This is a genomic window from Streptomyces termitum (assembly GCF_014650175.1).
Taxonomy (GTDB): domain Bacteria; phylum Actinomycetota; class Actinomycetes; order Streptomycetales; family Streptomycetaceae; genus Streptomyces; species Streptomyces termitum.
The window spans coordinates 1-45,052 of sequence record NZ_BMUL01000029.1; the positions used below are offsets into that span (position 1 = coordinate 1).

32 protein-coding genes and 2 pseudogenes are annotated in these 45,052 nt (G+C 73.7%); 19 read left to right on the forward strand and 15 right to left on the reverse strand.

The window, feature by feature from the left end; translation table 11 throughout:
• Positions 1 to 131: 131 nt before the first annotated feature.
• A complete protein-coding gene (locus IE219_RS30855) occupies positions 132 to 1,004 on the forward strand; it encodes a helix-turn-helix domain-containing protein (protein ID WP_189983549.1) in 873 nt (290 codons plus the stop codon).
• Positions 1,005 to 1,123: 119 nt separating this feature from the next.
• Positions 1,124 to 2,236: a winged helix DNA-binding domain-containing protein gene (locus IE219_RS30860; protein ID WP_189983552.1), complete on the forward strand. Its 1,113-nt coding sequence runs from the start codon at positions 1,124 to 1,126 to the stop codon at positions 2,234 to 2,236.
• 10 nt (positions 2,237 to 2,246) lie between these two features.
• On the opposite strand, the gene IE219_RS30865 is transcribed toward IE219_RS30860, so the two are convergent.
• Positions 2,247 to 3,068, reverse strand: coding sequence for a helix-turn-helix transcriptional regulator (locus tag IE219_RS30865; RefSeq protein ID WP_373298922.1), 822 nt, complete (start codon positions 3,066 to 3,068; stop codon positions 2,247 to 2,249).
• Positions 3,069 to 3,189: 121 nt separating this feature from the next.
• Here IE219_RS30865 and IE219_RS30870 point away from each other — a divergent pair, with 121 nt between their 5' ends.
• Together IE219_RS30870 and IE219_RS30875 are read left to right on the forward strand one after the other, a co-directional pair.
• Positions 3,190 to 4,872, forward strand: a complete 1,683-nt coding sequence (locus IE219_RS30870; protein ID WP_189983554.1) for an AMP-binding protein — start codon at positions 3,190 to 3,192, stop codon at positions 4,870 to 4,872.
• Positions 4,869 to 6,464, forward strand: a complete 1,596-nt coding sequence (locus IE219_RS30875; RefSeq protein WP_189983556.1) for an AMP-binding protein — start codon at positions 4,869 to 4,871, stop codon at positions 6,462 to 6,464. The genes IE219_RS30870 and IE219_RS30875 overlap by 4 nt, the downstream gene beginning before the upstream one ends.
• A gap of 45 nt (positions 6,465 to 6,509) precedes the next feature.
• On the opposite strand, the gene IE219_RS30880 is transcribed toward IE219_RS30875, so the two are convergent.
• The 4 genes and pseudogenes from IE219_RS30880 to IE219_RS32655 form a co-directional block, all read right to left on the reverse strand.
• A complete protein-coding gene (locus IE219_RS30880; protein ID WP_189983558.1) occupies positions 6,510 to 6,737 on the reverse strand; it encodes a hypothetical protein in 228 nt (75 codons plus the stop codon).
• 142 nt (positions 6,738 to 6,879) lie between these two features.
• On the reverse strand, positions 6,880 to 7,416 hold the full coding sequence (locus IE219_RS30885) for a GNAT family N-acetyltransferase (RefSeq protein ID WP_189983560.1): 537 nt from the start codon (positions 7,414 to 7,416) through the stop codon (positions 6,880 to 6,882).
• Positions 7,417 to 7,435: 19 nt separating this feature from the next.
• Positions 7,436 to 8,191: a TIGR04222 domain-containing membrane protein gene (locus tag IE219_RS30890; RefSeq protein WP_189983562.1), complete on the reverse strand. Its 756-nt coding sequence runs from the start codon at positions 8,189 to 8,191 to the stop codon at positions 7,436 to 7,438.
• Between the two features lie 153 nt (positions 8,192 to 8,344).
• A pseudogene (locus IE219_RS32655) lies at positions 8,345 to 8,779 on the reverse strand (hypothetical protein); the annotation flags it as partial.
• A gap of 1,027 nt (positions 8,780 to 9,806) precedes the next feature.
• Here IE219_RS32655 and gcl point away from each other — a divergent pair.
• Positions 9,807 to 11,594, forward strand: coding sequence for a glyoxylate carboligase (gene gcl / locus IE219_RS30900; protein WP_189983564.1), 1,788 nt, complete (start codon positions 9,807 to 9,809; stop codon positions 11,592 to 11,594).
• Between the two features lie 614 nt (positions 11,595 to 12,208).
• On the opposite strand, the gene IE219_RS30910 is transcribed toward gcl, so the two are convergent.
• Positions 12,209 to 13,060, reverse strand: a complete 852-nt coding sequence (locus IE219_RS30910) for a MerR family transcriptional regulator (protein WP_189983565.1) — start codon at positions 13,058 to 13,060, stop codon at positions 12,209 to 12,211.
• Positions 13,061 to 13,115: 55 nt separating this feature from the next.
• The gene (locus IE219_RS30915) at positions 13,116 to 14,105 is read right to left on the reverse strand and encodes an ArsR/SmtB family transcription factor (RefSeq protein ID WP_189983567.1); all 990 of its coding nucleotides are present in this window, start codon (positions 14,103 to 14,105) and stop codon (positions 13,116 to 13,118) included.
• 147 nt (positions 14,106 to 14,252) lie between these two features.
• Between IE219_RS30915 and IE219_RS30920 the strand changes: the two genes are divergently transcribed.
• Complete coding sequence (locus IE219_RS30920; protein ID WP_189983569.1) at positions 14,253 to 15,479, forward strand: MFS transporter; 1,227 nt, start codon at positions 14,253 to 14,255, stop codon at positions 15,477 to 15,479.
• A gap of 394 nt (positions 15,480 to 15,873) precedes the next feature.
• Here IE219_RS30920 and IE219_RS30925 read toward each other — a convergent pair whose 3' ends face one another.
• From IE219_RS30925 to IE219_RS30935, 3 genes are all read right to left on the reverse strand, one after another.
• Positions 15,874 to 17,331: a catalase gene (locus IE219_RS30925; RefSeq protein WP_189983571.1), complete on the reverse strand. Its 1,458-nt coding sequence runs from the start codon at positions 17,329 to 17,331 to the stop codon at positions 15,874 to 15,876.
• Positions 17,332 to 17,527: 196 nt separating this feature from the next.
• Positions 17,528 to 18,418: a 2-hydroxy-3-oxopropionate reductase gene (locus IE219_RS30930; RefSeq protein ID WP_189983574.1), complete on the reverse strand. Its 891-nt coding sequence runs from the start codon at positions 18,416 to 18,418 to the stop codon at positions 17,528 to 17,530.
• A 44-nt stretch (positions 18,419 to 18,462) separates the two neighbouring features.
• Entirely contained in the window at positions 18,463 to 19,314 is an 852-nt protein-coding gene (locus IE219_RS30935; protein WP_189983576.1) for a TIM barrel protein, read from the reverse strand.
• A gap of 140 nt (positions 19,315 to 19,454) precedes the next feature.
• On the opposite strand from IE219_RS30935, the gene IE219_RS30940 reads away from it, so the two are divergent.
• From IE219_RS30940 to IE219_RS30975, 8 genes are all read left to right on the forward strand, one after another.
• Entirely contained in the window at positions 19,455 to 19,715 is a 261-nt protein-coding gene (locus tag IE219_RS30940; RefSeq protein WP_043231600.1) for a YkoF family thiamine-binding protein, read from the forward strand.
• Positions 19,716 to 19,759: 44 nt separating this feature from the next.
• Positions 19,760 to 20,080, forward strand: coding sequence for a helix-turn-helix domain-containing protein (locus IE219_RS30945; RefSeq protein ID WP_189983608.1), 321 nt, complete (start codon positions 19,760 to 19,762; stop codon positions 20,078 to 20,080).
• A 155-nt stretch (positions 20,081 to 20,235) separates the two neighbouring features.
• Complete coding sequence (gene uraD / locus IE219_RS30950; RefSeq protein ID WP_189983578.1) at positions 20,236 to 20,751, forward strand: 2-oxo-4-hydroxy-4-carboxy-5-ureidoimidazoline decarboxylase; 516 nt, start codon at positions 20,236 to 20,238, stop codon at positions 20,749 to 20,751.
• Complete coding sequence (gene uraH / locus IE219_RS30955; protein WP_189983580.1) at positions 20,748 to 21,155, forward strand: hydroxyisourate hydrolase; 408 nt, start codon at positions 20,748 to 20,750, stop codon at positions 21,153 to 21,155. The genes uraD and uraH overlap by 4 nt, the downstream gene beginning before the upstream one ends.
• A gap of 5 nt (positions 21,156 to 21,160) precedes the next feature.
• Positions 21,161 to 22,084, forward strand: a complete 924-nt coding sequence (gene pucL / locus IE219_RS30960; protein WP_189983582.1) for a factor-independent urate hydroxylase — start codon at positions 21,161 to 21,163, stop codon at positions 22,082 to 22,084.
• 92 nt (positions 22,085 to 22,176) lie between these two features.
• Positions 22,177 to 23,592 (forward strand): nucleobase:cation symporter-2 family protein, encoded by a 1,416-nt coding sequence (locus tag IE219_RS30965; RefSeq protein WP_189983584.1) that lies wholly within the window; start codon positions 22,177 to 22,179, stop codon positions 23,590 to 23,592.
• 48 nt (positions 23,593 to 23,640) lie between these two features.
• A complete protein-coding gene (locus IE219_RS30970) occupies positions 23,641 to 25,029 on the forward strand; it encodes an 8-oxoguanine deaminase (protein ID WP_189983586.1) in 1,389 nt (462 codons plus the stop codon).
• A 549-nt stretch (positions 25,030 to 25,578) separates the two neighbouring features.
• Positions 25,579 to 26,928: a nucleobase:cation symporter-2 family protein gene (locus IE219_RS30975; RefSeq protein WP_229850242.1), complete on the forward strand. Its 1,350-nt coding sequence runs from the start codon at positions 25,579 to 25,581 to the stop codon at positions 26,926 to 26,928.
• 194 nt (positions 26,929 to 27,122) lie between these two features.
• On the opposite strand, the gene IE219_RS30980 is transcribed toward IE219_RS30975, so the two are convergent.
• Complete coding sequence (locus IE219_RS30980) at positions 27,123 to 27,725, reverse strand: hypothetical protein (protein ID WP_189983590.1); 603 nt, start codon at positions 27,723 to 27,725, stop codon at positions 27,123 to 27,125.
• A 171-nt stretch (positions 27,726 to 27,896) separates the two neighbouring features.
• Here IE219_RS30980 and IE219_RS30985 point away from each other — a divergent pair, with 171 nt between their 5' ends.
• The 3 genes from IE219_RS30985 to IE219_RS30995 all read left to right on the forward strand — a co-directional run bounded on the left by IE219_RS30985 (position 27,897) and on the right by IE219_RS30995 (position 37,539).
• Positions 27,897 to 28,829 (forward strand): fibronectin type III domain-containing protein, encoded by a 933-nt coding sequence (locus IE219_RS30985; RefSeq protein ID WP_229850244.1) that lies wholly within the window; start codon positions 27,897 to 27,899, stop codon positions 28,827 to 28,829.
• A gap of 126 nt (positions 28,830 to 28,955) precedes the next feature.
• Entirely contained in the window at positions 28,956 to 35,642 is a 6,687-nt protein-coding gene (locus tag IE219_RS30990) for a DUF3320 domain-containing protein (RefSeq protein ID WP_189983593.1), read from the forward strand.
• 103 nt (positions 35,643 to 35,745) lie between these two features.
• Positions 35,746 to 37,539 carry a hypothetical protein gene (locus IE219_RS30995; protein WP_189983594.1) on the forward strand — a complete coding sequence of 598 codons (1,794 nt, stop codon included), beginning with the start codon at positions 35,746 to 35,748 and terminating at the stop codon, positions 37,537 to 37,539.
• A 124-nt stretch (positions 37,540 to 37,663) separates the two neighbouring features.
• On the opposite strand, the gene aceB is transcribed toward IE219_RS30995, so the two are convergent.
• Together aceB and IE219_RS31005 are read right to left on the reverse strand one after the other, a co-directional pair.
• Positions 37,664 to 39,286, reverse strand: a complete 1,623-nt coding sequence (gene aceB, locus IE219_RS31000) for a malate synthase A (RefSeq protein ID WP_189983595.1) — start codon at positions 39,284 to 39,286, stop codon at positions 37,664 to 37,666.
• A 255-nt stretch (positions 39,287 to 39,541) separates the two neighbouring features.
• Positions 39,542 to 40,177, reverse strand: a complete 636-nt coding sequence (locus tag IE219_RS31005) for a nucleotidyltransferase family protein (RefSeq protein WP_189983597.1) — start codon at positions 40,175 to 40,177, stop codon at positions 39,542 to 39,544.
• A gap of 155 nt (positions 40,178 to 40,332) precedes the next feature.
• Between IE219_RS31005 and IE219_RS31010 the strand changes: the two genes are divergently transcribed.
• Positions 40,333 to 40,656 carry a DUF5955 family protein gene (locus IE219_RS31010; protein ID WP_373298921.1) on the forward strand — a complete coding sequence of 108 codons (324 nt, stop codon included), beginning with the start codon at positions 40,333 to 40,335 and terminating at the stop codon, positions 40,654 to 40,656.
• Between the two features lie 95 nt (positions 40,657 to 40,751).
• On the opposite strand, the gene IE219_RS31015 is transcribed toward IE219_RS31010, so the two are convergent.
• Positions 40,752 to 41,393, reverse strand: coding sequence for a response regulator (locus IE219_RS31015; RefSeq protein ID WP_189983601.1), 642 nt, complete (start codon positions 41,391 to 41,393; stop codon positions 40,752 to 40,754).
• A complete protein-coding gene (locus tag IE219_RS31020; protein ID WP_189983603.1) occupies positions 41,390 to 42,553 on the reverse strand; it encodes a sensor histidine kinase in 1,164 nt (387 codons plus the stop codon). The genes IE219_RS31015 and IE219_RS31020 overlap by 4 nt, the downstream gene beginning before the upstream one ends.
• Positions 42,554 to 42,980: 427 nt before the next feature.
• On the opposite strand from IE219_RS31020, the pseudogene IE219_RS31025 reads away from it, so the two are divergent.
• Positions 42,981 to 45,052, forward strand: a pseudogene (locus IE219_RS31025) (hypothetical protein); the annotation flags it as partial.

The window sequence follows — 45,052 nt, forward strand, 5'->3', positions numbered from 1 at the left end:
CCCACTCGGCATCCGACAGTTCATGGCGACGTATCACAGCACCATGATCCACCAGCGGTAATCATTTGAAGACACTGCCTAGGAAGGATCTCTCCCAGGCAGAGCTTTTCCCTCGGTGCCATGCTGAAGGAATGGCTGATTCCGTGCATCTTCGTGAGCTCGGTGAGTTCTTCAAGCACCGCCGTGGTGAACTCACACCGGCACAGGTCGGGCTCCCCGAGCGCACCCACACCCAGCGCCGCGTGCGGGGGCTGCGCCGCGAGGAGGTGGCCGAGCTCGCCGCCATCAGTACCGACTACTACGTACGCATCGAGCAGGGCCGACTGGCACCGTCGCCGCCGGTACTTGAGTCCCTCGCGCGGGAGCTGCGGCTGGACGCCGACCAGAGGACGTACGCGGAAGGACTGGTCGACCAGGCCGCGCGCGCCGGACACCGCAAGACGCCGCGCCGGTCCCCGCGCCCCAAAGTGCACCCGCACCTGACCCGGCTGCTCGGCCAGCTCACCGGTACGCCCGCCCTCGTCTTCGGCCCGCGCCTCGACATCCTCGCCTGGAACCCACTGGCAGCACATCTGCTGTGCGACTCCGCGACCGTGCCCGAGCCCGAGCGCAACTACGTTCGCATGGTCTTCACCGACCCGGTGATGCGCGACATCTACCCGGACTGGGAAGACGTGGCCCGCACCTGCGTCGAAGTCCTGCGCATGGAAGCCGGAACGAATCCGACGGACCCAGCCCTCACCGCCCTCGTGGGCGAGCTGGCCGTCGCCGATCGGCAGTTCCGGGTCTGGTGGGCCGAGCACCGCGTCGCGCACCAGGACTTCGGCAGCAAACGCATCAGACACCCCGTCGTCGGCGATCTCACCCTCGACTGGGACACCTTCCGCTACGCCGGCGCCCCGGAACAGCAACTCGTGCTCTGGTCGGCCGAACCCGGCACCCCCGACGCGGAACGGCTGGCCGACCTGGCCCACGGCACGGCCCAGAGTCCGCAGTCTTCGTGAGCATCACTGCGACTGATCTTTTCGAGGAGCAGCGAACCGTCGCCGCTTTCGATACACCCCCTAGGGCGGCCGCTCATAGCGGACGGAATCTGTCCTGTACGGCTTGTACCGTCCCTCCCATGGACGCCCTCCCCCCGCTCTCCCGCCGCGCGCTCGGCCGTGCCACCCTCGCCCGCCAACTGCTCCTGAACCCCTCGCCGCTCGGGGCCGAGGAGGCCGTGCACCACCTGGTCGGACTCCAGGCGCAGAACACCAAGCCCCCGTACTACGCCCTCGCCGCCCGCCTCGGCGGCTTCCGGCCCGAGGACCTCTCCGCGCTGATGGAGTCCCGGGCCGTGGCCCGGATCGCGAGCCTGCGCTCCACCGTCCACACCCACACCGCCCGCGACACGGTCGCCCTGCGCGCCCTCGTCCAGTCGGGGGCCATCTCCCGGGAACTCGCGATGTTCCGCAAGGGGCTCGCCGGGGCCGACCCCGACCGGCTCGCCGCCCTCGCCCGCGCCTTCGTCGAGGCGGAGCCCCGTACCCCCGGCGAGATCCGCGCGCACCTGCTCCGGGAGTGGCCCGCCGCCGACCCGCAGGCCCTCACCCTCGCCGCCCGCTGCCTCCTGCCGCTCGTCCAGACCACCCCGCGCGGCCTGTGGGGCCGCAGCGGGCAGGTGCGGCTCACCACCGCCGACCGCTGGTTCCCCGGCCACGGGTACGACGCCGCCGACGCCGAGGAGCTCGTCCTGCGCTACCTCGGCGCCTTCGGGCCCGCCTCCGTCAAGGACGCCCAGACCTGGTGCGGGCTGACCCGGCTGCGGCCCGTCTTCGACCGGCTGCGGCCCCGGCTCCTCGCCCTGCGCGACGAGGACGGCACCGAACTCTTCGACCTGCCGGACGCGCCCCGCCCCGACCCGGACGTGCCGGCCCCGCCGCGCCTGCTGCCCGAGTTCGACAACCTGCTGCTCTCCCACGCCGACCGGCGCCGGATCGTCCCGGAGGAGTACCGGCACCGCACCTGGACCGGCAACCAGGCCCACCGCGTCCTCCTCCTCGACGGGGCCGTCGCCGGGCTCTGGTACCTGGACGAGGGCAAGGACCGCGTCACCCTGACCCTTGAGCCCTTCGCCCCGGTCGCCCGCGCCGACCGGGCCGCGCTCACCGAGGAGGCCGAGCGGGTCCTGCGGCTCACCGCGCGGAGCCCGTACGACATCGTCTTCCGCGCGGAGGGCGGCGCGGAAGGCTGACGGGGAGGGGTCAGGGCAGGAGGCCCGCGCGGCGGGCGGAGACGACGGCCTCCAGACGGGTGTGGGCGCCCAGCTTCCGCATCGCCGAACGCAGGTACCCCTTCACCGTCTCCGGGCTCAGCCCCAGCCGCCGGCCCGCCGTCGCGTTCGTCGCCCCCGAGGCGACCGCCGCCAGGACGTCCGTCTCGCGCGGCGTCAGCCGCACGTCCGCCACCGGCGCCGCCGGCCCCCCGGCGGCGGTCTCCAGCCGGCCGCAGACGGCCAGCAGCCGGGCCCGCAGCGCCGGGTCCACCACCCGCGGCGCGAGCGCCCGCAGCTCGCCGTACGCCTGCCGGACCTCCTCCCACGACGGGTCCGCCCCGGCCGGCGGCTCCGCCAGCCGGGCCGCCTCGTCCCGCACCGCCAGCGCCTGCTCCACGTCCCGGGCCGCCGCCACCGCCGCGTCCAGGACCCGCTCGCCCAGCGGCAGCGCGTCCCGCAGCGCCCCGTACAGCACCCCGCGCACCTGCCGCCGGACCACCACCGGCACCGCGACCACCGAGCGCAGCCCCTCCGCCGACACCGGCACGTCGTACTCGTGCGTGATGTGCCGGGCCGCCGGGTAGTCCGTCACCGCGCACGGCCGGCCCAGTGCCAGGCACTTCCCGCCCAGGCCGGAGCCGGTGGAGATGACCAGGCCGCGCAGGGCGGGGGTGACCGCCCCGTGCAGCTCGGCGATCCGCAGCCGGGGCCCGCCGTCCCGGAACAGCCCGCCGAAGACCACGGGCAGCCCGCTGCCCCGGCGCAGCCGCACCAGCGCCGCCCGCAGCTCCACCGCTTCCATCGCTTCCATCCGCTCCGACACGGAAGAACACTCCTTCCACGGTCCCCCCGAACACCCCCGAACGGGGGTAGTGAGACCTGGGTCACCGATTACACGATGAGCGGGACGGGTCCCGCAACGAGGAGGACACATGACGGCAACCAGCGCGACCGAGGAGTTCCGGGCCGCCCGGGACTTCCTGCTCCGGCACCGCGAGGACTACACAGCGGCGTACGAGGGCTTCGCCTGGCCCCGTCCCGAGCGGTTCAACTGGGCGCTGGAGTGGTTCGACGTCATCGCCGAGGGCAACGACGCCACCGCCCTCCACCTCGTCGAGGAGGACGGCTCCGAGGCCAAGGTGAGCTTCGCCGAGATGTCCGCCCGCTCGAACCGGGTCGCGAACTGGCTGCGTGCCCGGGGCGTCGCCGCCGGGGACCGGATCATCGTCATGCTGGGCAACCAGACCGAGCTGTGGGAGACCATGCTCGCCGCGATGAAGCTGCGCGCCGTCGTCATCCCCGCCACCCCGCTCCTCGGCCCCGCCGACCTGCGCGACCGGATCGAGCGCGGCCGGGCCCGGCACGTGATCGCGCGCGCCGAGGACACCGCCAAGTTCGACGAGGTGCCCGGCGACTACGGCCGGATCACGGTCGGCGGCGCCCGGGAGGGCTGGACGGGGTACGAGGACTCCGCCGCCGCCTCCGAGGTCTTCGCGCCCGACGGCCCCACCCCGGCCGACGACACGCTGATGCTCTACTTCACCTCCGGCACCACCGCCCGCCCCAAGCTCGTCGAGCACACCCACACCTCGTACCCGGTGGGGCACCTGGCCACGATGTACTGGATCGGGCTCAAGCCCGGCGACGTCCACCTCAACATCTCCTCGCCGGGCTGGGCCAAGCACGCCTGGTCGAACCTCTTCGCCCCCTGGAACGCCGGCGCGACCGTCTTCATCCACAACTACACGCGCTTCGACGCGGGCCGCCTGATGGCCGAGATGGACCGGCACGGCGTCACCTCCTTCTGCGCCCCGCCGACCGTGTGGCGCATGCTCATCCAGTCCGACCTCGGCCGGCTCGCCACCCCGCCGCGCGAGGTCGTCGCCGCCGGGGAACCGCTCAACCCGGAGGTCATCGAGGCGGTCCGGCGCGCCTGGGGCGTCACCATCCGCGACGGCTTCGGGCAGACCGAGACCGCCGTCCAGGTCTCCAACAGCCCCGGCCAGCCGCTGAAGGAGGGCTCCATGGGCCGTCCCAGCCCCGGCTACCGGGTCACCCTGGTCGACCCGGTGACCGGCACCCCGGACGTCGCCGAGGGCGAGATCTGCCTCGACCTGTCGGCCCGCCCGGTCGGCCTGATGACCGGCTACCACGGCGACCCGGAGAAGACCGCCGAGGCGATGGCCGGCGGCTACTACCGCACCGGCGACATCGGCAGCCGGGACGAGGACGGCTACATCCACTACGTGGGCCGGGCCGACGACGTCTTCAAGGCCAGCGACTACAAGATCAGCCCCTTCGAGCTGGAGAGCGCCCTCCTGGAGCACGAGGCCGTCGCCGAGGCCGCCGTCGTCCCCGCCCCCGACCCGCTGCGGCTCGCCGTCCCCAAGGCGTACGTCGTCCTCGCCGAGGGCTTCGAGCCCGACGCGGAGACCGCCCGCGCGCTCTTCGCCCACTCGCGGGCCGTGCTCGCCCCGTACAAGCGGGTCCGCCGCATCGAGTTCGCCGACCTGCCCAAGACCGTCTCCGGCAAGATCCGCCGGGTGGAGCTGCGCCGCCTCACCGCCGAAGGCGCCCCCACCGGGCCCGAGTTCACCGAGGGGGACCTGAAGTGACCGGTACGGAACTCTCCTACGCGCACGGGGTGTCGGAAACCCCGCTGCTCGGCGACACCATCGGCGCGAACCTCGACCGGGCCGTCGCCGCCTTTCCCGGCCGGGAGGCTCTTGTCGACCTGCCGACCGGACGGCGCTGGACCTACGCCGAGTTCGGCGCCGAGGTGGACCGGCTCGCCGGGGCGCTCCTCGGCAGCGGCGTCGGCAAGGGCGACCGGGTCGGCATCTGGGCCGTCAACTGCGCCGAATGGGTGCTGGTGCAGTACGCCACCGCCCGCGTCGGCGCCGTCATGGTCACCATCAACCCGGCCTACCGCGCCCACGAACTCGCCTATGTGCTCGACCAGTCGGGCGTCTCGATGCTGTTCGCCTCGCTCACCCACAAGGGCAGCGACTACCGGGCGATGGTCGAGGAGGTGCGGGGCGGGCGCCCCGGGCTGCGGGAGGCGGTCTACTTCGGCGACGCGAGCTGGGACGCCTTCGCGTCCCGCGACGCGGGCGGCCTCGTCCCCGAGCCGCTCTCCGCCGACGAGCCGGTCAACATCCAGTACACCTCGGGCACCACCGGCTTCCCGAAGGGCGCCACGCTCTCCCACCACAACATCCTCAACAACGGTTACTTCGTGGGCGAGATGATCGCCTACACGGAGGAGGACCGGATCTGCGTGCCGGTGCCCTTCTACCACTGCTTCGGCATGGTGATGGGCAATCTGGCCGCCACCTCGCACGGCGCCTGCGTCGTCGTCCCGGCCGCCTCCTTCGACCCGGCGGCCACCCTCCGCGCCGTCCAGGAGGAGCGCTGCACCTCGCTCTACGGGGTGCCCACCATGTTCATCGCCGAGCTGAACCTGCCCGACTTCGCCTCGTACGACCTCTCCACCCTCCGCACCGGCATCATGGCGGGCTCGCCGTGCCCGGAGGAGGTGATGAAGCGGGTGGTCGCCGAGATGAACATGGCGGAGGTGTCGATCTGTTACGGCATGACGGAGACCTCGCCCGTCTCCACCCAGACCCGCCGCGACGACGACCTGGAGCGCCGCACCGGCACCGTCGGCCGGGTCCTGCCGCACGTCGAGGTCAAGGTAGTCGACCCGGCCACCGGCCTTACCGTCCCGCGCGGCGCGGCGGGCGAACTGTGCACCCGGGGCTACGGCGTGATGCTCGGCTACTGGGACGAGCCGGAGAAGACCGCCGAGGTCGTCGACGCGGGCCGCTGGATGCACACCGGCGACCTGGCGGTGATGCGGGACGACGGCTACGTGCGGATCGTCGGCCGCATCAAGGACATGATCATCCGGGGTGGCGAGAACGTGTACCCGCGCGAGATCGAGGAGTTCCTCTACGGCCACCCCAAGATCGCGGACGTGCAGGTCGTCGGCGTGTCCGACGCGCGGTACGGCGAGGAGATCCTCGCCTGCGTGATCCCCCGCGACCCGGCCGACCCGCCGACCCTCGACGACCTCACCGCCTTCTGCCGCGACCGCCTCGCCCACTACAAGGTCCCGCGCCGCCTGGAGGTCCTCGCCGAGTTCCCCATGACGGTCAGCGGAAAGGTACGGAAGGTCGAACTCCGGGAGCGGTACGGGGACTAGGACCGGGCGGGGCGGGGCTCCGCGGGCCTGGAGGCGAAGGGGGCCCTACGGCTCCCGGGCGCGGCGGTCCCGCAGGACGCCCACGAGTCCGCCCGCCGCCGGGCCGAGCCACACGAGGACCGCGCCCACGGGGAGCGGGCCCGGGCCCAGCGCCCCGAGCACGGCGGCGATCAGCCCGAGCAGGGCGCACTGGGCCACCGCGTAGACCGCGACCGCACGCCGGGTGCTCCAGTCCCGCGTCCACTCCGCCACCCGGCTCCGCCGTCCGCTCATGTCCGCCCCCTCGCCGTCCCGCCGGTCCCGTCCGGGGACCGTGGGAAGGGTGGCACGCCCGGGACGCCCCGGGCACTGCCCGCGACCGGCAGGGGCGGCGGCCGTTCGCTGCCGGTACCGGCGGGGGATCGCCGGACATGCCCTAGACGGCGGCCTCCTCCGGGGTGGGCAGGTCGCGGCGCATGCAGACGCGGGGCCAGGCGGCCAGGCCGTGGGCGGCCTCGGCGCGGCCGATGGCGCGCAGGCCGTCGGTCAGGGCCGGGTCGCCGTCGGTGAGCGGGCGGAAGCCCAGGCGGGTGTAGTAGGGGGCGTTCCACGGCACCTCGACGAAGGTCGTCAGGGTGAGGGCCGACAGGCCCTCCTCCCGGGCGGCCCGCGCCAGGTGCTCGATCAGCGCCCGGCCGACGCCCCGGCGGGCGGCGTCGGGGTGCACCGACACCTGCTCGATGTGGGCCGCGCCGTCGACGGTCTCCGCCAGCAGGTACGCGACGGGCCGGTCGTCCCCGTCGACCGCCACCCAGGCCCGGCCCGCGGCCCGGTAGCCCTCCAGGACGTCCAGGGGCAGGGGGTCGTCCTCGGCGATCGCCGCCATGCCGAGACCGCGGAAGGGTTCGCCCGCCGCGCGTTCGATGGACTGGAGCAGCGGGAGTTCGGCCGGTTCGGCCGCTCTGATGCGCATACGCCAGTATGCCCCGGCGTCACGGGCGCTCCTCCGGCGGTTCCGGGCGGGACAGCAGGCCGCTGTCCCGGGAGAAGCGCGGCAGGAACAGGGCGAGGGCCGGGTCGCCGTACAGCGCCACGTAGAGCTGGACCAGCCGGCCGTCCGTCACCTCGCGCCGGTGCGCGGGCAGCGGGTGCCGCTCCCGCAGCTCGGCCAGCAGCCGCCGGGCGGCCCGGGTGGCGGGTGGCAGGCACAGCAGGGTCGGCGCCGCCACCAGGACGGGCAGCCCGGCCGCGACCACCGTGCCGAGCGCGGCCCCGCTCGCCGCGACCCCCGCCGCGAAGGTCGGCGGCACGGCGGCCAGCAGCAGCCAGGCCGCGCGCCGCCGCCCCGGCGGGCGCAGCAGCCCCGCCCGCCCCAGCTCGGCCCGCAGTCCGTCGACCGCCCGCCGGGCCTCGGGGCGCAGGGCGAGTTCCCGCAGTCCCAGGGCGTTGCGCAGCGAGCGGTGGACGCCCAGCTGCACCGGGTCCCGGGTCCGGCCCGGCCCGCCGTTGGCCCGAATCGTGCGTTTGCGCCCGGCTGCGACCGCTCCGTGCTGGTGCAGCGCCACCAGGGCGACCGTCACCGCCGCCAGCCGTCCGCCGCGCAGCAGGGCCAGGCCCTCCGGGCCGGGCGTCGCCCCGGCGGAGCCCGTACCGGACCCGTTCCGCGTGCGCAGCAGGACCGCCGCGGTCAGTACTTCGGCCCAGGCCGCGACGACCGCCGCCACGAACCATCCGCTCCCCGTCCCCATGCCGTCCACCCCCAGGTTCTTTGTGCCCGGGGGAGGGGGGTCCTCACGCGTGAATGGCCGGATCCGTTCCCCGCGCGCAAGGGCGCGGCTCGGCTCGGACGGGGCTCTTCGGGCGGTGGCCCGCGGAGCGCGGCGGCTTCGGGGCGGGGCGCCTCAGACGGCGCCGCCCGAGGTCAGTTCGTCGGCGGCGTCGTTCACGGGCTGCGGGGTGCCGGTGAGGTCGAGCACGAAGAGGGGCAGCCGGACCTCGGCGGCCCGCGCCCGCGCCTCCGGGGTGTATCCGGCCAGCGAGAAGAAGACGGCGACGGCGGAGGCGTTCATCCCGTGCAGCCAGAGGCACTCCACGGCCCGCAGCCCGGCCGGGGCGGTGCTCGGGTCGACCTGGGCGACGAGGCCGGGGCCGCGCAGGTCGGCTCCGGCGGCGTGCCGGTCCTCCGGCTGCCGCACCTCCTCGAAGCCGAGCCAGGCCAGGTACGCGGCCGCGGCGGCGACCGTGTCCCGCGCGGTGCGGATCGTGACCGGCCGGAAGGGGCCCCGCCGCGCCGCGGGACCCGTCCGCGGAGGCGGCGGGATGTGGGCGGGGTACCGCTCGGAGAACGGCGGGGTGCCGGTCCGGTCGGGGGCGGAGGAGTACGGATACGGGGACGGGTGCGGGTACGGGGACGCCGCGTCGTCGGCGAGGGCGTCGGGCTCGCCGGCTCCGTCGAGCCGGGCGTCCCACGCGCCCCAGCCGTCGTCGAGGGCGTGCGGGTCGAGCGGTTCGTACGGCACGGGCGGGACGTCGTACGCCTCGTCGGCCCCGTACGCCTCATCGGTCCCGTACATCCTGCCGGTCCCGTACGGCTCCGTGCTCCCGTACGTCCTGTCGGCCCCGTACGGCTCCGCGCTCCCGCGGGGCGCGTCGGCCTCGTGCGCCGCCGGGCTCCCGTGCGGCGCGTCCGTCCCGTACGCCGTCCCGCCCGCCCCGGCGGACGCGTCCGGCGCGGGTGCCGCGGGGACCGGGGTGACCGGGACCCGGAGCAGCGTCCCGCAGGGGCAGCCGAGCTCCGGCTGGGGCCAGTCGTCCTCGCGCCCGCAGGCCGCGCAGCGCACGGTGACCCACTCCTCCCGCCAGGTGCGGTGCCGGATCGGTTCGGGGGCGCCGCCGGGGAGCAGCGGCGGGGCGACCGGGCTTCCGCAGGCGCAGGGGAAGACGGGTGCCGCGTACGGATGTGTCCGCAGGCACTCCGGACAGCGCACCGATACCGACTCACTCACGCCGAACCCCCTCTTCTCGCCCGTCCATCGTCCACCCATCCGGCCGTTCGGGGGGCCGACTTCGGTCATCAGGGGCGTTTCCCGGCCACCTTCCGCCGCCTTTCCGCCGTCCTTCTCCGTTCCCGCCCGATCCGCCTCCGCTCTCCTTCCGGCCCGCTCCCGACCTGCTGGGGGAGGTCCGGTCCGGCGCCGTCCGGCCCCCGGGAGGTGCCCGCCCGGCGGGCGGTCCCTTGACGGCTCCCCGACCCCCACTTACATTGCTTCCGTATAGCAGAACAGAACTTCCGCATTATGGAAACAAGGTTCGGGCGGTCCGTCCGGCCCCCTGTCTCCCCCCGGTTGAAGCAGGAGTCCTCCCATGCCCCGTATGACCGCCGCCGCAGCGGCCGTTGAGATCCTCAAGCGCGAAGGCGTCACCAACGCGTTCGGCGTGCCCGGCGCGGCGATCAACCCCTTCTACCGCGAGCTCAAGAACGTCGGCGGCATCAGCCACACGCTCGCCCGCCACGTCGAGGGCGCCTCCCACATGGCGGAGGGCTACACCCGCGCCAAGCCCGGCAACATCGGCGTCTGCATCGGCACCTCCGGCCCCGCCGGCACCGACATGATCACCGGCCTGTACTCGGCCATCGCGGACTCGATCCCGATCCTGTGCATCACCGGCCAGGCCCCGGTCTCGAAGCTCCACAAGGAGGACTTCCAGGCCGTCGACATCGCCGCCATCGCGGGTCCGGTCACCAAGAAGGCCACCACCGTCCTGGAGGCCGCGCAGGTCCCCGGCGTCTTCCAGCAGGCCTTCCACCTGATGCGCTCCGGCCGCCCCGGCCCGGTCCTCATCGACCTCCCGATCGACGTCCAGCAGACCGAGATCGAGTTCGACCCCGAGACCTACGAGCCGCTGCCGGTCTACAAGCCGCGGGCCACCCGCGCCCAGGCCGAGAAGGCCCTCGGCTTCCTCCTGGAGTCCGAGCGCCCGCTGATCGTGGCCGGCGGCGGCATCATCAACGCCGACGCCACCGACCTCCTCGTCGAGTTCGCCGAACTGACCGGCATCCCGGTCATCTCCACCCTCATGGGCTGGGGCACCATCCCGGACGACCACGCGCTCGCCGCCGGCATGGTCGGCGTCCAGACCGCGCACCGCTACGGCAACGCGACCTTCCTGGAGTCCGACTTCGTCCTCGGCATCGGCAACCGCTGGGCCAACCGCCACACCGGCTACAACCTCGACGCCTACACCCAGGGCCGGAAGTTCGTCCACGTCGACGTCGAGCCCACCCAGATCGGCAAGATCTTCGCCCCGGACTACGGCATCGCCTCCGACGCCAAGGCCGCCCTGGAGCTCTTCGTCGCCATCGCCACGGAGTGGAAGGCCGCGGGCCGGCTCCCCGACTTCACCGCCTGGGCCGCCTCCGCGCAGGAGCGCAAGGCCACCCTCCAGCGCCGCACGCACTTCGACAACGTGCCGATCAAGCCGCAGCGCGTCTACGAGGAGATGAACAGGGCCTTCGGCCCGGAGACCCGGTACGTCACCACCATCGGCCTCTCCCAGATCGCCGCCGCGCAGTTCCTGCACGTCTACAAGCCGCGCCACTGGATCAACTGCGGCCAGGCCGGCCCGCTCGGCTGGACCATCCCGGCCGCCATCGGCGCCGCCACCGCCGACCCGGAGACCCCGGTCGTCGCGCTCTCCGGCGACTACGACTTCCAGTTCATGATCGAGGAGCTGGCGGTCGCCGCCCAGCACAAGGTCCCCTACGTCCACGTCCTCGTGAACAACGCCTACCTCGGCCTGATCCGCCAGGCCCAGATCGGCCTCGGCATCAACTTCGAGGTCAACCTCGAGTTCGAGAACATCAACACCCCCGAGATCGGCGCCTACGGCGTCGACCACGTCAAGGTCGCCGAGGGCCTCGGCGTCAAGGCCATCCGCGTCACCGACCCGGAGGAGCTGGGCGAGGCGCTGGAGCGGGCCAAGAAGCTGGCCGTCGAGCACCAGGTCCCGGTCGTCGTCGAGGCGATCCTGGAGCGCATCACCAACATCGCGATGAGCCGGACCGTCGACATGAGCGACGTCACCGAGTTCGAGGACCTGGCCACCGAGCCGGGCCACGCCCCGACCGCGATCAAGCCGCTCGCGGTCTGATCCACCCGGGCCCGCGCCCGCCCCGTCGCCTCGCGCACGGGGCCCGCGGCCCCGCCTCCGGGGTCCCCGTCCCCGCGAGACCCGTGCCCGGCCGGTTCCCCACCGGCCGGGCACGCGGCACGTTCGGGGGACGGCGGATAGATTGGAGAGCCACAGCAGGAGCCGAAGCCGGAGCCGTATGGCGAGGAGGACCCCATGACCACCGTCGTCCGCCTGGTCACCCGCGCCGAGCTGGACGAGGCGCACACCACCGCCCGCCAGGTGTCGGTGTCGGCCCGGCTGGAGGCCGAACTCTCCGACGGGCGCGTCCTCGTCCTCCTCGACGACCGGGGCTGGGCCGAGAGCGTCCTGGGCGACGGCGACCTCCGGGCCCTCCTCACCCGGGACTCCCTGGCCGAGACCGCCCGCACGGTCGTCGGCCCCCGACGAGCCCCACGGCGGCGAGACCGCCGAGGAGGCCGCCGCCGCGCACTGGGCCGCCCTCGCCGACGGCCTCGCCCGCCGGGGCGTGAGGACCGCCCCCGCCGCCCTCGCCCGCCTGCCCCACGCCGTCGACCTCGGCCCGCGCCTGCGCGCCTGGGCCGGCCTCGGCGGGGGCTGACCCGGAGCCCCCGTCAGTCCCGCGGGGCGCCGGGGTCCTCGATCGGCCAGGCGATCTCCAGCAGGTTCTCCGGGGAGTCGGGGGTCCCGGTCCAGCGGCGGTGGATCAGCCGGACCGGGCCCGCGAAGGCGAAGCCGTGCTCGGCGATCCAGCCGGCGACGACGTCGTACGCGCCGAGTATCCGGGGGAAGGCGGCGGCCGCCCCCTGGACCTCCGTGCAGGCGAGGGCGGTCTCGGGCAGGTCGCGCACGGTGATGCCCTCGGGCAGTCCGGCCGGCTGCGCGCCGTCCTTCCAGAAGGGCAGGCACGCCTCGACGAGCGTCTCGTTCTCGTCGTCGCACACCCCGTGGAAGCGGATGAAGGCGGGGCCGGCGAAGGTGAGCGGGCCACGGCCGGCGGCCGCGTACAGCTCCTGGTAGGCGTCGCGCAGGAAGGCGTCGAGCCCGGAGTTGCCGAGGGTCGCGGCGCGGACGAGGACGCGCTCGGCGGCGCCCTGGCGGACGGTGACGCGGTGGGTCATCTCTGCTCCTTCGGAGAGTCGGTCCAGCAGGTCGTGGGCGGTGGCGCGCTGTTCCGCCAGGCGGCGTTCGGCCGCGTGCAGGCGGGTGCGCAGCGCGGCGGAGAGCTCCGCCGCGCCGAGGTCGAGGAGCCGGCGCACCTCCTCGACCGGGACGTCCAGCCGGCGCAGCGCCCTGATCGTCTGCGCCGTACGGACCTGGTCGCGCCGGAAGTAGCGGTAGCCGCTCATCGGGTCGACGAACGCCGGCACGAGGACGCCACCGGCGTCGTAGTGCCGCAGCGCGGTGATCGAGAGGCCGGCGGCCTGCGAGAACTGCCCGATCGGCAGCAGGTCGTGTTTCTCCATGGCGCCGACTGTGCCGTCTCGCGTCACCCGAGAGTCAAGCCCGTGCCCGGAATCCTCAGGGCCGTTCCTGGGCCCGTACGAGGACGGTGCCGGCTTCCGTGCGGTCGTACAGGACCGAGCGGCCCGCCCGGCGGCGGCGGATCAGGCCCGCGTCGTGCAGGACCTTCAGGTGCCGTCCCACCGAACCCAGGCCCTGACCGGTCAGGGCCACCAACTGGCTGGTGGACAAAGGGGTTTCGAGGCGCAGCAGGACCCCCGCGCGGGCCGGCCCGAGCAGGGCGCCCAGCGCCCGGGGCACCAGCGGGCCCGCCCCGTCCGCCAGGACGCCCGCGCACGGGTAGACGATCGCGTACCGCTCACCGGCCTCCGGCGCGTCGTCCCACGACACCCAGCCCGTCGCGGGCGTCACCGGCACCAGCAGCAGCCGCCCGCCCGTCACCGAACGCGGCGGATAATCACGGGCGTTGACCTGGAGCCGGCCGTCCCCCAGCCAGCGGGTCCGGCCCGGACACAGCTCGTCGAGGGCCGCCGCCCAGCCGTCCCGCGCCAGCCGCGCCGTGCGGGCCGCCACATCGGCCTCCATCACCCGGCGGCGGCGCGGCCACTCCGGCAGCACCGTCTCCCGCCACACCCACTCCAGCAGCGCCGCCAGCCGCCCCGGCAGGTCGGGCGCCGCCGCCAGCGGCTCCGGCACCGGGCCGCCGACCGACACCGCCAGGTCGGCCAGGGCGGCGGCGGGCGGGGTCGCCCGGACCACCGCCACCTCCTCCTCGAAGCCGCGCTCGCCGTGGCCCAGCGGGGTGGGGGTGAGGAAGTCCGCGTTCCAGGTGGGGCTGATCGCCGCCCGGACCAGCAGCGCGTCCAGCGGTTCGGCGGCGAGCCGGGCCCGGTAGGCGGGCAGGTGCCGGGCGAGCCAGGCCCGCTCGCCCGGGTGCCCCGCCCGGCCCGCGTGCAGCGTCTTCAGCGAGGCGACGGTCTCCGCGAGCGGCGATACGAGGAACCGGCTGCCCGCGAGCGTGTCCGCGCCGACCCGCCACCACCCCATGCCGTGACCCCTCCCCGCGCCTCGCGGCCCTCGCCGTCCCGGAGACCGCCTTCCCGGCTCCGGGGCGCGTACACCTCTTCCCGGTACGGGCTTTCGCCGGTGCGCGAAACAGTACCGGCGCCCGGCCGGGTGCCCCACGCTCCCCGCATGCCCCTTCCCGCCCCGCCGCCGACGGCGGACGCCCCGCCGCGCTACCGCGACCTCCTGCGCACCCCCGAGTTCACCCCGCTCTTCCTGGCCGGTGCCGCGCAGACCGCCGCACAGACCGTGGCCGGGCTCGGACTCGCCACCCTGGTCTTCCGGGCCACCGGCTCCCCGCTGCTCAGCGCGCTCGCCCTGTTCGGTCCGTCGCTGGCCCAACTGGTCGGCGCCCTCACGCTGTTGTCGGCCGCCGACCGGCTGCCGCCGCGCACCGCGCTCGCCGCGATCTCCGCCGTCTTCGCCGCGGGCACCGCCCTCCAGGCGCTGCCCGGACTGCCGGTCGGCGCGTCGTTCGGCCTCCTCGCCGTCCTCGGCCTGGTCGGCTCGCTCGGCGGGGGAGTGCGGTACGGGCTCCTCGGCGAGATCCTGCCCCGGGAGCGGTTCCTGCTCGGGCGCTCCGTGATGAACATGGCGGTCGGGGTCTGCCAGATCGCGGGCTTCGCCACCGGCGGCCTGCTCCTCGCCGTGCTCTCGCCGCGCGGCACCCTCCTCGTCGGCGCCGCGTTCCATCTGCTCGCCGCGGTCCTCGCCCGCCGGGGGCTCACCGCCCGTCCGCCGCGCGCCACCGGCCGGTCCTCGGCCGCCGAGACCTGGCGGACCGACGTCCGGCTGCTCTCCTCCCGCCCGCGCCGCCTGCTGTACCTGGCGCTGTGGGTGCCGAACGGACTGATCGTGGGCTGCGAATCGCTCTTCGTGCCGTACGCCCCCGACCGCGCCGGGCTCCTCTTCGCCTGCGCCGCCCTCGGCATGCTGGCGGGGGACGTGGCGGTCGGGAGGTTCGTGCCCGAGCGGCTGCGGGGGCGGCTCGCCGCACCGCTCCAGGCCCTCCTCGCGGCCCCGTACCTGCTCTTCGCGCTCGGCGCGGGGCTGCCGACGGCGCTGGCGGTGGCGGCCGTGACGGTCTCCGCCGCCGGCTACGGCGCGAGCCTCCTTTACCAGGAGCGGCTGCTGGCCCTGGTCCCGGACGACACGGCCGGGCACGCGCTGGGCCTGCACGCCTCCGGGATGCTCGCCTGCCAGGGGCTGAGCGCGGCACTGGCGGGCGGGCTCGCCCAGCTGGCCTCCCCGGCGACCGCGATGGCCGTCCTGGCGGCGGCCTCGCTCACCGTCAACGCCGCGCTCGCCGCGGGGCTGCGCGCGGCGGGCGGGGGCCCTGGGGGCGCGGGCGCGTGAAAAAGGAAAGAGCGCGGAACCAGGGACCGTAAACCTGGTTCCGCGCTCTCGTTCGTGGACCGCCCGGCGGCGCGAGGGCTGGCGCGACAGGACGTTCGCGCCGCCGGGCGGAGAGGGTGGCCCCTGCGCGGGGCTCCCGGGGCGGACCCGGGCTTGTCCCCTTATACAGGGGGCGGGCGTTGGGACCGCGGCGGCACCGACGGACGCTTCGGCCGGTCCCTTCCTTCAGGTCAGGAAGGGGGCCGGGCGTCCTGGCCACCGCACTGGCTCGATGCCGCCGCGGTCCTCACGCTGTCCGGCGGACACCGACCACCCCTCATCCGGGCCGGTGCCTCCGGACGGCGTACGGCATTGACCTCCCGTCAGATGCCGTACGCGGTCTGGGAGTACGAGATCAGTCCTCGCGCAGGGCGCGGACGGCCTCCTCGACGCGCTTGCCGTACTCGGCGTCGGCGGCGGCGAAGTGGGCGAGGTTCTTCTCGATGACGTCCTCGCGGGACACCTGGGACAGACCGCCGGCGATGTTGGCGATCAGGCGGGACTTCTCGTCCTCCGACATCAGCCGGTACAGCTCGCCGGCCTGGAAGAAGTCGTCGTCCTTGGTGTGCTGCGGGGCGGCGTGGGTGCCGGTCCAGCCGTGGATCGCGAGCGGCGCGGAGAGCGGCGCGTCGGTCTGGGCCGGGCCCTGGTACGAGTTGGGCTCGTAGTTCTTGTCGTGCCGCGAGCCGTAGCGGGTGGCCATCAGGCCGTCGCGCCCGTAGTTGTCGGCGGCGGTCGCCTTCGGGGCGTTCACCGGCAGCTGGGTGTGGTTGACGCCGAGGCGGTAGCGGTGGGCGTCCGCGTAGGCGAAGAGGCGGCCCTGGAGCATCTTGTCCGGCGAGGGGCCGATGCCCGGCACGAAGTTGTTCGGGGAGAACGCGGCCTGCTCGACCTCGGCGAAGACGTTGTCCGGGTTGCGGTCGAGGACCATCCGGCCGACGCGCTGGAGCGGGTAGTCGCTGTGCGGCCACACCTTGGTGAGGTCGAACGGGTTGAAGCGGTACTCGGCGGCCTCGGCGGCCGGCATGACCTGGACGTACAGGGTCCACGAGGGGGTGACCCCGCGCTCGATGGCCTGGAGCAGGTCGGTCTGGTGCGAGTTGGCGTCCTGGCCGACGAGCTCGGCGGCCTGCTCCGAGGAGAGGCTGCGCACGCCCTGGTTGGTCTTGAAGTGGTACTTCACGAAGAAGGCTTCGCCGGCCTCGTTGGTCCACTGGTAGGTGTGGGAGCCGTAGCCGTTCATGTGCCGGTACGACGCCGGGATGCCGCGGTCGCCCATCAGCCAGGTGACCTGGTGGGTGGCCTCGGGGGCGTGGGCCCAGAAGTCCCAGACGTTGTCCGCCTCCTGCTTGCCCGTGAACGGGTCGCGCTTCTGGGAGTGGATGAAGTCGGGGAACTTGATCGGGTCCTTGATGAAGAAGACCGGGGTGTTGTTGCCGACGAGGTCGTAGTTGCCCTCTTCGGTGTAGAACTTCACCGCGAAGCCGCGCGGGTCGCGGACGGCGTCGGCGCCGCCGAGCGAGTCGGCCACGGTGGAGAAGCGGATGAAGAGCTCGGTCTTCTTGCCGACCTCGCCGAGGAAGTCCGCCTTGGTGTAGGCGGTGACGTCGTCGGTCACCTCGAAGTAGCCGTAGGCGCCGGAGCCGCGGGCGTGCACCACGCGCTCCGGGATGCGCTCACGGTTGAAGCGCGCGAGCTTCTCCAGCAGGTGCTGGTCCTGGAGGAGGAGGGGGCCGCCGACGCCGGCGGTGGCGGAGTTCTGGTTGTCGGCGACGGGGGCGCCGGACTCGGTCGTAAGCACGCGCTGCGTCATTTGTCGGGGCGGCCTTTCCGTACAGGATGCTGCGGACGATGCCGTGGAGCGTAAGTTCGCTCGGAACACAGCGTCAACAGTTTGTTGAAAATGAAGTGTGGTGTTCCGGTCGGCGGCGGCGCCTGGGCGCGACAGGACAGGTGTCAGCGCCGCCGCCGACCGGAAATCTGGGGCCCCGGGAATCCGGGGCGGTGGATCAGACCTGGGCGCCGGAGAGGCGCTCGACCGCGCGGAGCAGGGCCGAGTGGTCCAGGCCGCCGTCACCCTGCGCGCGCAGCGAGGCGACGAGCTGGGCGACCACGGCGCCGACCGGGAGGGCCGCGCCGACGTTGCGGGCGGCGTCGGTCACGATGCCCATGTCCTTGTGGTGCAGGTCGATCCGGAAGCCGGGCTTGAAGTCCCGGTTCAGGAAGTTGTCCTTCTTGCGGGTCAGCACGGTCGAGCCGGCCAGACCGCCGTTGAGGACGTCGAGGGCGGCGGTCAGGTTCACGCCGGACTTCTCCAGGAAGACCACGGCCTCGGCGCACGCCTGGATGTTCACGGCGACGATGAGCTGGTTGGCCGCCTTGACCGTCTGGCCGGAGCCGTGCGGGCCGCACAGGACGATGACCTTGCCGAGGGCCTCCAGGATCGGGAGGGCCTCGTCGAAGTCGGCCTGCTCGCCGCCGACCATGATGGAGAGCACGGCCTCGATGGCACCGGCCTCGCCGCCGGAGACGGGGGCGTCGATGACGCGGATGCCCTTCTCCGCGGCGTTCTTCGCCAGGTCGACGGAGGTCTGCGGGGTGATCGACGACATGTCGATGACCAGCGCGCCCCGCTTGGCGTTCTCCAGGATGCCCTCGGGGCCGTAGGAGATCGCCTCGACCTGCGGGGAGGCGGGCACCATCGTGATGACCACGTCGGCGTCCTTCACGGCCTCGGCGATCGAGCCGGCCGCGGTGCCGCCGGCGGCCGCCAGGCGCTCCAGCTTGTCCTGCTCCAGGGTGAAGCCGGTCACCGAGTAGCCGGCCTTGATCAGGTTCTCGGACATGGGGGAGCCCATGATGCCGAGGCCGATCCACGCGATCTTGGGGAGGTTGCTCATGAGGGTGCCTCTCAAAACAAGGTGATACGGGGAGGGAGCCTGCGTCAGCGGGCCGGGCGGGCCTCGGCGGGGAGCCACTCGAAGGACGCGGCGGCGTCGGCCGCCTTGTACTCCAGGCCGACCCAGCCGTCGTAACCGGCCTTCCTCAGCTCGCCGAGGAGCTGCTCCAGCGGGAGGTCGCCGGTGCCCGGGGCGCCGCGGCCCGGCATGTCCGCGATCTGGACGTGGCCGGTCTTCGCCGCGTACTCGGCGATGACCGCGCTGACGTCCTCGCCGTTCATGGCCAGGTGGTAGATGTCGAGGAGGAACTTGGCGTTGCCGAGCCCGGTGGCCTCGTTCACCTTGTCGACGACCTCGATCGCGGAGGGGGCGCTCACCAGCGGGTAGAGCGGCGACTCCGGCTTGTTGAGGGTCTCGATCAGCAGGATCGCGCCGACGCGGTCGGCGGCGCGGGCGGCCGTGACCAGGTTCTCCAGGGCGAGGGCGTCCTGGGCCTTGGGGTCGACGCCCTCCACGCGGTTGCCGTAGAGCGCGTTGAGCGCCGTGCAGCCGACCGAGGCGGCGAAGTCCGCGGCGACGTCGATGTTGGCCCGGAAGCGCTCGGACTCCTCGCCCGGGACCGAGACCGCGCCGCGGTCCGGGCCGGGGAGCTGTCCGGCGTAGAAGTTCAGGCCCACCAGCCGGGTGCCGGCGTCGTCGAGGGCCTTCTTGAGGGCGTCGAGCTCGCTCTGCTCGGGGGTGGCGGTGTCGATCCAGGGCCACCACAGCTCGACCGCGGTGAAGCCGGCCGCGGCGGCGGCCGCGGGGCGCTCCAGGAGCGGGAGTTCCGTGAAGAGGATCGACAGGTTCACATCGAAGCGCTGGTCCGTGCCGGCGCCTACTGAGAAGCGGGCCATGAGGGCGGCGCTCCTTCCGTATTGCGGAAGTAAGTTTCTGTCTGACGGAATGTTGCAAGCGGGTGGCGCTCCTTGTCAAGGGGCCCCCTCCGCTCCGGGGCTCCCCAGGGGCCCGGTACGGGCCGTAGCGTGGGGCCATGGTGCGTTTGAGAGTGGAGTTCACGACCGAGCCGTTCGACCTCGACGAGGCGCCGGCCCACGCGGTCGTGGCCCGTGAGGTCATCCAGTCGGCGGAGCTGGACGCCGTCGACGTCGGCCCCTTCGGCAACACCGCGGAAGGCGGTGCCGACGCCGTCCTCACGGCCGTCGACGAGCTGCTGCGCAAGGCGCTCGCCGCCGGAGCCACCCGGGTCTCGCTCCAGGTCAACGTGATCGGTGAGGGCGGGGAGGACGCGAAGTGACCGAGCACCCCTTGGCGGCGGCGGTGAAGCCGCTGGTCGACGCGATGGGCGCGGAAGTGCTGGAGCCGGGGGAGGCGGCGGCCGACGACGTCGTCCTCTCCTGGGACGGCCAGGACGTCCTCGCCGTACGGCTGCCGCAGCTGTCGGACTCCCTGGACCACATCCTCGCGGCGCTCCAGCGGCGGCACGGAATGCCGCTGGCGGATCTGGACCGCAAGGCCAAGCAGGAGGTGGTCCGGGTCCTGGAGGCGCGCGGTGCCTTTTCGGTGCGGCACGGAGTGGAGACGGTGGCCGGCGCCCTGGGGGTCAGCCGCTTCACCGTCTACAACTACCTGAACAGGGAAAACGCCTCCAAGAACGCCTAGTTGATCAAGTATGGCTACAAGCCGTCGCCCGGATGTCGGGGCGACGGCTTTCGTGTCACCGACTTTTCAACAAAGTGTTGACGTCGTGTTGCCGAGGGCGTTAGCTATCCGCAGCCCGTCCGACGCACAGCGAAAAACAGCCACGGAGGCTTCCCGTGACTTCAGGTACGACACCGGGTCTCACCCGGTTCAACACCACGGCGGACAGCGAGGCTCTCGCCGCGCTCCACGAGGTGTGCTCCAGTTCGGCGTGGGGGAGCAAGATCCTCGCCCAGCGCCCGTTCCCCACCGCCGAAGCCCTCTTCCTCGCCAGCGACGCCGCCATGGCCGAGCTGACCGCGGAAGACCTGGCCGAGGCGATGGCGGGCCACCCGCCGATCGGTCGTCCGAAGGAAGGGGACCCGACCTCCACCCGCGAGCAGAGCGGGATGGCCGGGGCCTCCGACGCGCTCAAGGCCGAGATGCTCGAACTGAACCTGGCCTACCAGGACCGGTTCGGCCACGTCTTCCTCATCTGCGCCACCGGTCTGACCGGCGAGCGGATGCGCGACGCGGTCAGGGAACGGATCGGCAACTCGCCCGAGGCGGAGCGGGAGACCGTCCGCACCGAACTCGGCAAGATCAACCGCATCCGGCTCGCCCGACTCGCAGAGGAAGAGACCGCCGCATGAGCACCGACACCACCGCATCGGTGTCCACCCACATCCTGGACACCAGCATCGGCCGCCCCGCGGAGGGCGTGGCGATCACCCTCGCCGCCCGCGCCGGCTCCGGCGCCGCGTGGGTCGCGCTCGGCGGCTCGGCCACCGACGCCGACGGACGGTGCAAGGACCTGCCGGCCCTGCCGGTCGGCACCACCCACGTGCGCCTCGACTTCGAGACCGAGGCGTACTTCCTGACCAAGCAGAACCAGCAAGCCGAGGCGCAGCAGGACGCCCCCGCGAATCGGGACAGCGGTCCGGACGGTGCTTTCTTCCCGGAGGTGGCGATCACGTTCGCCGTCGAGCCGGGCGAGCACTACCACGTACCGCTGCTGCTCAACCCGTTCGGCTACTCCGTTTACCGAGGGAGCTAGCAGACATGCCCACGATTCTCGGCCAGAACCAGTACGGCAAAGCAGAGAACCGCGTCGTCAAGATCACGCGGGACGGCGCCACCCACCACATCAAGGACCTGAACGTCTCTGTCGCCCTCTCCGGCGACCTCAGCGACGTCCACCTCACCGGCTCCAACGCCCACTGCCTCCCCACCGACACGACGAAGAACACCGTCTTCGCGTTCGCCAAGGAGTACGGCATCGAGTCCGCCGAGCAGTTCGGCATCCACCTCGCCCGCCACTTCGTGACGAGCCAGGAGCCGATCAAGCAGGCCCGCATCCGGATCGAGGAGTACTCCTGGGAGCGCATCGCCTCCTCGGACGCCAACTCCAAGTTCATCGGCGCCGACGAGGTCAACCACTCCTTCGCCCGCAAGGGCCAGGAGACCCGGGTCACCCAGATCACCTACGACGGCGAGAAGTGGGAGGTCATCTCCGGCCTCAAGGACCTCGTCGTCATGAACTCCACCAACTCGGAGTTCTGGGGCTACATCAAGGACCAGTACACCACCCTCCAGGAGGCGTACGACCGCATCCTGGCCACCCAGGTGTCCGGCCGCTGGCGGTTCAACTGGACCGACGACGAGCAGCGGATGCCCAACTGGGAGCGGTCCTACGAGCAGACCAAGCGGCACATGCTCGAAGCCTTCGCGGAGACGTACTCGTACTCCCTCCAGCAGACGCTGTACCAGATGGCCACGCGGATCATCAACCACCGCGCGGAGATCGACGAGGTGCGCTTCTCGCTCCCCAACAAGCACCACTTCCTGGTCGACCTCGAACCCTTCGGGCTGAAGAACGACAACGAGGTCTACTACGCCGCGGACCGCATGTACGGCCTCATCGAGGCCACGGTCCTGCGTGACGGCGCCACGGCGCTGATCCCGGTCGACATGACCAATCTCTGAGCGGCACCTCATCTCTGAGCGGCACTGAGTGAACCGGCCCCCGCCCGCCCGCAGTCGGGCGGGGCCCGGCACCAGACCGGAGGGAACCCCACATGGCACTGCCCGCAAAGGGGCCGGCACCTGCCGAAGGCCCGTGTTCCACCCCGTCCACCGCGGCCCCGTCCCCGGCCGCCTGCCACCCCGTGGACGAAAAGCTCCCCGCCTCGCGGCTCGTCCCCGCCGCGCTCCAGCACATCGCCGCCATGTACGCCGGCGTCGTCACCCCTCCGCTCATCATCGGCCAGGCCGTCGGCCTGGACGCCGCCGGAATGACCCGGCTCATCGCCGCCGGCCTCCTGATCGCCGGCTGCGCCACCATCCTGCAGACCCTCGGCGTCCGCGGCTTCGCCGGCAACCGGCTCCCGTTCGTCAACGCCGCCTCCTCGGCGGGCATCGCCCCCATGCTGGCGATCGCCGAGACCAGCGCCCCGGGTCACCAACTCCCCGCCATCTACGGCGCGGTCATGGTCGCCGGTGTCTTCTGCCTCGCCGTCGGACCCTTCTTCGGCCGGCTCCTGCGCTTCTTCCCGCCGCTCGTCACCGGCGTCGTCATCACCCTGATCGGCGTCACCCTGATGCCGGTGCCCGTCAGCTGGGCCCAGGGCGGCGACAAGACCGCCGCCGACTTCGGCTCGATGAGATACCTCGCCCTCGCCGGCTTCACCCTCGTCGTCGTCCTGCTGTTCCAGCGCTTCGGCAAGGGCTTCCTCAAGCAGGTCGCCCTGCTCCTCGGCCTGCTCATCGGCACCCTGGCCGCCATCCCCTTCGGCATGGCCGACTTCAGCGCCCTGCGCGAGGCGCCGATCGCCGCGCTGCCCGCGCCCTTCGCCTTCGGCGCCCCCGAGTTCCAGCCCGCCGCGATCCTCTCCCTGTGCATCGTGATGCTGGTCCTCATGACCGAGTCCAGCGCCGGCATGCTCGCCCTCGGCGAGATCTGCGAACGGCCCAGCGACGGCAGGACCATCACCCGCGGCCTGCGCACCGACGGCATCGCCACCCTGCTCGGCCCCGTCTTCGGCGGCTTCCCCACCTCCGCCTTCGCGCAGAACGTCGGCGTCGTCTCGCTCACCCGGGTCCGCTCCCGCTACGTGGTCGCCGTCGCCGGCGGCGCCCTCCTGGTCCTCGGCGCCTTCCCGGTGCTCGGCGCGGTCGTCTCCATGGTCCCGATGCCCGTCCTCGGCGGCGCCGGCATCGTCCTCTTCGGCTCCATCGCCGTCAGCGGCATCCGGACCCTCTCCGAGGCCGGACTCGACGACAGCTCCAACATCATCCTGGTGGCCGTCGCACTCGGCGCGGGCATCATCCCGCTCGCCGCCCCCACCTTCTACGCCGACTTCCCCGCCTGGGCCCAGACCGTCCTCGGCTCCGGCATCAGCGCCGGCGCGCTCGTCGCCGTCCTGCTGAACCTGTTCTTCCATCATCTCGGCACCCGGAGCCGCCAGACGGCCCCGGCACTCAAATCCTCCTAGGGTCCTGCCGTGCCCACCCCACCCAAGAGGAATGAAGGAAGCACCGCCATGGCAGCACCTTCGGCAGACCGGCGCATCGTCATCGAGAACGCGGCGATCGCCACCGTCGACGCGCACGACACCGAGTACGCCTCCGGGTACCTCGTCGTCGCCGGCAACAGGATCGAGTCCCTCGGCCCCGGCAGGGCCCCCGAGAACCTGGAGAACGTGGTCCGGCGGATCGACGCCACCGGCCACCTGGTCACCCCCGGCCTGGTCAACACCCACCACCACTTCTACCAGTGGATCACCCGCGGCCTCGCCACCGACCACAACCTCTTCGACTGGCTCGTCGCGCTCTACCCCACCTGGGCGCGGATCGACGAGCCCATGGTGCGCGCCGCCGCCCGGGGATCGCTCGCGATGATGGCCCGCGGCGGCGTCACCACCGCCATGGACCACCACTACGTCTTCCCCCGGGGCTCCGGCGACCTGTCCGGCGCGATCATCGGCGCCGCCTCCGAGATGGGCGTGCGCTTCACCCTGGCCCGCGGCTCCATGGACCGCAGCGAGAAGGACGGCGGCCTGCCGCCGGACTTCGCCGTCGAGACCACCGAGGGCGCGCTCGCCGCGACCGAGGAGACCGTCAAGCGGTACCACGACGCCTCCTTCGACGCGATGACGCAGGTCGCCGTCGCGCCCTGCTCGCCCTTCTCGATCTCCACCGAGCTGCTCCGCGAGGGCGCCGCGCTCGGCCGCCGCCTCGGCGTGCGCATGCACACCCACGGCTCGGAGACCGTCGAGGAGGAGAAGTTCTGCCACGAGCTCTTCGGCATGGGCCCGACCGACTACTTCGAGTCGACCGGCTTCCTCGGCGAGGACGTGTGGATGGCGCACTGCGTCCACATGAACGACTCCGACATCGCCGCCTTCGCCCGCACGAAGACCGGCGTCGCCCACTGCCCGTCGTCCAACGCGCGCCTCGCCGCCGGCATCGCCCGCGTCCCCGACATGCTGAAGGCGGGCGTCCCGGTCGGCCTCGGCGTCGACGGCACCGCCTCCAACGAGTCCGGCGAACTCCACACCGAACTCCGCAACGCGCTGCTGATCAACCGCCTCGGCGCCCACCGCGAGGCCGCGCTCAACGCCCGCCAGGCCCTCCGCCTCGGCACCTACGGCGGCGCGCAGGTCCTCGGCCGCGCCGACAGCGTCGGCTCCCTGGAGGCGGGCAAGCTCGCCGACCTCGTCCTGTGGAAGGTCGACGGCCTCGGCCACTCGACCATCGCCGACCCGGTCACCGCCCTCGTCTTCGGCGCGGCGGCCCCGGTCACCGCCTCCTTCGTCAACGGCCGGCAGATCGTCGAGAACGACCACCTGCTCACCGTCGACGAGGACACCATCGCGCGCGAGGCGCGCACCGAGGCACAGCGTCTGGCCCGCATCGCGGCCCAGGGCTGAGCCTCCCCCGGAATCCGGTCGGGGGGGACGGCCCCCGACCGGTCGCCGCGGACCCGAGCGGGGTCCGCGGCAGCCCGACCGGGGTGCGGCGCACGGAAGAACCGAGCGCCGCGCTCCGGGACGGCGGCCCGTGACGGGACCGCATCCGGTCCCCGCCGGGCCGCCCGCACCAGGACCCCGCCCGGTCCTCCGCGGGCGATCGCCCCGCGGGACCCGAACCGGTCCCGCGATCGCCCGTACCCGAACGGCACCGCCGGCCGGACCGTCGTACCCCAGGGACGGGGAGTCCCGTCCGATCCCCCCACCGGACGCCCCGCCCCCGCGCCACGCCTCCCGCACCCGGCGCACCGCACCACCCAGCGAACGAGCCGCACCTCGCGCACAGCACCGCACGCACCACCTCCCTGACACCCGCGTCACCGCCGACGTGTACCCGACCGGAGGAACCCCGTGGTCGTCAAGCCCCAGGTTCGCCATGCAGACGATGCAGGCTCCGCCCCCGAAGACCGGACCAAGCATCCGGTCGACGAGACCCTGCCCCCACTCAAGATGTTCACCAGCGGCCTCCAGCACGTGGCCGCCATGTACGCGGGCGTGGTCGCCCCGCCGCTGATCGTCGGAGCGGCCGTCGGCCTCTCCGGCACCGAACTGACCTTCCTGACCGGCGCCAGCCTCTTCACCGCCGGCCTCGCGACCTTCCTCCAGACGCTGGGCGTCTGGAAGATCGGCGCCAAGCTGCCCTTCGTCAACGGCGTCACCTTCGCCGGCGTGGCCCCCATGATCGCCATCGTCAACACGACGGAGAACAAGGCCGACGCGCTGCCCGTCATCTTCGGCGCGATCATCGTCGCCGGACTCCTCGGCTTCCTCGCCGCGCCGTGGTTCTCCCGGCTGGTGAGATTCTTCCCGCCGGTCGTCACCGGCACCGTCATCACCCTCATCGGCATCTCGCTCCTGCCGGTGGCCTTCGGCTGGGCCCAGGGGCCCGACCCCAAGGCGGCGGAGTACGGTTCGGGCAAGTTCCTCGCCCTGGCCGCGATCACCCTCGCGGTGGTCCTGCTGCTGCGCCGCTTCACCAAGGGCTTCCTGAAGCAGATCGCGGTCCTCGTCGGCCTCGTCCTGGGCACCCTGATCGCCATACCCTTCGGCGTCACCGACTTCACGCCGGTCACCGAGGCCGACGTCGTCGGCTTCCCCACCCCCTTCCACTTCGGCGCCCCGCAGTTCGCGCTCGCCGCGATCATCTCGATGTGCGTGGTCATGCTGGTCTCGATGACCGAGTCGACCGCCGACATGCTGGCGCTCGGCGAGATCGTCGAGCGGCCCGCCGACGAGAAGACCATCGCGGCCGGCCTGCGCGCCGACACCCTCGGCTCGGCGCTCAGCCCCCTCTTCAACGGCTTCATGTGCAGCGCCTTCGCACAGAACGTCGGCCTGGTCGCCATGACCCGGATCCGCAGTCGCTTCGTGGTCGCCTGCGGCGGCGGCATCCTCGTCCTGATGGGCCTCTCGCCGGTCGCGGCCTCGCTGATCTCGGTCGTGCCCCGCCCGGTCCTGGGCGGCGCGGGCGTCGTCCTCTTCGGCTCGGTCGCCGCCAGCGGCATCCAGACCCTGGTCAAGGCGGGCCTGGAGAAGGACAACAACGTCCTCATCGTGGCCGTCTCGCTGGCCGTCGGCATCATCCCGATCACCAAGCCGGACTTCTACCACGCCTTCCCGGAGACCGCGCAGATCATCCTGGACTCCGGCATCTCCACCGGCTGTGTCGCGGCCGTCCTGCTCAACGTGGTCTTCAACCACTTCGGCGCCCGCCGCAACGACGACGAGGTGACCGCGCCCATGGAACCGGGCGAGGAGATCTCGGAGGCCCGGGGAGTGAAGACGGCCCACGCCCACTAGGGCGGGTCCGGAAGCTCCCGCCCGGCCCGCCCTCCCGGAGGGGCGCCCCAGCTGTCCCAGCCGACCGGGAGGCCCCGGCAGAATCCTCCGGACGGCGCTCCGGGCCGCCGCGAGCCACCTCCGGCCGCTCCCTCCGCCCCGCCCCGGGTCCCGCGTGTCGCGCGGGACCCGGGGCGGGGGCGCGTCCGGGCGGCTCACCGGTCCTCCAGGGCGAGGCGCCGGGCGCACTCCGGGGCCAGTGCCGGATAGGCCGCCGCGATCGCCCCGTACACCCGGCGCCGCAGCAGTCGCTCGGCCTCGCGGCGGCCGGTCCCGCCGTACAGCCCGTCGAGCAGGGAGTCGTACCGGGCGAGGCACCGGCGCAGGTAGGCGACCCGCCAGCGGGCGGGCGGCCCGACGGGCACCGCGCCGGCCGGCGCCCGCGCGGCCAGCAGCCGCCGGTACCGGGCGGCCCGCCGGTCCAGCTCGGCGGGCGGCAGCAGGGGCACCTCGATCGGCTCGGCCCGGACGGCGGCCAGCACGGCGTCCCGTCGCCGCGCGGCCCGCCCGGCGACGGCGGCCCGCAGCCCCGGCGCGGACCCGGCCGCCCGCGCCCGCGCCGCCACGGAGGCGAACTCCGGCGTCCGCTCCAGCGCCTCCACCCGCGCCAGCCGGTACAGCCGCAGCGGCGCGGGCGACCACCGGCGCGGGTCGCGCCCCTGCACGTCCGGCAGGCCCAGCAGTTCCCGCACCATCCCGTCGGTCCAGCCGCGCCGCAGCACCCCGGCCGACGACACGTACAGCGAACGGTCCGTCATGATCCCCCCAAGAATCGACTACGGAGAGTAACGGTTCCAGTGAAGCGGACCCCACTGACAACGCCCCCGCCGCCACCCCCTTGCGACCCGCCCCCGCCCCGTGCGATATAGGTCCAGACCTTTCCGACGGACGGAGGCCGGCCCGTGCAACGCCCGCTCGCCGCAAGCTTGTTGACCGCACTCGCACTCGCGCTCGCCCTCACCGGCTGCGCCGACCCCGCCCCGGCACCGCACACCACCCCGGCCACCACCCCCACCGGCCTCACCGCCGTCTCCGGCAGCTCCACCACCGTCCACGTCATGTGGGAGGCCGCCACTGACGACCGGGCCGTCACCGGCTACGAGATCCTCCAGGACGGCCGCAAGGTCAAGGACCTCCCCGCCCCCCATCTCATGACCGACGTCACCGGCCTCGCCCCCGGCACCCGGCACGCCTTCGCCGTCCGCGCCCGCGACGCCGCCGGCAACACCTCGCCGCCCACCGCCGCCGTCCCCGCCACCACCCGGCGCGCCACCGCCGAGGACCGCGAACCCCCCACCGCCCCCCGCGCCCTGCGCGCCGCCCCCGCCGGCGCCACCGCCGCCACCCTCACCTGGACCGCCGCCCGCGACGACCGCCGCGTCACCGCGTACGACGTCTACCAGGCCGGCGTACGCATCCACACCGCACCCGGCGACACCACCACCGCCCGCCTCACCGGCCTGCGCCCCGGCACCGCCTACTCCTTCACCCTCCGCGCCCGCGACGCCGCCGACAACTCCTCCCCGGACAGCCCCCCGGCCGAACTCACCACCGCCACCGCCCCCGGCGCGCCCCCCAACACCTCCCCCCGCGACCTCGCCGCCACCTCCGCGCACGGCGAGGTCACCCTCACCTGGACCCCGCCGGAGACCGGCGGCCCCGTTACCCATTACCAGTTCCACATCGACGGCCGCTTCGCCACCACCATCGTCTGGGGCGCCGACCCGCCCACCGGCCGTGCCACCTACACCTTCTCCGCCCAGGCGAAACCCGGCACCACCTACACCCTCACCCTCCGCGCCCGCCTCCCCGACGGCACCTGGGGCGACTTCTCCGCCCCGCGCACGGTGGTGGTCCGCTGACCTCCGCCGGGTGGCGGTCAACCCTTCACCCGATACGGGGACACGTCATAGGATCGTGTGATCAGGGTGAGGCGGTGGGCCCGTGCGGCCGGTGCCGTCGAGAGAAGACGAGAAACTAGGACCAGCGTGACGAACCCGATCGCCTTCGGTGGCGGCGAAGACCTGGAACGGTTCAAGACGATCCTGGCCGAGTGGCGGAAATCCCTCGTCGACCTGAGCGGTCGCAACAAGCTCCTCAACTTCCGGCACACCAGGTCGGCGACGCTGGAGATCCAGTACCCGCCGGTCGGCGAACTGGTGGCGGGCCTCGACCGGGGCTGGCGGTTCGCCCCGCTGCCCGAAGCGGAGCCGGACGGGACCGGCGACCCCGAGGACCGGCCGAACGCCGTCGGTACGGACCCCGACGGCATCGTCACCCAGAAGACCACCGCCCCCGCCCTGCTCCGGGCGCTCACCAGCCTCCGCGGCAAGTCCGTGCAACTCTTCAACGACTACGGCCTGTGGACCCTCCAGCTCGGCGTCGGCATGCTGCGCTGGCGCGAGGACGGTGCCACGACGAGCAGTGACGCACCGCTCGTCCTGTTCCCCGTCCGGCTGGAGCGGCTGGCCGACGGCCGGGTCCGGCTCGTCTCCAACGACGACGAGGACCCCCGGCTCAACCCCGCGCTCCGGGTCAAGCTGGAGCAGTTCCACATCGACTGGTCCCCTGTCCTGGAACAGGACCCGGCCGACGTCGACGCCGTCCTGGACACGGTGACAGCGGCCGTCGCGGGGAAGACCGGCTGGGAGGTCTCGCGCCGGGTCGTCGTCGCGCTCTTCGCCTCCCACAAGGAGTCGATGTACCAGGACCTGCTGGAGAACGAGGCCCGCATCCTCAACAGCGACCTGGTCAGGGCCGTCGCCCTCGGCCCCGAGGCGGGCCTCGCCCCCGACCGCTTCGACTTCGAGGAGATCGACCTCGACCGGATCGACGAGCTGAGCCCGCCCGAGGACAGCCCGCTGGTCCTCGACGCCGACGCCTCGCAGCGGCAGGCCGTCGCGGCGGCGGTCGCCGGCCGCTCCTTCGTCCTCGACGGCCCTCCGGGCACCGGCAAGAGCCAGACGATCACCAACATGATCGCGGGCCTGATGCACGCGGGCCGCAGCGTGCTGTTCGTCAGCGAGAAGGCCGCGGCGCTCGACGTGGTCCTCGACCGGCTGAAGTCCGTCGGCCTCGATTCGTACGCGCTGGCGCTGCACAGCCACAACACCAGCCGCCGCGCCGTCGCCCAGGAACTCGGCCGGGCCCTGGAGGAGGAGCCGCAGGCACCCCGGCTCTCCGCGCAGACCGTCACCTCCGCGCGCCAGGCCCGTACGGCCCTGAGCGCCTACGCGGACGCCATGAACGAGATCAGCGAGCCCCTCGGCCGCAGCCTCCACGACGTCATCGGCCGTGTCGGCCGGCTCTCCGACGCTCCGGTGGCCTACCTGGCCCCGAACACCGGCGGTGCCGGGAAGCGTCCGGCCTTCGACCCCGCCGCGCTCGGCGCCGAGGACCTGCGGCTCGTCGTCGAGGCCACGCACGCCATCGCCGACGCCTGGCAGGCCGTCGCCGACCCCGCCTTCCCCTGGCGGGACCTGCGGACCGGCGCCCCCTCCCCGCGCCCGGCCCTGGAACAGGCCGCGGCGGCCCTGTCGGCGCTCTCCAAGGGCATCGCACGGCACCAGGACCTCCTGCCCGGCGGGCCGATCGAGGACGAGGAGACCGTCACCCGGCTGGTGAACCTCCTGCGGCTCGCCGAGGTCCGGCCGGAGATCCCCGTCCGCTGGCTCACCGAGGACGACTTCGCCGACGAGGTGGAGGGCCCGGTGGACGCCTTCACCACCGAGCTGCGCACCGCCCTGCGAGCCCGGTCGCACGCCCGGACAGCGGTCGGTGAGCGCTGGGAGGAGCTCTCGCCCCGGCTGTCCCCCGAGCCCGGCCCGAAGGAGAAGGCGCTCGCCGCCCTGTCCCCGGCCGGGACGGACCTGTCCGACCTGACGGCGGAACAGGCGACCGACCGGGCCGGCGCGTACGAGCGGGCGGCCGCCGGCCTCGACCGGGCCCAGCGGGCGCTGGAGGCCGTCACCCGGGACTTCGGCCTGCGCACGCCCCGGGGCGTCGCCGCCGCGGAAGAACTCCGCGCGCTGGTGGCCGAGGCCGGTGCGGACCACCGTCCCCTCGCCCGCTGGCTCGCCCCCGGCGGCCCGGCGGAGGCCGAGGAAGCGGCGGTACGCGTCACGGCAGACGCCCTGCGGGCCTTCTTCGCCCGGCGTGCCGAGGCCCTGGCGGCCCGGGAGCGGGCCGCCGCCGAGGCCGGCCCCGGCTGGACCGGACTGCCCCCGGCCCTCACCGCGCAGCCCCCCGCCGACGAGCAGGCGCTCGCCGGGCTGCGGCCCGCGGGCCTCGACCTCACCCCGCTCACCCGGGCCAGGGCCGCCGAGCTCGCCGCGTGGCTCTCCGACCTCGTGGCCCTCCTGGAGAAGACCGACCCGCGCGCCTCGGCTCTCGCCGGGCTGCTGGGCCGCGGCGTGCCGTCGGGCACCCGGGAGGCCGAGGAGCTGATCGCCCTCGCCGACCTGGCCTCGGCCCCGCACCGGGCCCCGGCGCACTGGCTGGACCCGGAGGTGCTGCCCCGGGTCCGCGCGGCCCGCGCCGAGCTCGCCGACGCCACCCGCCGCCTCGCGAAGGCGGAGGCGGCCGCGTCCGCCGTCTTCAGACCCGAGGTCGTCACCCTTCCCGAGCTTCCCGAGGTCGTCGGACGGCTGGCCGAGGGCGCGCGCGGCATCGGCGGCATGCTGTCGGGCGCCGTACGCGCGGACCGCAAGATCATCAGCGCCTTCACCATCGCCGGGACCTGGCGCGCCGACCTGTACGACCAACTGCCCCTCGCTCTCGCCTGGCACGCCGCCCACGACCTGCTGCGATCGCTCACCCGGACCCACGGCGCGCTGCTCGGCCGGTACGCGACGCCGGAGCTCCCCGACCTGACGGTCCTGGAGGCCGCCCTCGCCCACGCGGAGGCCCTCCACCGCCTCGCGCCCGACACCCTGGCCGACCCGGGCCGCCGCGCCCTCCTCGCCGGGCAGCTCTCCGACGGCCGCACCCCCACCCCGGAACTGACCGGCCACGTCGCCGCGGTGCGGGGCGCGCTGGCCGACTGGCGCACGGCCCTGGGCGGGCCGCACCTCGCGGACCGCGCGGACGGCCTCGCCGGGCAGCCGCTCGGCCGGGCGGCCCGCTGGGCGGGCGCCCACCTGGCCCCCCTCACCGGGGTCGTGGACCTCCTCGACACCGTCGCCTCGGCCGGCCGGGGCGACGACGACCACACGTACGCCCCCACCCTGGAGGAGGCGCGGACCGCCCTCGACGCCGTACGGGAGGCCCGCCGGGCGACCGACGCCTTCGACGAGGGGGCCGCGACGGACCGGCTCCTGCTCGGCCCCTGGTACCAGGGGCTCGACACCGAGCCGGCCCGGCTCGCCGGACCCGCCCCCGACGGCGCACCGGGACAGGAGGCCGTCGGCGCGCTCCTCGCCCGTGCCCGGGACCTCGCCGACCGCCCCGACGCGCCCCGCGCCGAGGAACGCCACCACGAGCTCCTCGGCCGGTACGCGTCCTGCGACGGCCCCGGCACGATCACCCTGTGCCGGGTCCTGGACACCGCCCGCACGGCGGAACGGCTCGCGCCGGACACCCTCGCGGACCCGGAACGCCGGGCCCGCCTCGCCGACCGCCTCGCCGACGGCCGCCCGGTGCCCCACGAGACCCTGCGGCAGGCGGAGGAGCTCGGCGCGGAGCTGTCGGCCTGGCGGCGGCAGGCCGCCCTGCCCCACCTCGCGGCCTCCGGGGAACGTCTCCTGGAACTGCCGTTCGAGGATGCGGCCCGCTGGCTCCGTGCCCACGTCGAACCCCTGGAGGACGCGGCGGACCTCATCCGCACGGTGGCCCGGGTCCTCGACACCGACGGCTCCGACCCCGCCCCGGGGCTCGGCCGCGCCCGGCGGACCGTGGCGGCGGTCGCGGAGGCGCGCGAGGCGGGGACGCGCTTCCTGTCGGCCGAGGCCGCGCACCGGGAGCTGCTCGGAGCTCTCTACCAGGGGACGGAGACCGACAGGTCCGCCGTCCTCGACGCGCTGGACTGGGCCCGGAAGGCGCGCCGCACGGCCCACGGGGTCCACGCGGCCCCGATGCCGGAGACGGCGGCCCGGACGATGCTGGGGGCGGCCGCCGACCCGTCCGTGGCCGGCCTGCACCAGGACTGGCTGCGCCAGCGGGAGAACCTCGCGGAGTGCTTCGAGCCCCAGCGGGCCGCCGCCGTCCGCCGCGAACTCGTCCGCTCGCTGACCGCGGCGGAGGACCTGCTGACCCGGCTCGACGCCGACCCCTACGGCCCGGAGGCGTGGATCTCCTGCGCCGGGGCGCTCGGCCGGCTCAAGGAGTACGGACTGCACGAGCTGCCCGGTCAGCTCGCCCAGCGGGACGTGTCGGCGGCCGACTTCCCCGACGCCGTCGAACGCGCGGTCCTCACCGCCTGGATCGAACGCCGCCTCGAACTCGACGCCCGCCTCAGGCCCCTGCGGGCCGTCGACCGCGACCAGCTGGTGGAGCGGTTCCGGGAGGCGGACCGCGCCCTGGTGGAGGCCGCCCACGCGGAGGTCATCGCCGCCTGCAATGCCCGCCGCCCCCGCCGCACCAGCGTCGGCCAGGCCGCGGTCCTGAAGCGCCAGGCCCAGCTGAAGAAGCGCCACAAGCCGGTGCGTCAGCTCCTCGACGAGACCGGTGACGTCGTGCGGCTCATCAAGCCCTGCTTCATGATGAGCCCCCTGACGGTCAGCCAGTTCCTGCCCGCGGACTTCCGGTTCGATGTCGTCATCTTCGACGAGGCGTCCCAGGTGCTGCCGCAGGACGCGGTCAACTCCATCTACCGCGGCAACGCGCTGATCGTGGCCGGAGACCAGAAGCAGCTGCCGCCCACCTCCTTCTTCAGCGCCGGCGGCGACGCCGACGACGACGAGGACGAGGAGGGCATGGACACCTTCGAGTCCGTCCTCGACGCCTGCAAGGCCAGCGGTGTCCTGCGCGACCTTCCCCTGCGCTGGCACTACCGCAGCCGGCACGAGAACCTCATCGCCTTCAGCAACCACGAGTTCTACGACGGCTCGATGGTCACCTTCCCCGGCGCGCTGGAGGAGGGACCCGACGTCGGCGTCTCCTTCCACAAGGCCGACGGTGTCTACGACCGGGGCGGCCGCAGCGACAACGTGGGGGAGGCCGCGCTGGTCGCCCGGCGCGTGATCCACCACTTCGCCACCCGGCCGGGCCTCACGCTCGGCGTGGTCGCCCTGTCGAAGGCGCAGGCCGAGGCGATCGAGGAGGCCGTGCGCGAGGCCAGGGCCGCCCGGCCCGACCTGGACCGGTTCTTCACGGAGGACCGGCTCGACGGCTTCTTCGTGAAGAACCTGGAGACCGTGCAGGGCGACGAGCGCGACGTCATCGTCCTGTCGGTCGGCTACGGCCCGAACCAGCAGGGCAGGCTCCTGTCGACCTTCGGTCCGATCAACAAGGAGGGCGGCTGGCGCCGGCTCAACGTCGCCGTGACCCGGGCCCGGCGCCGCATGGAGGTCGTCGCCTCCTTCCACGGCGGCGAACTGGGCGACAGCGCCAACAAGAGCGTTCAGCACTTGAAGCGCTACCTCCAGTACGCCGAGCACGGACCGAACACCCTCCAGACGGCCGCGCCCGACCCGGACGCCCAGCCGGAGAGCCCCTTCGAGGAGGAGGTCCTCGGCATCCTGCAGGGCTGGGGGTACGACGTCCAGCCGCAGGTCGGCGTCGCGGGCTTCCGCATCGACATGGCCGTACGGCACCCGCGGGCGCGGGGCAGCTACGCGCTCGGCATCGAGTGCGACGGTGTCATGTACCACTCGTCACGGGCGGCCCGCGACCGCGACCGGCTGCGCGAGGCCGTGCTGCGCGACCTCGGCTGGCAGCTCCACCGGATCTGGGGCACCGACTGGTACCGCAACCGGCGCGACGCGCTCGCGCGCCTGCGGGCCGCGGTGGAGGCCGCCTGCGCCGAGGACCCGCACGCGGCACGCCCCGCGGAGCCGGAGCGGACCCTGCCGCAGGACTCGGACCCGGACCCGGAGCCGGCCGCCGCGCAGACCGTGTCCTTCGTGCCCGTGGACGCGGGTCCCCCGGACTGGAGCCGGCCGTACCGGGAGACCCCCGACGCCGAACTCCTCAAGGTCCGGATCGTCTCCGCCAAGCGCCGCGGCGTGCCCGGAGCGGAGCTCCAGAACCCCGATGCCTCGGGAGTCGTCGCGGACGTGGCGCTGTGCGTGATCGACACCGAGGGACCGGTCACCGAGGAACTGATCATCACCAGGGTGCGCTCGGCGTGGGACCTCGGCCGCGCCGGCGCGGTCGTCCAGGACCGGGTCCGCCGCGCCCTGCGCGGACTCGTCTCCCGGGGCCAGGCCGTCGCCGTCGACGGTGCGTACGACCTTCCGGGGCGCGAGCCGGACCGGGCGCGGACGCCGACCCGGACGGTCGCGCGGAAGGTCGGGCAGGTCCCGTCGGCCGAGCGGCGGATCGTGGTGCTGCACGTGGTGGAGGAGAGCCCGGGCGTGGACCGGGAGGAGCTGCTGCGCGAGGTCGCGCGGTTCTTCGGCTGGGCGCGGCTCGGATCCGAGATCAGGGACGCGCTGACGGCCGACGTCGACGGGCTCGTCCGGTCCGGGACGCTCCAGGAGACCACGGGCGGACTGGTACCGGCCGAAGCCGACTGAGGACGGCCCGGAACTCCGGAAGCTGTCGGGAACGGCTTGGGAGCGCCCCCCCGCCCGGGGTGTCTCCCCAGCCGTTCCCGCCGCCCCGAACTACCCTGGAACCGTGGCCGAGAGCGTTCTCACCAATACCGGGCTGGACAGGTTCCTCGCCCTCCTCGACGGCGGACCCGGGCACCGGGACCCCGCCTTCCTGCGGGCCGCCGAGGTGGTGCTCGGGCTGCTGGCGCTGCGGGGCGCGGACCGGGCGAGCGGACTGCCCGCCCCGGAGCCCCGGCTGGTGCGGCAGCTGCTCGTGGAGGACCTGCCGGCGTTCGTGTACGTGCCGCCGGGCGAGCTGGACGCCTATCCGGCCGTCGTCGCGGCGCTCGCCGCCCGCTTCGACGGGGGGCTGCGCGAGCGGACCGCCGCCGCCGTCGAGGAGAGCGCCGGGGACTTCGCCCGCGCCATGGACGACCCCGGCAACCTCACCTGGCACCGCTGGTACGCCTCCCTGCTGCGCTCCGTCGGCACCGACCTCGCCGACCCGGCCGACGTCCGCCGCCGCATCGGCGCCCTCGACGGCGCGCCGCTGCCCGACGGGGTGCTGCGCGCCGACCTGACGGTGCGGACGGCGCTCGCCGACACCGTGCTCACCGAGGCCGTGGCCCGCGCCTACGTGCGGGACGCGGAGGCGCCGCCGCCCGCCGGGCCGCTGCTCACCGACCACGCGGTGGCCGCCGGGGTCGGCCCGGTCGCCGCCGCGCTCCTGGACCGCTGGACCGCCGCCGGGCTCGCCGAGCAGCTCGCCGGCCCGTACGCGCGCTACGCCCCCGGCCCCGACGACTTCCCCCACCTCGCACTCGCCGACGCCCTCCTCGACGAGCACATGGACTACTACGGCGACCCCGGCCTCCCCGTCCCGCCGCCCGCCGAGACCGCGGACCGGGACCCGGAGCGCGCCGCCGACCTGCTGCTCACCGCCGTGGAGGAGCTGGCGGAGGAGGAGTACGAGCCGTACGGCGGCGAGGCGCCGCACCTGCTGTACGCGCTCTACCAGCGGGGCTGCGCCGCCGACTCGGTCGCCCGCCGGGCCGCCGAGTACGAGGACTGGAGCGTCGATCCGGCCCTGGAGGACGTGCCGGTCGCCGTGCCCGGCGGCGTCACCGGGCCCTACGTCGTCCCGCCGGTGCCCGAGCTCGTCCGGCTGCTCGGCACCGCCGGGATCGACGAGGCCGACCGGGCCCGCCTGGAGGGCCCCGCCCGGGACCTGGCCGTCGCCGTGGACCGGCTCGCCGCCACCGGCCTCGTCTTCCGCTCCGGCGACGCCTTCGGCCTCACCCCGCACGGCGCCGCCACCGTCCGCTACCTGCTGCGGGTGCGCCGGGTCGCCGCGCCCACCGCCGCCGAGGCCGCCGCCTGGCCCGCCCGCGACCTGCTCGCGGCGGCGGCCCAGTGGCCGCGGGAGCCCGCCGCGCGCGTGCTCGCGGGCCGGCTGCACGCGCGCGGGGGCACCGCCGGGGCGTGGACGGAACTCCTGGACGCCTTCGGCCCCGCGCACGCCCACGCCCCCGACCCGGCGGCCGTACGGGACCTCTTCGGGCTCCTCGACACCGCGAGCGCCCCGCCCGGCGCCCTGCGCGCCGCCCTGGACTCCCCGGTGATCGGCGCCCGCGCCCTGCACGCCCTGGAGGTCCGGGGCGAGGCCGCCGACCCGCTGCGGGTGCCGGTCGCGGCCCGCGCCCTGCACGTCCTCGACCGGCTGCCCGCCAAGAAGGGCCCGCTGGAGTCCCGCCGTGCCGCCTTCGACGCGGCGGCCGCCGCCTGGCCCGGCGGCTCGGCCGCCCTGCTCCGCGCGATGACCGAGGCCGACCCCCGGGGCACGGCCCGCGTCCTGGGCCCCCTGGGCCTCCACACCTGACCCGGCCTCCGGACAGAAAACGCGGACGCGGGAAGGCCCCGCCCCCTCGGACTCATGAGGAGAGGGGCGGGGCCTTCCGCGTCGGGCGTCGGCCGCTGTGCGTGTCGGCCGAGGGGCGGGGCGGTCAGCCGACCAGCTGTTCGTACGCGGGGAGGGTGAGGAAGTCCGCGTAGTCCGCGTCGAGGGAGACGTGGAGGAGGAGGTCGTGGGCCTGCTGCCACTTGCCGGCGGCGAACGCCTCGTCGCCGATCTCGGCGCGGATGGCGGCCAGTTCCTCGGCGGCGACCTTGCGGGCCAGCTCCGGCGTGGCGGTCTCGCCGTTCTCGAAGACGACGCCCGCGTTGATCCACTGCCAGATCTGGGAGCGGGAGATCTCGGCGGTGGCCGCGTCCTCCATCAGGTTGAAGATGGCGACGGCGCCGAGGCCGCGCAGCCACGCCTCGATGTAGCGGATGCCGACCTGGGCCGCGTTGCGCAGGCCGTCGTAGGTGGGCTTCGCGTCGAGCGAGTCGATGGCGATGAGGTCGCCGGGCGCCACGGAGACGTCCTCGCGCAGGCGGTCCTTCTGGTTCGGCCGGTCGCCGAGGACGGCGTCGAAGGAGGCCATCGCGATCGGGACCAGGTCGGGGTGGGCGACCCAGGAGCCGTCGAAGCCGTCGCCGGCCTCGCGGTCCTTGTCGGCCTTGACCTTCTCGAAGGCGACCTTGTTGACCTCGGCGTCGCGGCGGGACGGGATGAAGGCCGCCATGCCGCCGATGGCGTGCGCGCCGCGCTTGTGGCAGGTGCGGACGAGGAGTTCGGTGTACGCCCGCATGAACGGGGCGGTCATGGTCACCGCGTTGCGGTCCGGGAGGACGAACTTGGCGCCGCCGTCGCGGAAGTTCTTGACGATGGAGAAGAGGTAGTCCCAGCGGCCCGCGTTCAGTCCTGCGGCGTGGTCGCGGAGCTCGTAGAGGATCTCCTCCATCTCGTACGCGGCCGTGATGGTCTCGATGAGGACCGTGGCGCGGACGGTGCCCTGCGGGATGCCGACGTAGTCCTGGGCGAAGACGAAGATGTCGTTCCAGAGGCGGGCCTCCAGGTGAGACTCGGTCTTCGGCAGGTAGAAGTACGGGCCCTTGCCGAGGTCGATCAGGCGCTGCGCGTTGTGGAAGAAGTACAGGCCGAAGTCGACGAGGGCGCCGGGCACCGCGCGGCCCTCGAAGGTGAGGTGCCGCTCCTCCAGGTGCCAGCCGCGCGGGCGCATGACGACCGTGGCCAGCTCCTCGGCGGGCTTGAGGGCGTACGCCTTGCCGGTGCGCGCGTCGGTGAAGTCGATGGTCCGGGTGTACGCGTCGATCAGGTTGACCTGGCCGAGGACGACGTTCTCCCAGGTCGGGGCGGAGGCGTCCTCGAAGTCCGCGAGCCACACCTTCGCACCGGAGTTCAGCGCGTTGATCGTCATCTTGCGGTCGGTCGGACCGGTGATCTCGACGCGGCGGTCGTTCAGGGCCGCCGGGGCCGGCGCGACCTTCCAGGAGTCGTCGGCGCGGATCGCCGCGGTCTCCGGCAGGAAGTCGAGGGCCGAGGTGCGGGCGATCTCGGCGCGGCGCTCGGCGCGGCGGGCGAGCAGCTCGTCCCGGCGCGGCGTGAAGCGGCGGTGGAGCTCGGCGACGAAGGCGAGGGCCGCCTCCGTCAGCACCTCCTCCTGGCGGGGCAGGGGCTCGGCGTCGACGACGACCAGGGGGGACGGCGCTGGTGCGGACATGGACTGTCACTTCCTTCAGCGGACTACGCGTGCGGTGCCTTGCGGCCGCCGGGCAACACGGACGGCACGGGGTGCCGCTGGTGCCGAGATACGGCCGCGAGCGCCGTCACAAGGGATCAGGCGCTTCTATGCAGTGGATATTAGTTTCCTCATGGTGGAAGTTCAATCGTTTGTTGATGTCGAGATTCTTTGGTTCGACAGAACGTGGCTCCCGGTGCCGCCCCCCTCACTCCAGGTGCCCGCACCCGGGCCCCCTCACCCCTCCAGCCGGTACAGGTCCGCCTCCGTGTCGATGTCGAACGGCTCCGCGGCGTCCCCGCACTCCACGAGATCCACCGCCGCCCGGTGCGCCGCCAGATAGTCCCGCGCCCCCCGGTCGCCCTCCGCCGCCGCCGCGATCCCGGCCCACCGGTCCGCCCCGAACAGCACCGGATGGCCGCGCCGGCCGTCGTACGAGGCCGCCGCCAGCGCGTCCCGCCCGCCGTACGCCCCCCGCACCCGGGCCACCGCCACCGCCCCGATGCCCGGCTGGTCCACCAGAGACACCAGCGCCGCGTCCACCCCGCCCGCCGCCGCCAGCGACGCCAGGCCGACCCGCAGCGAGGAGCCCATGCCGTCCGCCCACCCCGGGTTCTCCACCACTGTGCAGCCGGTCAGCTCGGCCCGCTCCCGTACGCGCTCCGCCGCCGCGCCGAGCACCACGTGCACCACCGCGCAGCCGCCCTCCCGCAGCGTCCGCACCGCGTGCTCGACCAGCGGCCGGCCCCGGTACGGCAGGAGCGCCTTCGGGCGGCCGCCGAGCCGCCGCCCGCCGCCCGCGGCGAGCAGCAGGCCCGCGACCAGCGGCGGAGCGGAAGGGGAGGAGGAGGAGGGCGGGGTCGTCTGTGTCATGGGACCTGCTTACCGCATGACCCGGAATGACACGGACGCATGAATACGGGGCGCGAAGTCTTCCCCAGAGCGGATGCGGGGAGTTAACTGACCGCTACTCCGGGCGCCCGACCCTCGCCCGGTGTGTCGGAACGGGCGTTTCGGAGTGGGGGACCGTGTCGCGAAGCGTGGAGCAGAGGCGAGTGACCGGCGAGGCAGTGGACCCGAGGGTGACCGGACTGAGGTCCGCCGTCTCCCGGCTCCGGCGCGAGCTGGCCGGGCACCGGGTGGAGTTCGCCGACCGGGAGATCGCGGAGGACGCGCTGGCCGCGCTCGACGCGATGGCCGTCAGCGGCGCCCCCGAAGTGTGGCGGCTGCGGCGCAGCCTGCTCCTCGTGGCGGGCTCGCTCGGCTCCGTCAGCGTCCTCGCCGACGCACTGACGGGTGTCCGCAACGCCGTCGAACTCTTCGGCCCGCCGGGCCCGCCGCGCCAGCGCTGAGAAAGGCGGCCGACCGGTCCGGCCCCGCCCCGGCGGGATTCGGCCCCGCCCCCGGCGGAACACGGTCCGGTCCCGGACAGCACCGGCGGGAGTCGTCAGCGGCGGATCAGCCGGCGTTCCCGGGCCGCCGCCACCGCCGCCGTCCGGGACTCGACGCCCAGCTTGGCGAAGACGTGCACCAGGTGGGACTTCACCGTCGCCTGGCTCAGGAACAGCGCCTTGCTGATCTGCTGGTTCGACAGGCCCTCGCCGACCAGTTGGAGCACCTCCAGCTCCCGCTTCGTCAGCGCCTCCGCCGGGGTCCGCATCCGGTCCATCAGCCGGTGCGCCACCGCCGGGGCCAGCGCCGACTGCCCGGCCGCCGCCGTCCGGACCGCCGCCGCCAGCTCCTCCGGCGGCGCGTCCTTCAGCAGATAGCCCGAGGCGCCCGCCTCGACCGCCGCCAGGATGTCCGCGTCCGTGTCGTACGTCGTCAGCACCAGCACCCGGGGCCCGCCCGGCACCGCCGTGATCGCCGCCGTCGCCTCCGAGCCGTGCATCCCCGCGCCGAACTGGAGGTCCATCAGGACCACGTCCACGCCCCCGGCCGCCGCCAGCTCCACCGCCCGCTCGGCCGTCGCCGCCTCGCCGACCACGGTGAAGCCCGGCTCCGTGTCCAGGACCGCGCGCAGCCCCGCCCGTACCACCGGATGGTCGTCGGCCAGCAGCAGCCGGATTCCCGTCCCCGCGTCCGTCATGCCGCTCCTCCCGCGGGCAGGGGGAGGGTGACGGCGACCGCCGTGCCCTGCCCCGGCGCCGATTCGACCGTGAACGTACCGCCCAGCGACTCCGCCCGCGACCGCATCGCGGGCAGCCCGAACCCCTCGCCGTCGGCGGCCGGGCGCACCGCCTCCGGATCGAACCCCCGGCCGTCGTCCACGACGTCCAGCGCCACCGCGTCGTCCATGAACGACAGGGTGATCTCCGCCCGGTCCGCCCCCGCGTGCCGCACCGTGTTCCCCAGCGCCGACTGCGCGATCCGCAACAGCGCCACCTCGTACGGCGTCGGCAGCTCCACCGGCGTCCCGCTCACCGAGAACCGGGCCCGCGGCCCCGCCCCCGGCTCGCACAGCCGCTCCAGCGCCGCCGCCAGCGACCCGTGCTCCAGGTCCGGCGGGGTCAGCGCCCGCACGAAGCGGCGCGCCTCCGCCAGGTTGTCCTGCGCCGCCTGCCGCGCCCGGTCGATGTGTCCGGCCGCCGGCGACCCCGTCGGCAGCGCCCGCTCGGCCGCCCGCAGCAGCAGCTGGATCGACGACAGGCCCTGCGCGAGCGTGTCGTGGATCTCCCGGGCCAGCCGCTCCCGCTCCGCCAGCGTCCCCGCGTGCCGCTCCGCCGCCGCCAGCTCCGCCCGGGTCGCGATCAGCTCCTCGATCAGCCGCCGCCGCCGCTCGCTCTCCCGGTACAGCGCCTGGTAGCCCAGGACCGTCGCCACCGCCACCGCGCCCCCGAGCAGCGGCCCGATGAAGACCCCCGGGTTCAGGGCGGCGCCGTGGCCGACGTACGAGAGGATCGCGGCGCCCGCCGTCAGCGCCACCGCCGGCAGCGACCAGCGGACCGGCAGCAGGTGCAGTTGGAGGAAGTACAGCGGGAAGGCCAGCCACAGGGCCTCCGGCGTGGCGCACAGCAGGGCCAGCCACGCCAGTCCCAGCACGGCCAGCCAGCAGGCTGCCGCCCGCTGCGACCGGCCGACCGCGGGGATCAGCGAGCCCGCCGCGTAGACGGCGCCGACCGCGACGGCGAGCGCCGTCCCGGCGGGGGAGTGGGCGCGGACCGCCGCCAGCACCAGCAGCCCCGCCATCAGCAGGTGCAGGCACAGGCGCAGGGCGCGGAAGGCGGGGGTGAGGGTGCGTGGGTCCATGTCCCCACCAGCGTAGACAGGATCTGACAATCCGGACTCAACCGAAAGTTTGACTCCGCGGCCGGGGCGTCCGGTGGATTCGACATGACAGATTCGGGCGGGCGTCGGCCGGGGTGGTGGCGGCCATCCGCGGTGGCGCTTGAGGGGAATCTGAGGTTCTTATTCCATCTTTTGCCATAAAGGCACTCAAGGGCGGCTCGGGAATCTGGGACTTTCGCAGTCCTCACCCCTTCTGTCCTGCGCTTTCATCCTGATCACGTAGGTTTTGTTGCTTTATGGCTCCATGGTCGCCGCCGAAATAGCGGACTGTTTGTTTTGGCGTCTAAATGATTGTTGGGGGCTTGTGTGCCGCTGTTAGCATGCGGCGGCATTATTTGGTGATTCAGAGGGGTGGGGTGTGAGAATTTTCAGAAAAAGAGGGCTGCCGGTGGTATTGGCCGCCGCGGTCCTGGCCGGCGCACTGCCGGGTGTGGCCGTCGCGGCGGGCCGGGGGCCGGACCTTCCGGAGCTGAGGCAGCCGAAGGCCGTACCGGTCGAGGGGGTCGCCGCCGGGGGGAAGAAGAAGCCCGACGCGGCCAAGCCGTGGAAGCGTCCCCGCGTGACCTGGCCGGCGGCCGGGACCGCCGAGGTCTCCCTGGCGGACGGCGGCGGCCAGGCGGGTGCCCTGCCGGTGTCCGTCGCGCCCGCCGGTGCCTCCGCGGAGAAGGGCGCCTCCGCGCAGACCGGCGCTCCCGGCGGGGCGGGAGCCTCCGCGAGGACGGGCGCCTCCGCTCCGGCGAGGGCCGCCGCCTCCGCTGAGGCGCGGGTCGCCCTCTCCTCCCGCGACACCGCGCGCAGGGCCGGGATCGACGGCGTCCTGTTCACGGTCGGCCGCGCCGACGGCGGACGGGGGGACGTTCCCTCCCGCGTCGCGGTGGACTACGGCGGCTTCCGTGACGCCTACGGCGGCGACTGGGCCGCCCGGCTGCGCCTGGTCCGGCTGCCCGCGTGCGCGCTGACCACACCGGACCTCGCGAAGTGCCGGGTCCGGCAGCCGCTCCCGACGGAGAACGACACCCGTGCGGGCACGCTCTCCACGACCGGTGCCATCCTCAGGAGCGGCGCCCCCATGGTCCTGGCCGCGACGGCGGACGACTCCGGTCCGACCGGCGACTACAAGGCGACCTCGCTCCAGGCATCCGGCTCGTGGAGCACGGGCGGGGCGACGGGCGCGTTCTCCTGGACATACCCGATCGGCACGCCGACCGTCCCCGGCGGGCTCGACCCCAAGGTCTCCCTGAACTACAACTCGCAGGCGGTGGACGGCCGCACGGGAGCCTCCAACAGTCAGCCGTCGTGGATCGGTGACGGCTGGAACTGGGAGCCGGGGTTCATCGAGCGCAAGTACAAGGCGTGCAACGACGACAAGACGGGTGGCACCAATACCACCAAGGTCGGTGACCTGTGCTGGTTCAACGACAACGCGGTGCTGAACCTGGGCGGTAAGAACACCGAGCTGGTGTATGAGAAGGACAAGGGGTGGCATCCGGCCTCGGACTCGGGGGAGAAGGTCGAGAAGCTGACCGGTGCCGTCAACGGTGACAAGGGTACGGCCGGGGTCGACGGCGAGGGTGAGCACTGGAAGGTGACCACGGCCGACGGGACGCAGTACTTCTTCGGTCTGAACCGGCTGCCGGGGTGGAAGGACAACGGGACCGCGGCCGATGATCCGGTGACGAACTCGGCGTGGACGGTGCCGGTCTTCGGCAACCAGTCCGGTGAGCCGTGCTATGACGCGAGCTTCGCGTCCGCGTGGTGCCAGCAGGCGTGGCGCTGGCAGCTCGACTACGTCGTCGACCCGCACGGCAACGCGATGGCGTACTACTGGAAGACCGAGAAGAACAACTACGGCCGCAACGTCTCCATGACCACCGGCTCCTCCACCGCCACGCCGTACGTGCGCGGCGGCTGGCTGGACCGGATCGAGTACGGGCTGCGCGACGACGCGGTGTACACCGGCAAGGCGATGGGCCAGGTGCGGTTCGGGGTGGCCGAGCGCTGCCTGAGCGGCTGCGGGACCTTCGACGAGACCAACGCCAAGAACTGGCCGGACGTCCCCTTCGACCGCCACTGCAAGGACGGGGAGGAGTGCAAGCAGCGGATCTCCCCGACCTTCTGGTCCCGGATGCGGCTCACCTCGATCACCACGAAGGTGCTGACCGGCGGGACGTACAAGGACGTCGACACCTGGACGCTGGACCAGAACTTCCCGCCCTCCGGCGACGGCATCTCCACCCCCATGTGGCTGAAGTCCATTCAGCGCACCGGCAAGACCGGTGGCATCATGGCGCTTCCGCCCGTCACCTTCGCGGGTGAGCAGCTTCCGAACCGGGTGGACAGGACCGGTGACGGTCTGGCGCCCTTCATCCGGCTGCGGGTGTATCAGGTGACGACGGAGACCGGTGGCACCATCGGGGTCAGTTACTCGGAGCCCGACTGCACGCCCGCCAGTCTTCCGCA

Coding starts and splice junctions, on each gene's coding strand:
- IE219_RS30910 (WP_189983565.1), bottom strand. CDS start 13,060: ATGGAGAAACACGACCTGCTGCCGATCGGGCAGTTCTCGCAGGCCGCC.
- pucL (WP_189983582.1), top strand. CDS start 21,161: ATGCCCACGATTCTCGGCCAGAACCAGTACGGCAAAGCAGAGAACCGC.
- IE219_RS30975 (WP_229850242.1), top strand. CDS start 25,579: ATGTTCACCAGCGGCCTCCAGCACGTGGCCGCCATGTACGCGGGCGTG.
- IE219_RS30930 (WP_189983574.1), bottom strand. CDS start 18,418: ATGAGCAACCTCCCCAAGATCGCGTGGATCGGCCTCGGCATCATGGGC.
- IE219_RS31015 (WP_189983601.1), bottom strand. CDS start 41,393: ATGACGGACGCGGGGACGGGAATCCGGCTGCTGCTGGCCGACGACCAT.
- IE219_RS30915 (WP_189983567.1), bottom strand. CDS start 14,105: ATGGGGTGGTGGCGGGTCGGCGCGGACACGCTCGCGGGCAGCCGGTTC.
- IE219_RS31005 (WP_189983597.1), bottom strand. CDS start 40,177: ATGACACAGACGACCCCGCCCTCCTCCTCCTCCCCTTCCGCTCCGCCG.
- IE219_RS30855 (WP_189983549.1), top strand. CDS start 132: ATGGCTGATTCCGTGCATCTTCGTGAGCTCGGTGAGTTCTTCAAGCAC.
- IE219_RS30865 (WP_373298922.1), bottom strand. CDS start 3,068: ATGGAAGCGATGGAAGCGGTGGAGCTGCGGGCGGCGCTGGTGCGGCTG.
- IE219_RS31020 (WP_189983603.1), bottom strand. CDS start 42,553: ATGGACCCACGCACCCTCACCCCCGCCTTCCGCGCCCTGCGCCTGTGC.
- IE219_RS30890 (WP_189983562.1), bottom strand. CDS start 8,191: ATGGGGACGGGGAGCGGATGGTTCGTGGCGGCGGTCGTCGCGGCCTGG.
- IE219_RS30860 (WP_189983552.1), top strand. CDS start 1,124: ATGGACGCCCTCCCCCCGCTCTCCCGCCGCGCGCTCGGCCGTGCCACC.
- uraH (WP_189983580.1), top strand. CDS start 20,748: ATGAGCACCGACACCACCGCATCGGTGTCCACCCACATCCTGGACACC.
- IE219_RS30970 (WP_189983586.1), top strand. CDS start 23,641: ATGGCAGCACCTTCGGCAGACCGGCGCATCGTCATCGAGAACGCGGCG.
- IE219_RS30925 (WP_189983571.1), bottom strand. CDS start 17,331: ATGACGCAGCGCGTGCTTACGACCGAGTCCGGCGCCCCCGTCGCCGAC.
- aceB (WP_189983595.1), bottom strand. CDS start 39,286: ATGTCCGCACCAGCGCCGTCCCCCCTGGTCGTCGTCGACGCCGAGCCC.
- IE219_RS30885 (WP_189983560.1), bottom strand. CDS start 7,416: ATGCGCATCAGAGCGGCCGAACCGGCCGAACTCCCGCTGCTCCAGTCC.
- IE219_RS30920 (WP_189983569.1), top strand. CDS start 14,253: ATGCCCCTTCCCGCCCCGCCGCCGACGGCGGACGCCCCGCCGCGCTAC.
- IE219_RS30870 (WP_189983554.1), top strand. CDS start 3,190: ATGACGGCAACCAGCGCGACCGAGGAGTTCCGGGCCGCCCGGGACTTC.
- IE219_RS30945 (WP_189983608.1), top strand. CDS start 19,760: ATGGGCGCGGAAGTGCTGGAGCCGGGGGAGGCGGCGGCCGACGACGTC.
- IE219_RS30880 (WP_189983558.1), bottom strand. CDS start 6,737: ATGAGCGGACGGCGGAGCCGGGTGGCGGAGTGGACGCGGGACTGGAGC.
- IE219_RS30965 (WP_189983584.1), top strand. CDS start 22,177: ATGGCACTGCCCGCAAAGGGGCCGGCACCTGCCGAAGGCCCGTGTTCC.
- IE219_RS30935 (WP_189983576.1), bottom strand. CDS start 19,314: ATGGCCCGCTTCTCAGTAGGCGCCGGCACGGACCAGCGCTTCGATGTG.
- gcl (WP_189983564.1), top strand. CDS start 9,807: ATGCCCCGTATGACCGCCGCCGCAGCGGCCGTTGAGATCCTCAAGCGC.
- IE219_RS30980 (WP_189983590.1), bottom strand. CDS start 27,725: ATGACGGACCGTTCGCTGTACGTGTCGTCGGCCGGGGTGCTGCGGCGC.